Consider the following 45578-nt stretch of genomic DNA (forward strand, 5'->3'; position numbering starts at 1 on the left):
CAGCGGTACAGGTCGCTGTCCGGGGCCGCTCCGCAGGTTCCTATCGGATGACGCCGAGCTTCTTGGCCTGCCTATCCCGATCGAACCTGTGGTTGCACTTCATGCACTGCCAGACCGGGCTTTCACCGGTCGACGTGACGTTCGTCGACCTGCACTTGGGGCATTCCATGAGCATCCTTCGTCGGAGCGGTGGCCTTCCCCCATGGTGCTCGCCCCGCGGGGGCTGTGACCAGAGAACGTGAGAAGACCACCCCGGGGGTGTACTACATCTGGGCGCCGCACTTGGGGCAGCGGTAGTGGTCACCCGACTTGATCATGGTGCCGCCGCACTGGCCGTTCGGGCAAGTCATTCCCAGCGGGCGGAACAGCTGGCGGAGCGTGATACCGATCATCTGGCGCATGGTGACGTCCTTTCGGTGGTGCGGTCTTCCCTGCCGCCGGATGGCGACGGGAGTCTGGGGAGGTGCGGCGACCCGCCCCTGTTCGGGGCCAGGGGCGGGCCGCGGGGATCGCTACCGGCACGGTCGGCGGACAGCGCGCCGGGCGCGGAGTCTCATCGGCCGTTGTCGGCCGGGTACGTCTGCCGGGGCGGCGACGCCTTGCAGGGGTAGGGATGCACGTAGACCGTGGCCCCGGCGCCGGACGGGGAGGGAATGTCGTACACCTTCGGCTCGCCCTCGATCAGCTCGCCGCAGCAGTCGCAGCGCCTCATCGGCGGCCGTCCCGGACGAGGCGGTACAGGGCGCGGCTGATCTCGCAGCGCTCGGCGGCGTCGACGCACTGCTCGCAGCTCGGGGCGTGGTCGAACAAGCCGCGGTGCGCGCGGTCGGCGGTACACGTCGGGCAGGCTCGCGGGTACCAGCGCATGCCGTGCACGGAGCTGGTGCCGGACAGCGGGGTCTGCTGCTCGCCGAAGTCCACCGCGGAATCGGCGGTCAGTCCGGTCTTGCACCAAACGCAATGGGCGCCGCGTACCTGGTCGTCGGTGAGGCTGTCAAGGCCGGGCAGGCCGAGGATGGTCAGCACTTCAGGTGGTGTGGCGTCGGTACTCGTTGCGGCGTCGCTCGGCATCGTCGTGCCCCCTACGGTCGAGGTGATCCGTCTCACACCAGCGACCGTAAGAGCCTTCGAACACCACCGAGGACCGGAATCCGGTCCCCTTCCTACGCCGCCAGAATGCCGACCTCCACCGCCAACTCCGACGCACGCCGCCGACGGCCCGCCTGCTTCGACTCGACTTCCTCCAGGATGATGCGGCGGGCGTACCCGTTGTATGCGATCGTCTCGGGCGCCGAGCGGTGCGCCTTCTCCAGCGTCGCGATCGCCACGTCCGGCTGCCCGTCCAGCTGGTAGCCGCGGGCCTCCTCGATGCGGTGCCGGGCCCGGCGCGGCCTGGACGGAATGGTCACCTCATCCGCCCGAGCAGCCTGCCTCACCGACTCCCCACCGTGGTGCAGCTCCACCGCGATCGTCACGGCGTGAGCGCCCATGATGGCCTGCGAGAACGACGTCACCGGGTGGTAATAGTCCGAGGCCAGACGGCCCGCCATCTCGCGAGCCTTGTCCCAGTGACGCCACGCCGTCCCCGTCTCCCGCCGACGCGCAGCCGTGTAGCCCAGCTCGAACTCCAGCGCGCCCGCGATGCCCAGCACATGGTCACTGGCGTTTGGCAGCAGCGGTTCGAGGAACCGTACGGCCTCCAGGTTCACGGCGTCGGCAGCATCGAAGTGCCGGGGCCCGGAGTCCCGGTGCGCCTGCGCGAGGAGCCACGCGGCGACACCGATCGTGTGTGGGTCCTCGGACTCCTGCGCTGCGATCATGCCGCGCTCGGCCACCCTCCACAGCAGGGCGGAGTCCGGCTGGTAGGCGATGAAGAACTGCGACAGGGAGTACGTCTGCGCGAGGAGGGCCTGCGCCGTGCGCCGGTCCGCGCTCGAATCGGCGTGCCGAACCAGCGCTTGCCCGTCTCGGATCAGGTCGGGCAGCAGCCGGCCGATGACCTCCCGATGGTTGGGCGCCTGGTGGCGTGCCTTCCATGCGGCGTGCAGTCGCGCCTCCAGGTGCGCGACGCGCGGCGGCTCGCCGGGCAAGGCCAGCGGGAAACTGTCGATGGCGGCCTTGACCGCGGCGAGGCGGGGGTGACCGGGGCCGATGAAGAGGTTCACGTGCATATCCGGGTGGCCTGTGAGGTCAGCGAGATCCCGCACCCGGAGCGCTTCGGCAATCCGCAACACCATCTCAAGGCCGGGCGCCTGCTGCTGCCCGTTCTCGATCTTCTTGAGCGTGTGCGGGGAGACGCCGATGAGGTCGGCCAGTTGGGCGCGCGTCATACCGCGGCGTTCGCGATGGATCTGCACACGCTGGCCGAACTTCAGCGGGTCAGCGAACGGGTCCGGGGTAGCATTAGATGGCACGGTCTCGCCCCTCTCCTACAGCTTCGTCACTGTCAGGGTATGGGGCGAGACCTCTTTTGTGGGCTGACCGCTGCTACTTCCACCCGGTTCAGGGGTACTGCCGCCGCTGCGGGTCCAGGGCCAGGGCGAGCGGTCCCGGTGTCTTCGTGTCCTCGCCGTTGTCCGGTGCACTGTCGCGGCGGCACATCAGGGCATCGGGGTCATCCGGCGGGGGCTGGAGGCTGTACCCCGCCGGACAGCTCGCTCCCGCCGGGCCCTCCTCCCCGCGCGGCCCCTGCTCGCCCTGCGGTCCGGCCGGACCTGCGGGGCCTGCCGGGCCACCGGGCCCCGGCTCGCCCTGTGGTCCCTGCACGCCGTCCGTGCCGTCGGCCCCCGCCGCGCCAGGCCCACCGTCTACACCAGGTACCCCGTCCGTACCGTCCTCGCCCGGTTCACCGTCCTCCCCTGCGGCCCCCGGTTCGCCGCTCTTGCCCGGCCTACCGGGCTCGCCCTGCGGGCCCGGGATCGGCACAGGCACCTCGACACGGTCGGGCAGATCCTCAACCGCACGCGCCGGATCCGGTGCTGCCGGTGTCGCGCCTTCGGCCTTCACCTGCTCGCGCAGCACCCGCACGTCACCTGCAAGGGTCGACACCGCGTCCCCGCGGAGGTCCGCCTCGGCTGCGAGAGCGTCCGCGCGGCGTGCCTCGGCGTCGATCCGCAGCCACACCAGGACGATCGCGCCCGACAGCACGAGCAACACTGCGGCGACCGCGAGGGTCCGCCACCGCTGCACGAGGACCGGCTGACCATGACGACTCACGTGGGTTGTCCCCCTAGCTCGACGATTCGGCCGCGCAGTCGTTCGTTCTCAGCGATCAGTTCGGCGATCCGCGTCTGCAGAGCGGCCTTGTCGGCGCGCTCGCTGGCGAGTTCGGCGTACGCGGCAGCGAGGAGCCGTTCGTTCTCCACGACGCGGTCGCGTAGCTGTGCGCGTTCTTCTTGCAGGTTGTCGACGAGCGTGCTGTAGCCGCCGAGCACAGCGCCCGATTGGCTCGCGGCGTTGGCGCCGCGGTGTCCGTACAGGGCGGCGGCGGCCACCGCGAGCCCGACGACGATGGTTCCGACGGCGCCGAGCGTCGCAGCGTCCACGGGCGTCCTCCGATGGTGCAGTGGGGTTGAGCGCGGCCGGGCGGCCGACGTCACCGTGCGGTGGGCGAACGCCGGCCGCGCCACCGCGCCCCGCATCAGGCGTCCGCGGAGCGGACCGGGCTCTTCAGCTCGGTCGGCAGCGCAGGCACCGGAGCCGTCACCTCGCGGTGGAGCACCATGGCGACGGCGCCCTCGACGAGCGTCATCCACAGGGCCTGGGTTTCTGCGCTCATGTTCAGGCCGAACGCGAGGAACAGGGCGAGGGCGCCCTGCGCGAGGTTCACGATCGACGCGCCGACCGCGCCGGTCTTGAGGACCAACCCGGTGGCGACGGCGACGATGAGGGAGAGGACGGCCATGATGGCGCCCTGCTGCTCGGCCGATACGTCCAGGCCGTAGGCGGAGCTGAGCTTGAGGGTGATCGCGATGAACGCGAGGATGTAGACGGGCTCTCTGCCGAAGATCTTCATGGGTCAGGACTCCTTCTTCAGTTCGGCGATCTCGGCGCGCAGCGCCTCGATCTCCTTCTCCTGGCGGACGACGGAGTTGTAGATGGACCGGAGGTAGGACTGCGCGGTCCAGTTCGGGTTCTCGTCGGCGTCCGGCGCGCTCGTCGGCGCCGTGATGTCGTCGGTGAACCAGACCGCGTTGCTGATGTCCTGCTTGGTCATGCCTGCCATGGGGTCCTCCTCTTCCTCGCCGGGGTTCCAGCCCGGCTCGTGCCTCAGCCGTTCCGCGACGTCCGCGCGGAACGTGTCCATCGGAAGCCGCGGATCGACGGGCTTCCGGCGCGTGGCTTCCTTGTGCGCCCACACGCTGTTCGCGCCCCAGCCGTGGAACCGGCAGCGCGCCGCCTGCACCCGGACCGCGACGTCGTACTGCTTGGCCGGCCACGCCCGGCCCACGGCGCCGCTGTTCTCGCACTCCAGCCCGTAGGAGACCGAGTTGCCGTCGATGGGCTCGGCAGCGTCCGGGTACGGGTGCTTGCTGTTCTCGTTGAGGACCGCGTTGTACGCGTTGCGGGCGACGGTTCCGGCGTGGTTGGCGCGGCCGTTGCCGACCAGGTAGAGGCGGCCGGTGCGGGTGAGGTAGTCGTGGCACAGCGGGCCGGGCAGGCCGCCGGCGCCGTTGAAGACGATGCTCGGCAGTCCAGAGCCTTCGCCTGCCGTGTGGTGGATCATCGTGGCGTGGACGCTGGAGAAGGAGCCCTTGTGGTTCCGGTTGTGGGTGCGCCAGCCCGGCATCTGCACGATGTCCGTGACGCCCTCCGCTCGGAGCGCCTTGATCCACTGGTCTGCGGTCATGGGCTTGGCCACGGCTACGCCCCCTGCGCAGGTACGGGTGCGGGCACCGGGGTGGCCTGCACGGTCAGCAACATCGCCGTCGACCGCGTCGCCCCGGCTGCGGCCATCGCGTCGACGAGCACGCGCGCCACCTCGTCCGGCGTCGCCATGCCCGGCAGGCCGCCTCCGGGTGCGACGTCGATGCGGAGTTCCACGTCGAACCCGGCCTCGCCGATCTCGGAGTGGACCTGGTATCTCGGGTAGTCCTGCACGCTTCCTCCCTCTAGCCGAGCCGCTTGGCGCGGCCATACGAGCCGGAGCACACCTGCACCCCGGTCAGACCGCTGGTTGCCTGCGCCCACTGGAAGGCGACCGTCCCCGCCGTCGTGGTCTCGACCTGTCCGGTCTCGACGAGCATCGTCTGGCTGGCGGAGGACCGGGTGCCGTAGGTGCAGGTGGTGGTGAACGCGTGGATGCCCCATCGGCCGTCACCCGACGGGTCGCCGGAGACAACACCGGAAGCCGCACCCCAGGCGGAGCGCAGGCCGACCGCAGCCGACGGCACCGACCACGTCGTTTTGATCAGCTCCGCTGACGGGGCCTGGTAGTGGACGAAGAACTCGACGAAGTAGATCGCGTTCGCCTCCAGAGTGAACTGGAGATCCGGGTCGTCGGCCGTCGTGGTCGTCGCTGTCCGCGTCAGCGTGGATCGCTTGTATGCCTCCGTCGGCAGCATCGACGAGAGCAGCCCGGACTGCAGTCGGCGCCCGGCGTACAGGATGGGGTACTGAGACAACGGTGGCCTCCTACAGGGGGATGACGGTGGGGTAGGCGAGCGTCACCGGCACGCCAGCGGAATGGCTCTTGGTCACGCCGTTCTGCGAGCGGACGACGGTGTACGTCTGCGGGTTGGCCAGGTCGAGATCGTCGTAGCGGATCTGCGGGTTGACGTTGGTGTTGCCGGTCGCGGAGATCGACCGCAGGCCGAGGAACACCGATGTAGTGATCGACGTGTCCACCACCGAGACCTGCCAGGCGTTCGGTTCGAAGTCCGAGGCGAGCCACGCCTTCGCGCGGAGCGTGGTCCCCGTGCCCTCGAAGCGCAGCCGATAGTAGGTGCCGGCGGTGTACGTGCCGGGCAGAGTGAACGCGGCCAGCTCCGTCTCCACCGTGGCAACGCGCTTCCGCAGGGTCAGCGTCATCGTCGAGCCGGTGTGGTTGAAGGCGAGCCGGGCGGTGTAGAGGTTGTCCGCGTCGACGTAACGCCCGACCAGACCGCCCGACAGGAACCCGCCCGTGGCCACAGCGGACGGGGTGAGGCTGACGTACACGTCGAAGTCCGTGTACGTGAAGTCGATGTACGTCCGCCGCGAGACGCTGGCGGTGGCCAGCTGGTGCGCGCCGTAGCCGCTCGTCACGCTGTAGTCCGCGGACGTGCCCCCGCCGGTCTGCCACATCGCTCCGGAGTCGGCCAGCCCCCAACTGCTCGACGCGGTGCGGCCGAACCGGTCGTACAGCGCCGACGGCGACACCCGCGTAATCCGGGCCGCCCACACGTAGTAGACCGCCGACGAGGCCGGCGTTCCCCCGTGGCGCGCGCGGACCCGAGCGCGGCCGGCCGTCGCGGGCGCCGTGACGGTCTCCTCCATGTACGTCCACACCCCGGCCGCCGCGGGCTGCGCGGCCGTCGACGCGGTCGAGTCGAAGGCGCTGGCGTTGGTGTACCAGTGCACGGAGGGCCGCAGGTCGGATGAGCCGCCTGGCGAGTACACCCACATCGACAGCACGTACTGCGCGCCCGGCGTGATGCTGTCCACGCCGGTCATGTCGCAGACCGCGCCGCCGCTGGACGACACTCCGTCCGGGGTGACGAGGAGCGATCCGACCGCCCGCGGGTGCGGGTGCACCTGGACCTGGGACCAGCCCAGGGTGGCGTTCTCCCCGGTCCAACTCGTGACGTCGCTGTTGAAGAACGGGTTGCTGTTGATCAGGCCGCCGGGGCCGGTGACGGTCATGACCTCCCCGCCGGCCCGCCAGTCCAGCGGGGTGTCCGCGACGAACGGCGTCCACCGGTATCCGGCCGTGGTGTGGACGTCGACGGCCGTCTCGGTGGTGTCGAGGGGTTCGGCGAGGTGGGATCCGTCGGTGTCGAGCCACGCGAACTCGACGGGGCTGGTTGCCGTGTTGGCGCTGCCGGTCCAGGCGACGTCGAAGGGGCGGGCCGGTGTGCAGTTGTAGGTGATCGTCCACTCGAACTGGTCGAGCTGCTCGCTGTAGCCCTGCACGAGCAGATCCAGCCGGTCCGGCGGCAGCCACACCGGCGGGTTCGTCACCTGCGCCCGGGAGCCGGTGTCCACCGCGGCGGCGGCCTCCACCATGTGCGGGGCCGCCGCCAGGTTCACGGTGACCCGAGGGAATCTCGTCTCGTCCCAGGTGCCGAGGTGGAGGCGCCAGCCCGCGTGCTCCAGCGGCTGCTCGTCATCGAGCAAGTTGAGCGTGGCCGAGGTGTCGTACAGGCCGATCCCCGCCGGTGGCGGCTGCGTCGACAGCGGGCCCGTGTCCTGCGTCAGCCGCGCCGAGGAGCCGCTGGTGCGGGACACCGTCACGTCGTTGGTGACGGACTGGTCGTCGTCGACCGGCTCCAGCGGCACGACCAGCCCGTCGCCGCCCGTGTAGTCCAGGATCATGGTCGGCGGCTGGTTGTACATGCTCGCGCGGGTCACGTACCGGATGCCGAGGACCGACCGCTGCTCGGCGAGGATGCCCTCGTCGACGTCCCCAGCGCCGCGCATCACGTCCAGCGCGGTCCCGGACGGCTGCGTGCCGCACTGCTCGTCACCCGGGCCGGTGGCGTAGGAGTGGAGGTTCTCCTCAATCCCGATCCTCGACACCCGGGAGGGGCCTTCTTCGCCGTTCCAGCCGACGAGGACACCGCCGGTCGCGTTGTAGGCGGAGAGGCCCCGGCCGACCCCCAGGTGACCGATCGCCGTCCCGGCCATGCCTGCGTCCTCGCCCATGCGGACCTGCACGATGATGCCCGGCGTGTACCCGATCGCTGTGCCCGACGTCTCGGTCGTGGACGAGGTGTTGTCGGGGACGGCGGTCGGCAGGGAGCGGGCGATGTCCACGACGACCATCGAGTAGTCGCTGTCGCCGAGGTTCTGGATGACCTGGACGATGATGAAGGTGTCCCGCCCATTGATTGCCTGCGTCCCGAAACCGGTGTCGTGGACCTGGACGTTGTCCTCGTCGTACACGCGCAGCGCGAGGTTGCCGGAGGTGTTGACGTGCACGGACCAGATCTCGCCCGTGCCCGTCGTCGACCACGAGACGAGGCGCTGCGTCGACACGGTGCCCCCGGTGGGGACCTTGCAGAAGAATCCGATCACCGAGGTGTTTTCCACACGCGTGTACGGCGGCACCGCCACCCGAAGGCCGCCGCTGGTGACGGTCGGCACCGGAGCGGAAGCCACCCACCCGTCGTAGGCCGCGAGTGTCACCCCCGCCGTGTACAGCATCGGCGGATGCCCCGACACGGCCGACGCCAACTTCGTCGCGGCGGTGCCATCCTCCATCGGCCAGTACGCGTGGATTCCCGTCTCCATCCGGCCCGGGCTCGTCAGCTCCCGGTAGATCGCGGACTTGGTGGGGATAGAGCCGACGCCGAGGCGGCGCAGCACGCCGGCGGCCTCGACCTGGGTGGTGACGTCCTTCCCGCCCGTGTCCCAGCGGGGTGTCCAGGAGGCGACCTCGCCGACGAAGCGCACCTTGCGGTTAGTGATTTCGGTGCGCCCGGCCAAAGTCCACGTGCGGCCCGCGCTGTCCGCGAACGATGTGGTGCCCGAGGTCTGTGCGCTGAAGTCCGGGCTGGCGGCGAGGGTGCCGCCGATCCCGGAGCGGACCTCGACCTTGTGCACGAGCCCGATGGGCCAGGTGTTGTCGAGCCACTTCGCGTCACCGATCCGCAGCGGCGCGGTCCCGGCGTACATGCTGGTACTGCCAGTGCCGGTGATCGGGTCGCCGAGCTGCGTCCACGTTCCGGTCATGGTGGGGGCGGTGTAGAAGCGGATGGTGTGGCCGCCCGCGCCGTTGTCGGCGTCAATGGTGACACGCACCGCGATCCGGCCGGACGTCGTCAGCGGCAGGTCCATCGTCGCCAGCGCGGTGTTCGTCATGAAGCTGCCGTTGCTGGACCACTCCAGGAACGGCTTGCTGCGGCGGATCGACAGGACCCACGACCTGTTGTCCGAGTCGTCCTTGCCGAGGAGGTTGGTGTGCGGGTAGGTCGTCTCGCCCGTGGACGGGTAGTCGGGCAAGCACCAGTTGAGGAGGGTGGCGTCGACGCGGATGTCGATGTCGCCGGTGATGTCGAGCGCCGCCGTATCGGGTGTGGACGCGTAGTCGCCCTCGCCGCCCGGCAGGTCGAGCGCCACGGAGCCGGTGCTCACCGACACGCGGACCGGGGTGTTCCGGCCGATCTGCCCGAAGTACGGGGACTCTGGGTTCTTCGGCGAGTACTTCCCGGTCAGGTTCTTCAGGGAGAAGTTGCAGCGGCCGGGGTCGGTCTGCCGTCCCCAGTCCGCCCGCCCGCGCGTGATGCGGACCTTCTCCTCGTAACGGACGTCGTCCGAGACGTCCGTCCACGTGGTGCCGTCCAACGACAGATCCACCCGGATCGGCAGCAGATCATCAAACATCAGCCGGCTCCCTGCCCGAGAGTTCCTTGCACGCTGCCGCCACGGTTCGCGATCTCCTTGCGTAGGGGGTCGAAGATCTGCTGCGCCACCACGCGCCCGTCGAGGGTGATGGTCTGGTGGACGATGACCGGCTGCACCGCAACGCCCTGTGCTGCGGCACCACGCGCGGAGCGGGGGGTGTTGAGCATCGACGACCACGCCTGCTGCTGCATACGGCGGGTGTCCGGACCCGAGTACACCCGCGACCCGAACGGCAGGCGCACCAGCTCCGGCTCGTGCTCGCCGACCAGAGTCCACGAGCCCCGGGCGCCGCCCGTCGCGGCCGAACCGCCGACGATCCCGCCCGAGGCCTTCATCCCGAAGCCCTTCTCGATGGCCTTCTCCATGGCCTTCGTGAGCTTCTCCATCTTCGAACCGAGGATGTCCACCGTCCGCTGCCACGCCTTGACCAGCTGCTCCTGGCCCTTGATCCGCGAGGAGTACACGGAGTCCGACGTGGTCTTCCCAGCGAGCGCGGCCTGCTGCATGATCTGCGTCTGCAGCAGGTTCATCTGGATGATGTCCCTGCGGGACGCCTTCAGCAGCGCGCCCGCGGTCTCCAGGCCGCCGCCCTCGATCCCGGCCTCGGCGATCTGCTGGATCAGCTCCGACTTGACGCCCTTGGTCTGGAGCTGCTTGAGCGCCGACGCGAACGCCGATGCCTGGTCACGGCTGCCGATCAGATTCGCCATGATCGACTGGGGGGTGACCGGGCCGTCACCGCGGTTCTTCGTGATGTTCGCCGCTGACAGGACGCCGTTCATGATGGACGAGCGGAGCTGCTCGGCCGCCTGCTTCAGCTCGTTCAGCCGGTCCTTGCTCTTCTGCAACGACGAGGACGCCTTGTCGAGCTGCCGCTCGTAGGTCATCAGCTTCTTGCCGGTGGAGTCGAGCTGCTTCAGCAGCCGCGACTCGGTCCGGCCGTGCGTCGCCTTCTGGATGATCGACCGCCACGAGTTCAGCGCCGACACCAGCGAGCTGATGCTGTCCGGGTTGGAGAGGGCGTTCCCGAACTCCGACGTCCGCCAGCCGGCCATGTACCCGAACCGGCTGAGAGTGAGGTCGCTGCGCGCCTTACTCCGGGCCTCCCGCTCCCCCTTCGTCGTGCCGCCCCCGGCAAGTTTGAGCGCGCCGCGGTTGAGAGCGTTCAACAACGGGAGCCCGTACTTCTTCACCGCCGAGGACTGCACCACGTACTCGGTGTCCGACACACGGGCCGTCGCCCCAGACGCGAACGTCGCCAGGATGCTGTCGCTGCGGGGCCCGCCGGGGCCCTCGATGAGGCCGCCGCTGGGGAAGTGCTGGAGTTCGCCGCCGTCGGCGTAGCCGCGAACCGGGCCACCCGCCGACCGGAACGGCTTGGCGGCCTTGTTGTCGATGTACCGGTTGTAGACGTTGACGAAGGCGCTGCCGATGGTACGGCCGTTGAGGCCTCCAGCTACAGCCCAGAACGGGGACGTGTTGGCCCTGATCGCCCCGGTCTTCGTGGGGATCCTCATGGCGCGGACCTGGCCGAGAGCGCCCATGAACGGGCTGACGTTGCCCTTGAACGTGCCGGTCGCCGACTGCCGGTCGAAGCTCTTCAGCGCCGCCTTCGCGTCCGCGAGGGCCTGCTCCGCCTGCTTCTTGTCGGCCCGCAGCTTGGCCTCGCGGGTCTTCGTGAGGCTCGGGTCGTCGAGCTTCTCCTTGATCGAGGCGAGGTTCTGCTCGGCCTGATCGACGCTCAGTTTCAGCTGCGCCCGGCTCAGCCGGGGCACGGCCTCCCCGACGAAGTCGTCGATGGCGGATCCGACGCCGCGCATGTCCTCGCGGGCGTTGCCAGCGAACTCGTCGAACTTGCTGTTCCAGTCCTTCAGGAAGCCCATGCCGGGCAGGTCGCCCCAGGTGTGGGCCAGGGTGGAGATGAAGCCGTCCATGGCCACGAGGACGCCTTCGATCGCAAAGCTGAAGACGTCGTACAGCTTGGGTGCCCACTGCAAGGCGGTGCTGACCATCTCGATGATGGCGTGGGACATGCCGAAGAAGACGCCCCGGATGCGGCCCTCGTTGGAGTCCACCCAGTCCGTGAGCTTGGTGAATCCGCCGGCCATGTCGCCGATCGACGAGGTGTCGATGCCGAGGACCGCCAGCAGCGAGTCAAACAGGGCGCCGCCCAGCGCGCTGGCCAGGGACCACGCGGCTTCGGAGCCGATGTCCAGGATCTTGGAGAAGGCGTGCCAGGCGTCGGCTGCGATCAGGGCCAGAGGCTCGATCCCCTCCATCGCGCCCTCGAAGATGGTGCCGAGGCGGAGCAGCTGCTCGCCCGCGGTGGTGAGGATCTCTCCGAGGAGCGGCCCGAAGGCTTCAGCGAAGGACCCTGCGACCTTCCCCAGAGCGGGCAGGAAGCCCTCGTTCAGGAAGGACGCCAGGCCCTCGATGACCCGGGCCGAGCCGCCGATGCCCTGCTCCAGGCCGTCGAACATGCCCGGCAGGCCGGTGTCGAGGAACCCGCCGAGGAGCTCCTGCATGGCGTCCAGGGACGGCTGGGACTTCGCGCCGAACTCGAAGAACGACTGCGTGAACTTCCCCACCGACTCCGCGAACTGCTCGACGAAGACGACGCCCATCTGCGCGTTCCGCTGGAACGCCGACTGGAATGCCGGGGACGCGGCGAACGCGGACGCCCGCTCGGTGATGGTGCCGAACGTCTCAGCGCCGAGGACCAACGACGGCTCAAGATCCTTCATGGCGGACTTGAGTGACTTCACCGCCCGTTCCGTGTGCGGAGCGACCGCCTTCTCCGTCGCCTTCTGCCAGTCCTCGAACGCGGGCTTGAGCTGCTTCGCCTTCTTCTTCAGATCGTCCATGGCCAGCGCGGCACCGCCGCCGACGACGCCGAGGCCGGCCAGCATCGGCGCGAGAGAGCCGATCGCCGGCAGCACACTGGCTCCGAGGGCCGCGCCCACGCCGATGAGCTGCCCTGTCAGGCCGCCGCCCTTTCCCAGGGAGCGGCCGGCGTTCTGCGCGGACGAGGCCACGCCGTCCAGGTCCCCGCCGACGATGCGCAGCGAGGCGCCCATGCCGTTCGCCTGGCGTTGGAGCTGGTTGAGGTTGCGGGAGACGGAGTTGAAGCCGGGGCCCGATAGGTCCCGGACGTGCACGGTGATCGTGACGTCGTCAGCCATCGGGGTCCCCTCCCTCCGTATCAGGCGTGCCGAGTTCTTCGATGGTGATCAGGCGCAGCAGTTCCGCCGGCTCGTCCATCAGGGCGGACGGCAGGCAGTGGAAGCGTTCGCAGAGCCGCAGGATCAGGCGGGCACGGCTGAGTTCTCCGGGCTCTCGGAGAGGGGTGCCATCGGAATCGGTACCGCCGGGGACGGCTCGCCATCGGGCGAGCTCTGCGGCAAAGGGTCGGGGACCCCGCTGTTCGCCTGCCGGAGCGCGTTGAGGATGGCAAGGACCATCGCGCCGTCCTGCGTGCACACGCCCTCGAAGGTGGTCGGCACCGGCTGGCCCTGGTCGTCCTCGACGTTCCAGGAGACAAGCCGCTGCACGAGCGCCTTGACGGTGTTCTGAGCGCTCCACTCCATTTCGTTGAGCTCCAGCTCCTCGCCGACGGTGAGGCCGCGGACGCTGGCCTCAAGGCCCTCGTGGTCGGTGCCGGTGAAGTCGAGCTTGAAGATCTTCCGCTTCGGTCGGTATCCCACGTGCGCCTCCTTTCAGGCCCAGGTCGGAACGACGCCATTGGCGAGCACGCCAGGCACCGAGTAGGTCAGCTCGCCGGAGTCGGCGCGGGTGAGGGGGTAGTCGGTGTAGAGCACCTCGTTGGCGAGGGTCTGCCCCGAAACGGTGAGCGTCGTGGTACGCGCCACGCTGGTGGACGGCACGGTCTTGAAGACGTCGTGGCCCATGTTCGCGGCGTCGTTGAAGACGCCGTTCAGCGTGACGCTGAAGTCGGCGAGCAGGAGGATCCGCTCGTAAGCGCTCTTGTCGATGCCGGTGGCGTCCTGCACGCCGCGCGGGGTGGCGAACTGGACGTTGGTGATGTCGTTGACGATCGCGCGGGGGGTACCTGCTGCATCGTCGACCGAGCACACGCTCCAGCCGAGCCCAGACTCTTTTGCCATGATTTTGCCCTTTCTGTCCGTTTCGGCTAAGCGTCAGCGAGCACAGGCTCGGTGACCCACTTCGGTTCCCGACTCCGGTCGATGTAGAGGGAGCCGAACATCTTCCAGACCCCGCCCCGATCCACCCACTCCTCGTGGAACAGCACCGGCACCCGGATCGCCTGGTCCTCGAACGTCACCTTCACCACGCGGATCTGGTCGCCCCCGTCAACCAGGGCGCGCAGCCGGTCCGACGGTGCGGTCAGCGTGATAGCGAAGCCGCTCGGGCCGAGATGGCGTCGCTGCGCGCGCCCGTCGTCGTGTCGCACGTTATGGACCACGGCAGGCATCTCGACGTCGAGGTCTTCACAGTCGTTGGTGTAGTCCTGGCCGTAGATCTCCAGGCGCCAGTGCTTCGGCTCTGCCATCTCGCTCAGCCCTTCCGCTGGTTCTCGACGAGGCGGAGCTGGTTTTCCGCCATGTCCTCGACCCAGTCGGCCGCACGAGTGTGCAGCCGCTTCCGGCCGGTGGGGTTCCCGCGGTGGTCCCCGTCGCGGACGACGTACAGCTCGGGGACGGTCTGGTGGTCCGCAAAGCAGCGCTGCCCGGATTCGAACCGGAACACGGTCATGCCGGCGTCGGTCCGCGTCTCGCGGAACGTGCGCCGCGACTGCGTGCGGATGTATGCGGCCTGCGCCGTGCCGAGTTCCGTCCGCTCGTCGATGACGCTGTCCCATCCGTTCCGCCACGCCTCACACCCGACCTGCTCGCACACGGCGCGCACCGTCAGGTCCCGGCGGCGGGTGATCGCGTAGGTCTGGTACGCACCGACCGGCAGGTTCGGGTCGATCCTGTTCACGGGTCGCATCAGTAGGTCACCGCCACGTCGTTCCGGATCACCGACACCGCGAACACGGCATTCGTGAAAGTCCCGGTCGTGACCACGCGCAGGTAGCGCTCCACCGTCTGAGCCCGGCCCGTCTGGATCCGCTGCGCCCCCACACCGGTGGCCGCGGTGAACCCGCCGCCGGTGACGTCCGCCCACGTGTCCGCGCCACCGTTGTCCGAGGACTCCTGCAACTTCACTGTCACGCTGGTGCCGGTGAACGCGAACACGTGCAGGTACGCCTGGAGGCCGAAGCTCGTCGGCCCGGTCCCGAAGTCCACGCTGCTGCCGTTGGTGGCGGTCGTGTCCGTCCGCTTCCCCGCGGTCAGGGACTTGCCCCACTCCAGCGTGTACGTGTTGGACTGCATCTCCACGCCGAAGGTGAAGCTGCCGTCGTCGCCGCGGGTGCCGTCGTAGCCGATCTGCTTGGCGACGAGGTTCGCGGACGGCGCGCCGAGGGTGGTGCCGCGGCAGTACATGGCGGTCACGTCCGTCCGTGGCAGTACGGACAGCACCTCGTGCGCAGCATCCGCCTCCAGCCCCGGGTTGAAGAACGTCGTGACCTGAAGCCGGCCGTCGAGCTTCCCGCCCTTGCGCTCGTAGGCGCTCTTGGTGATGGCGGTGAAATCCAAGGGGCTCGGGCCGCCGCCGATGTTGCCGACGCCCTGAATGTCGCCAGAGAGGTCGTAGCCGGAGATGAACAGCGCATCGCCGAGCCCGCTTTGCTTGGCCACTACGCCTCCTGGTTCCAGAGATCGTTGACGATGAGGGGCAGCAGGATCGTCATGCAGCGGTACTCCGCGCCGGACTCCTGCAAGTAGCCGGCGCGCGCCGACAGCGGCTCGCCGTAGGTGCCCAGGAGGTCGACGTGCCGGACGAGGCCGGCGAGGGTGAAGTCGCCGGAGTAGGCCGCCATCAGCCAGTCGAGGGCATCCATGAGGGCGGGGTCGATGCTGTCGGGCGCCAGCTCGTTGATCGGCGCGTACAGGCGCACGAACAGGGCGAGGCGCGCCGACGTCGAGTTGAGGCCGGAGCCGCCGCGCGCGGGTCCGATCTGCTCGACCCATACCGCGCACGTGAGCCCGGAGGCCGGCGGGGACTTCGGCTCGTGGCCGTTGACGGCAGCGAAGTAGCCAGACGCCAGAGCGTGGCTCTGGGCCGCGTCGAGGACGGTAAGAGCGTCGAGGGCCATGTCAGATCAGCCCCCTCGACCGGTAGCGGGCCAGAAGGTCGCGGGCGATCTGCGGTGCCTTCCGGTCCAGCAGGGGCTTGGTGCGCCGGAACGTGAAGTAGCCCGGGAACCTCGTGACGGGGCTGTTGCGGGAGCCGGTGCCCTCCAGCCACGGCCCGTAGATCATCCGCTGGTCGTGGATCTTGTACCTGCCGTCGCCCGTCCGGTCCACACTGATCTTCGACTGGTAGTAGCCCGTCGGGTGCCGCAGCACCTGCCGCAGCCGCTGATGCACCATCCGCTCGCCCTCGCGCGCGACCTGGTACTCCACGTCGTCCGCATAGTCGTGCAGAGCGCGCCCCGCCCGGCCCGTCGCCCACGGCCCGGACGCTGAGGAGTTCACACGCACATCGAACCCAGGCATCGCTACACCCCCCGGTGGCGGGCCTTGCGGCCGTACGCGTCGTAGACCTGCGTCCGCAGCGAGTCCAGCGACAGCACCTCGACCGACGTGCTCTTGGCACCGCTGCTGGCCTTACTGGTGCGGGCGTAACCGGCCTGCTCCTGAAGGACCCGGTTCATGGCGTTGGCGATGGTCAGGTCCTTGACGAGGCCCGGCGGCTCCCACCGGTACGCAGGCGCCGCGCTGGTGTGCGTGGCCGCAGTGGTGCCGAGGGCGCCGCGGGTGACGGTCAGGGTGCGGGCCGCGTAGATCGTGGCGCCGGCCGTGTGCGCAGCGAGCGTGCTGCCGTCCACCGCCCGCTCGACGACCAGGGTGTTCCCGGCGATGTCGGTGATGCGCATGCGCTCGCCGCCGATGAGGAGGGTCTCGTCGACCGCGAAGGCCGTGCCGCTGGCGACGCTCACGGTGGTGGCGTTCTTCTGTACGCCGAGATCCGCCGTGAGGGTCTGCCCCGTGGTGGCCATCGTGCGGCCGGTCACGAGGAGGCGCTCCGCGTCGAGGCGGAGGACGCTGCCGACGCCGACGGACGCCGAGGTGGCCGCGTCCACGGTGAGCGTGGTGGCCGTCGTGCTCGCGACCGCTCCGGCCAGGGCGCCGTCCGTGGCCTCGACGAGGGGGCAGCCAGCCCAGAGCCCGGTGATGGTGATGTCCTGCTGGTGGGTGTCTCCGCCGCCCCAGGCCGCGCTGGTGCTGAGGTTGGTCTCGATCCGGTTGTACGGCGGCCCGGCCTGCGGGTACAGGACCACGTCGGCCGGCGCGACAGCGAGGCCGCCGGAGACGATGGAGGTGAGAGAGATCAGCTCATGCTCGTCCAGCCACAGCCGCCACGACGGCCGGTACTGCGAGCCCGGCCAGTCGAACTTCCGCACGCCCTGCCACGGGTAGAACGTGCGGTGGCACAGGCCGTCGACGTCGCGGGATGCGGACCGCAGGGCGCGGTCGATCTGCCGTGCGCTGGCCGCCGACGGCTGCACGTCCAGGGCGCGCTGCACGTCCTCAACGGTCGCGTAGACGGGGTCCATCTCTCTCACCTCCTCTCGTGCACTCGTGTGGGCTGGTCAGGCGTCAGCGGAGCCGGTCTCCGACTCGGCGTCCGCCTGGCCGCCACCCGTCGAACGGGCAGAAGAGCTCCCCGTCCGGGCCCGCTTTGAGCGGCTCCCCGTCTTCCGGGCAGGCGACGGGGTCTCGGTCTCGTTCATCTCGGGCTTCGTCGACGGCTTCTCGGACGATGTCTCGCCACTGCTCCCAGCTGATGGCTGTTCACCGCCTTCCACCGGCACGGGCTCGCCCGCGACGCTCGGCCCGCCAAGGCGGGTGATCTTCGGCATGTGCTCCTCCTCGATGGGCACGCCCGCCTGGATCCCCAGCGCCAGCGCGGACCCCTGCTCCGCGTGACGCTCCGACCCGCAGTGAGGGCACCAGGGCACCCCCACCGCGAAGGCCGCCGAGCAGTCCAGGCAGACCCGCAAAGTCACAGCGACGCAGCCAGCGAGGCCGGTGCCCGGCCGACGAGCAGATCGCGGCGGAGGTAGAGGATCGCCCCCAGCTGCGCGTTCACGCCCACGTCCGCCACGTCCAGCGAGACGTGCGTGTAGCCGTCGGCGAGCTGCGCCGCCTCGACCTCGATCACGATCACCTGCTGCGACTCGGCCGACGTTCCGGCACCGCCCGGGTCGGCGATCGTCGCCGCCGCCGACTGCGCGATACGGGACCAGGTCTCGGTGCCCGCCAGCGTCGTGGCCGACTTGACGTAGTAGTGGTCGATGACCGCCAGGTTGCTGGTGGTGCCCGACGACGCCGCGGTGTGCTGCTTCAGCGTCAGCGTCGGGTCGTCACCGGCGGTGCCCGCACCCTTGAAGACGACGATCGTCAGACCGCCCGAGCCCTTCAGAGAGACGCGCTTGCCGGTGACGGCCGCGCTGGAGAGGTCGACCGGGGCCGCGCCGACGCAGACGTCGACGAGACGGCCGAGAGCTTCCATGGCCATGGCTGGTGTCCTTTCTGGCGCGCCCGGGTCAGGCGGCGAGCTTGACGATCGGGGAGAGGGTGGAGCCGCCGTTGGCGGGGGTGATCGCGGACTGGAGCCACGGCCGGCCGTCGACGCGCTCGATGATCCGGAACGCGATCTCGTCCGTCTCGAAGTACCGCTCCTCGGACTGCCGGGCCTGCATCGCCTGCCGGTCACCGATCAGGTAGAACCCGAAGTCGACCAGCGCCAAGTCACCGGCGGAGCCGAGCGCGGGGACCTTCTCCGTGATGACGACGGGCCGGCCGAGGATGTTCATCGGCAGGCTGTCGATGGCCTGGCCGTTGGTCAGCCACAGCGGCGGGGAGGCGATGCCATCGGTGCCGCGGGTCATGGCCAGGTTCGCGAGCTGCGGGATCGCCGACGGGGAGGCGAGCCACACGGCGCGGGAGAGGGACTGCGGGAGCATCCGCGCGTACATGTTGACGACGTCGGCGAACTGGATCTGCGACGACGTGGTCCGGGTGACGCTGATCGCGGCGGCGCCGTTGAGGACGCCGAGGGGCTTGCCGACGCCGTCGCCGGTGAGGAACGCGGTGTCCTCGAAGAAGGACAGGGCCTCGGGGAACATCTGGCCGATGAACGCGTCGAAGGAGACGAGGCTGTCCTGCATCAGCTCGGAGGGGACCTTGGCGAAGCCGGTGAGCTTGCGGGCCTCCAGGACGACGCGGGAGAACTTCGCGGACGACTCGGTGAGCTGTCCGGACTCCTCGGTCCAGTAGCCGACGATGCCGCCGTACACGCTGTTGGCGTTGCTGGTGGAGTCGATCGCCGGGAACGGCACCCGGAGCGTCTCCATCGGGATGACGCGGGCGCGAGGCCGGACGACCGAGGTCTCCAGGGAGACGCGCAGGAGTTCGGAGCGCAGCGTCTCGGGGATGAGGTAGCCGCCGTCGGAGGGGACGTCCGAGCTGTAGTTCTTCAGCGACGCCAGCTTCGTGGAGTCCTCGGGGGACAGCTCGTTGCGGCGGGCGATGCTGCGGAACAGCTCGCCGGCCGAGTTGTACTGGCCGTCGTACTTGGCGCCCTCGGCGTTCCGGTTGAACAGGCCGCGGCCCTGGACGGTAGCGTCGATGGCCGCGTAGGGGTCGGCCTTCTTGGTGGCCATGTCGGGCCGCTTGATGTCCTGGCCGTTGTCACGGAGGAAGTCGGCCAGGCCCTTCTGGATGCCCTCGTCGACGAGGCGCTGCACGTCGGTGCCCTCGCCCTGCTGCTTGTTGGCGTAGCCCTCGATGAACTCGGTCAGCGAGTCCTGGCTGGCCAGGATCTCCGCGCGAGCGGCGTCGTCGCCGAGCATCTCCTTCAGCTCGGTGCCGTTGCGCGGCGTGGTCAGGGTCTTTGCCACAGGTGCCTCCTTCAGGCTGCTTCCGTCGCCGCGCTGGACGACGCCGTGTTGCTCGTGAAGCGGGCCACGGCTGTGGCCCACGGGTCTGCTTGCGGCTGGGCGAGGCGCGCTACTGCGGCCGCCCACGGGTCCGCTGGCGGTTCGGGCTCGGCGTCTGGCCCGGCCGTGTCGGTGACGGTCGGCGTCTCCGGTACGGCCGGTGTCTCGGGGTCGGCGGCCGGCGGGTGTACGGCTGCGCGCAGTCGGGCGATGGCCTCTTCGTCGAGGAGGTCAGCGAGTGAGATCGTCAGCGTGGGCTGTACCTCGGGGTGCGACGCCGAGCCTCCAGGGGCGGGCGGGTTCTCGACGGGCTCGTCGGTGGCGCCGCGCGGGCCGGTGTAGCCGTAGGCGGCGAGGTCGAACTGCTGCCGCATCTCCGGCTCCGGTTCCTCCACCGGTGCCGGAACGCTCTTGCCCGACTTCGGGAACTCGACCGCCTCGTCGGCGAGACCGGCGTCGACCGCGTCCTCGGGGAGGTACCAGGATTCGGACCGCATGCGGGCACGCCAGTCATCGCGGGTGCCGCCCGCGCGCGCAGCATAGGCGTCCGCGATGTTGTCCGAGATGACGTCGAGGAGTTCGGCCATCTCCTCCATGTCGGCCGCGTTGCCCATGGCCAGACCGGACGCGTCGTGAATCATCATCATCGTGTTCGGGGCCATCTCGATGCGGTCCCCGGCCATCGCGATGACCGAGGCGATCGACGCCGCGATCCCGTCGACCTGGACCGTCACCGACGCGGGGTGAGAGCGCAGCGCGTTGGCGATAGCGATGCCCTCGAAGACACTGCCACCAGGGCTGTTGACGCGGACCCGCATGCGGGGCGCGGAGACCTGCCGAAGCTCGGCAATCAGCTCGTCCGCGGTAGAACCGAACCAGCCGCCGATCTCGTCGTACAGCATGACCTCGGCCTCGTCCGGGTCCGCGGCGTTGCTGATGCGGTACCAGGAGCGGGCCTCGACGTCGAGCCGGGCGCGCTGCTTCTCGGCCTGCTCGCGCTGGCTGGCCATGATCCCGGCCGCCTTGCCGGGCAGCGTGATGTTCATGAGCCCTCTCCCTTTCGCCCACGCTTGACCACGCGGCAGCGGCAGTCGTTGCCGTAGGCCACGCCCTCACAGCGGACGTAGCCCTCGCCGCCGGGGTAGTCCTTGTACGCCTGCGCCCGGTTCTTGTACGTGCGCCCGTCCTGCTCACGGCAGTTGTGGCAGGTGTCACCGTCGTCAGTGATCTTCACGACCCAGCGCTGCGCGTTCTCGAAGTCGTCGTTCAGCAGCCCGGACACCGCGTCATCCCACCCGGTCACCGGCGTGGGGGAAGCGGGTGCACCGGAGTACGGGATGTCCGGCAGGCCCACCGCCGAGAGAATCCCGGCCGGCTCCCAGCCCGCCGTGCGCAACGCCGCCGCAGCGTCCGCTCGGGCGGTCAGGGTCGTCGCCTCAGTCTCCGGGTCCGGGGGTACGGGGTCGCAGTAGTCGAACTCCAGGCCCGCGGCGGCCGCGCCGAACATGGGGAGCAGTTCGAAGTTGAGGGCGGCCTTGATGCGTTCCAGGCGGGGGATGGTCTGCTGCTCTGCGAACCACGCCTTCGCCGCGAGCGCGGACGCACGGTTGATGTCCTCGAAGTCCCCGATCGCGGTCTTCGAGATGCCGTAGGCCTCACGCACCCGGTCGGCGGTAGCGCCGCGCAGCTCGACGAACTGCATGTCGCGCTGGCTGATCGTGCGGTCGACCCACTTCGCGCCGTGCTCGGTGATCGCCACCCTGTGGGCGTTGTTGACGCCCTTGTGCTGCTCAGCCCACCGGTCCCGCATCTCGTTGAACTCGGTGTCGGAGAGCCGCGTGGGGACCTCGATGATCCCGCCCGGCTGCGCGCTGTTGAGGAAGAACGCGCGCGCCCACTCCGCCGCGTACCGGCTGGTGTCCAGGTCGGGCAGGATCGACAGCACCGGCGACAGCCCACGGTACGGGTCCCACGGGCACGGCCGGCGGAGCTGGATGACCTCGTCCAGGCCAAGGGGGATCTGCTCGCCGTCCGGGCTGGTGTAGACGTAGCCCTGAAGGAAGTTGTCCCGGTCGGGCACCGGAGCCATGCGGTCGGGCCGGACGGGCCACATCTCCAGCGGCATCTTCACGCCGGGCATCCGCGCGATGACCCACCAGGCTTCACCGGTGAGGTCGAAGTGCTGCTGCTGCGCCTCGACGAACTCCTGCCGCGGCATGAAACCGTTGGGCTTGCGCCACAGGTCGAGAGCCGCGTGGGCGGTGACCTCGGTCCGGTCTTCCTTCCGGCCGGACTTGGCCTTCCGCCACAGCTTCCACTCGACAAGCGCCGTCGCGTTGGACGTCCGGTCGATGATCGCGAACAAGGTGCCGGTCGCGGTCATGGCCCGTAGCTGGCCTTCGGTGCTGCGGTTGCTGCCGAAGACGCCGCGGCCGTAGGACTGCGCGCGGGAGGTGAAGGGGACTGGGGTGGCCGTGGCGGCGCGGTTGAGGATCGCGCCGAGGAGGGTTCTGGCCACCTACCCCTCCTTCGTGCCTATCGGCTGTCGCGCTTGCCTTCGTTGAACCGCCAGTTCAGGGCGAAGCACCCCACGCCAGCGGCTGCGAGGCCCGCCGTAAGGCTGAACGTCATGGCGGATCCCGACAACAGAATAGCCCCAGACGTGTCAAGCACAACCGGCATAGCCCTATTCAATCTCTGCGCCCATCTGCGCACAGATGCGTTCTCCATGTTCATGGTCTCCCAACCGGGTGTGCGGAGCGCTTGTAGGTATCCAACAACAACGGTGATCAGCTCAGCCAGCGGACGCCAGGCCGTCCACCGAGATCCCGCTCCGCGCACATATACCGAAGTGCGTCCATGGCGTGATCGTTCTGCTTCACCGGTTCCTCCTTGAGCCCGCCGGCGTGGCCGGGCTTCACGGCCCACACGTAGCCGGTGATCTCGTCGGCCGCGCCCATCGGCAGCGATGCCGCATGCAGCTCGGGGTCCCGCTCGACCAGCGCGCCACGACAGATGAAGAGGCGCGGCTTGCCATCCGGCTGCACCCGCAGCCGTGACTGCACCGCCTGGATCCCATCCGAGACGGACTTCTTCGCCGCGCTGGTCGACAAGCCCAGGTGCCGCTCCAGCGTGGCCCGGTCCTCCGCGTCGTGGTCCGAGATGATCGCGCGAGGTAGCTGCCCGCGCGGCTGACCCGAGGGGTAGTACAGAAGGGACTTGATCGTCTTGGCGTGGTCTTCGACGAGGCGCCGGGTGAAGTACACCTCGTGGGCCAGATAGAGCCTGCCGTCCCCGTCTTCCCACCAGTCCTGGTAGACGAACGGGGCAGTGAACCCGAAGTCGATTGCTCCCCAGCGCTGCCACGACGCCGTCATCTCCGGCCGGTCGACGAGGTGGACGGCCTCATCCCAGCCTTCGTAGACGAGCCCCTCAGCCGCCGCCCACACCCCTTCTCGGAAGCGGAGCCGGCGGACTCCCGTCAGGGCGTCGAGCTTCTTCATGTAGTCGACGCCGCGCGACGTGAGCGTTCCGTCGAGGTTGACGTAGATGGGGTTGTCCCGATGCCGGGAAAGGATCATCCGCATGGCGCCTTCGTCGCATCGCTGCTTGATCCAGTGCTTCGGATGGTCCGGATTGCAGGCCAAAATGATCTGGCGGTACGTGTCGGCGTCTCCCCTCAGACGCGTGATGAGCGTCTCCAGCGCACTGAGGGTGATCTGTGTGGCCTCGTCGACGTAGATCCGGGAGAACTCGGTGGACAGGAATTTCTCCGGCCGGTCGAGGCCGCCGACCACGATCTCCGAGCCGTTGGCGTACTGATATGCCGCAGGCTTCCGCGCTGAGCCGCCGAACCAGCGCACGACGCCGTGCGCGAGCGCGTCCCGGGCCACGTGCTGCTCGAACGTCACCAGGGTCGATCCGGTCAAGGACGCGTGCGTCTGGCGCACGATCAGCGACCGGCAGCCTGGCACCATGAGGCTGGTGAAGTGGGCCTTCTGAAGCATGGCCAACGATTTGCCCGTGCCAGCTGGGCCCGCGATCGTGATCTCCTGACCCTTAGCTGTGAGCAGCTCCCGCGCTCCGCCGCGCGGCTCGTATCTGATCACGGTGTCGGTCACTGCCAGTCCTTCAGATATGCGACGGCAGCCACCAGGGGCTTCACGCCAGGTCCGTCGGGTCCACGCCAACCACCTCATAGCGCACGGTGCCTGACACGGAGACCTGCGCCGGCTGCTTCAGTCCGTGCAGGTTCTGGTACTGGTCCCGGATCCTGAGCGCAGTCTGGATCGCCTGAAGGCGCGGGCCGTCGTCTTGGAGAGGCTGTCCGTCCGCGTCGCAGACAACCTTGCCGTGCGAGACGACGACGTGGTTGCGCTCGATAACCTCCCGCGCCAGGAGGTACAGGTCGTCCAGCTCGTCGGATTCGCTCTGGATCAGCTTGGTGACGGCGGGCCGGGCGACGTCGGCCTTCGCGGCGAGGATGCCGCGGCGGGCCTGGGACTTGTCGGCGTAGCCGAAGCGTTCGGCGAGTTCGCGGTAGGTGGTGCCGGGGTTTTCGGCGAGGTAGTCGGCGGCGGCTGCGTCGCGGCGGACGGTGGCCAGGCCGCGGACGAAGTTGCCGCGTGCGTTGCGGGGGCGGTCTACGGCGGACGTGGTGGTGGTGTCCGGCGGCGGGTCGGCGGCCGGAACGGGTGGCTCGTTACCGGTTGTCATGGTCTGATGGTAACGGTGGTGTGCTGCCGTGTGGTGGCGTGCGGGAGGGCCCGTTCCCTGGTGGCTGGGAGCGGGCCCTCTGGCGTGCGGCGGGTCAGGCGAGTGGTGGCGCGGTGGTCACCGGGTGCGGTTGTCGGCAGGGGCCGGGTAGTTCACGGCGCAGAGCTGACCGCGGCTTGCGTGGGTGCACTCGCCGGACAGGCAGCGGCGGGAGCGGTAGCGCAGGCAGCGGCCGGGGGCGTGGTCGCAGCGGCCGGTGCGGCACTCGGCGGGCAGGTACGGGTACTCGGTCATGTGACGCGCCCTTCGGTGGCGGTGGGTTGAGCTTATGGCGGAGGTCAAGCAGCGGGCCGGTACGGCCCCATAGTGCGCAGCGTCGGGTTGTACGGCCGGTCCTCCAGCTCGACCGGCAGGTCCGACCACACGAGGTGCGTCAGCCCCAGGTCCACGGCGGCGGCGACCCGGTGGTGCCCGTCGACGAGCCAGGGCTGGCCCTCGAACGTGCGGATCATGACGGGAAGGGCGATACCGTCCCGGCGGATGTCGTCGAGGAGGCCGGCGTAGTGCTCGGACGTGCGCTTGTAGGGCAGGACGTCGCGGACGGTGTAGCAGTCGGGGGTGTCGTCGCCGTCCGGGGTGAGCATGTCGAGGACGTCTGCGATGGGGATGATGCCGAGCATGGCGGTCTCCTAGGCGGCGAGTGCGTCGACGAGCAGCTGCACGCGGGCGACGGCGGGGCAGTCGACGGGGTAGAGCACGGTGACGGTGGCGACCGGCTCAGGCCGCGAGCAGCAGGCGGGCGGCGAGCTGGTGGTAGCAGCGGGCGCCCTTGAGGCCGGCCTTGCAGGTGCAGGCGGTGGGGGCGGTGCGGTAGGTCTCGGTGCCGTCGGTGGAGACGGCGATGAAGACGACGGAGCGGAGGGGGACGATGGCGCCGTCCTCGATGAGTTCGCGGGCGCTGGCGACCTGGTGGGGCTTGTAGGCGGCGAGGTCGACGGTGGCGCGGCGGATGTGGCGGGCGCAGGTGGGGCCGTAGCCGGCGGCCTGGCTCTTGGTGCTGGTGAGGGTGCGGCCGCAGCGGAGGCAGTTGGTGTGGTGGGTGGTGGCTGCGGCGTTCATCGTGGTCCCCCTCGTTCCTGGTGTACGTACACCGTAGCGCGGGGTGTACGTACACCGCAAGGGGTTCGGCACTACCGGTGTCCGTACACCCGCGATACCGTGGACCCATGCCGAACGCCCCCAAGACCAAGCACCGGTCCGTCCGCATCGAGGACGACGACTGGGCAGACCTCGCCACCCGGGCGCCGGGCGGCGACCGCGCTGCCGTCATCAAGGACCTGGTCCGCTGGTATCTGCGGCGCCCGGACGCCGAACTGCCGGCGCGCCCGGACGAGGAGCCCACGACATGAGCGCCGATCGCACCCAGCTCAACGGCGACCAGGTGCAGGCCTTCCATGGCGCGTTCGAGAAGCGCCACAACTACATCCGCGCCGAGGCCATTCACCTGCTCATCGACGGCGAGGACCGGGTGCCGCTCCCCGGGTGCCCAGAGTGCGGAGTCCCAGCGGGCAACGTCATGTGGAACGAGTACGAGACCGAGCTGACGGTGGACGTCGACCCGTGCGGCCACAGGTTCCTCGCGTCGCTGCCCATCGAGGTTGTGACCCGTGACGCCGCCGGACAGATCACATCCATCACGGACTGGCACCTGTAGATCTCGCGGCATGACGAAGGCCCCGCCCGGATCCGGTGCGGGGCCTCGCTGCACGGGCGCGGCGTGTCAGTAGCCGCGCTCCAGGATCTCCGTGATCTCCACCGAGAGCTTCCCGCTCGCCGGGACGCCACTGACCATGGTCTGCGTGAAGTTCAACGTCGTCTGATCCGTCAACTCGGCCGTCTCGATGACCGGCCCGTCCCCACCCCCGCGGATCTCGTAGGTGATCTCGAAGACGGCAGCGGGGTCCAGGCTGGCCGAGGCCCCGTTGTAGGCCAGCTTCGGCTCCACCGTCACGTTGCAGCCCGCAGAGCCGAAGCACTTCCGTCGCACGGTCCGCAGGTCGGCGGTGAAGTCTCCCGCGAGAGGCGTCACGTAGTCGGGCTCCGACTCCTCGACGGCGGGCTCGATTTCCTCCTCGGGCGGGGTGCTCGACGCGGTGGCCGTGGCGGCCGGCTTGTCGTCGTCCTGGTTCTGCACGACGACGACGCCGGTTCCGATGATCGCGGCGATGATGGCGACCGCGGACCCGATGATGATCAGGTTGGTGCGGGACTTCTTCGGGGCCGGCGCCGGGGGCGGCGGGAAGTCGGGCATGGGTGGCGGCGTGTGGGTCATGGGTCCCCCTGGTGGCGTGGGTGCTGGGTGCATGATGCGCGCATGTGTGGGAGGCGTGAAGGCGTCGTCACTGTTCTGTGACGTGACAGGCGGAAGCCCCGCCAGGACGAGGGGCCTGACGGGGCCTCGTTGCCGGGCGGTACCCGGCGCGCAGCCACCAGTGTGGCAGGCGGCCGGCTACTTCTTCGGTGTCTTCGGCATACCCGGGGTCGGCTTCTTCGCCGGCTTCACCCAGCCGCCGCGGGAGGAGCTGTAGGTGGTCTCGTGCCCGGCGAGCCGGGGGTCGTCCTTCGCGGGGGTCTTCTTCCAGCCGAGTGCCATGATGAGGCTCCTGTCTCGTGATCGGGATGGGACCGGGGCGGCCGGCTGTCTTGGCGGATGACGGCCGCCCCGGGGTTTCAGGCGTCCTGGTCGGCGTTGTGCACGACGTGGACGTGGGTGTGGTTGGGCCGGTCGGGCGGCGCGCTGGTGTAGATCCACATCCCCTTCTGAGTCTGAGAAGGGGTTGCGCTGAGTGGCGTGTGACCTGCGCATTCACGGCAGGAGGGGCGGTCCTCCCCCGGTGGGGGAGGGGCGGACGAATCGGACACGCGGCGGGTGACCGACCACCACGTGGCCACCGTCGACGCCACCACCACGCCGAGGATCCCGGCCGCGTCGGACCACGCGAACAGCACGCCGAATACGACGGCGATCAGCGCGACCATGACGACCGCACCGGCGATCGTGCTGCGCTGCTCGGGCTCGGCCGGCTCCTCGGCCGCCTGCTTCCGGCGCGCCATCACAGCGCCCCGTACAGGCCGTCGCCGAGCCAGTTCACGGCGATCGCGATCGGGGCCGCGGCGAACCCGGCGATACCCGCGCTGGTGCCGAGGCAGACGCCGCACCAGGCGCCGCGCTTCAGGTCCACGCCGTACCGGGTCTTCCGGGCGAGGACGATCATCACGGCGGTGAGGATGAGGACGATGCCGCCGCCGGCCTGCGTGAGCGGCAGGTAGATGGTGGCGCTGGCTCGTTGCCCGGCTTCACCGCCGATGCCCCAGACGAGGGCGACGTCACCGAGCCAGTTGGAGATCCACAGGGTGGTCTCGGCCATCCAGCCAATGAGGCCGCCCACGCCGAGGATGGCGAGGACGCCGTAGGACCAGGCGAGGAGGAAGGGCAGCAGGTCAGCGGCGTGCTGGGCGGGGCTGCTGCGGAGGGCTTTGCTGCCGGGCCACCAGTCGGCGAGGTGCCAGGCGAGGAGGAGGAGGCCGACGGTGACACCGCCGTAGGTCACGAAGTTCACGGCTGTCCTTCAGTGGATGACGACCGCGGCGACCGCGGCGAGGGTGCAGATGAAGAGGGCGGTGCAGCCGACGGGTGCGAGGTAGAGGCTGCGGCTGCGTGGGGGTGCGATGACGCAGAGGCCGGCGGCTGCGATGAGTGCGGCGAGCGGCCAGATGATCAGTCCCGGATGCATCAGGCGCTCCTTGGGAGCTGCGCCTGGATGCGCTGGGCGCGGCGCTGGCCGATGCGCAGGCCGTCTTGCAGCCGTCGCAGGGATGCGGGGCGTCCGGTCTCGGCGAGTGCGGCTGCGTTGAGCTTGCGGGCGTCTTCGAGGAGCTGCGCATCCGCATCCGGGGTGGTCATCTGGCGGACGACGGGTGCGGTTGCGGTCGGCTGCGGGTCGGGCTGCACGTCGGCTGCGTCCAGGGTGTGAGCTGCGGTGGATGCGGCTGCGTTCGGCTCCGGCTGCGCGGTCGGCTGCGGCGGGATCGCGGCTGCGGGTGCGGGGTGCGCAGTCGGTTCGGCGACTTCGACGGCCTGCTCGGCTGCACGCTCGAAGTCGTCGGCTGCGGGCGGCTGCACCGTGTCGGCTGCGGCCTGGATGCGGTGCAGCGCTTCGTGCACCTGCCGCATGAGTGCGCCGAATGCGATCAGGGCTGCGGATGGGGGGACGGCTGCGACGACGTACTCCATCGGCTGCGCGCCGTCGCCGACGCCGAAGACGTTGAGTGCGATGGAGCCGCCGGAGCCGACTGCGGCGAGTGCGTAGGCCCACCAGTCGACTGCGCCTCGGAGGGATGCACGGAGGACGAGGAGTTCCCCGGCGATGATGAAGAGGTCGACAGTCGCGGGCCAGGCCCAGGCGCGGGCGCCGTCGAGGCCGTTGGTGCTGGCGATGTCGTGGAGGTGTTCGTACGACAGCCAGAAGGCGGCGGCGGTGAGGGCGATGGTGACGAGGGCTGCGCCGGCGGCGAGTGCGGCGGTCGGGTTCTTCACGGTGGCTTCTCCACGGTGCGGGTCAGCGGCGGCGGCAGCGCCACGCGTAGACGGCGAGGGCGGTGGTCACGAGGAACGGGCCGGGCTGCGCCGTCATCAGCGAGACGACGGCGCAGACGGTGAACCCGTAGCGCGCGAGCGGGGTCCGGAAGTGGCGGCTCACCTGCCCGCGCACTCCAGACGCAGCAGCTCGACCATCAGCGGCCAATCCAGGTCGGTGCTTCCGCCGGCGCCGCGCTGCATCTCGGCGGCGGCCTCGTCCTCGGGGAGGACCGCGACGCTCATGCAGTACGCGTTGCGCTCGGCCTCGCTGGCTCCGGCCCAGGTGAGGTTGAAGGTGTTGCGGGTGTGCTGGTCGGGCTCGACGGCGGGTTCGGGCTGGGGCTGGTCGGCGATGGTGTCGACCGGGAGGCGGGCGGGCTCGTCGGTGGTGGCGCAGCCGGTGACGGTGGCCAGGCCGAGGGCGACGGCGGCGAGCAGGGTGCGGAGCTTCACGTGGGTGTCTCGTTTCCGTGTTCGGGTGGCCGCCCGCGCGGGGGGATGGGCGCGCGGACGGCCGGTCTCGGGTGGTCAGCGGCCGGAGCGGTACCAGCCGCCCTTTCGGTCAGCGGCCCTGTCGCGGTCCTCCCACGCCTGGCCCTGCCGTGCGGTCTTGGTGACGTTGCGGCGGTAGGACTCGCGGCGACGGCGGGCGGCACGGTCGCTGGCGGACTCGCGGCCGGCGTACCGGTCGGCGGCGCGCTGCTGGTCGTTGCCGAGGAGGCGATCGAGGAAGCCCATCAGCTGTGCCCCCGTCCACCGCAGTCGCCACAGGGCCGCCACACGCCGGTCTTGGTGCCGTCGTCGCGGGTGACGGTCTCGGTGGTGCCGCCGGAGCCGTTGCAGCCGGCGCATGCCGGGCCCTCGTAGCTCACGTGGTCACCGCCGAGCGGACCAGGGTCATGTGGAGGAGGGCGACAGCGGCGGGCTGCCCGGTTGCCTCGGCTCGCGCGACCAGTCGTGCGACCGGGGCGTCGAGCACGGCGAGGACGGCGCGGGCGGTGTCGGGCAGTCGGTCGTCGGACGCCGTGCAGGAGATCCCGAGCATCCGGGCGAAGGTGTCGCCGCGGCGCAGGCGGTAGGCGTCGACGCGGTTGTAGCGGTCATCGGCGATCGGCACGTTCCAGCCGATGGGGAGGCGGCGGCGGTCGATCTGGGAGAGGTAGTCCTCGGCGGCGGACTGGATGACGCGGCGCCGGTGGGGGGTGGTGTGGGCGAGGGCGGTGAGGGCGTGGCGGGTCTGCCGCTGCTGCGCCGGGCTGGGCTGGGGGTGGGGCTGGTGGATACGATCCACGTCAGGGCCTGCCTTTTCGTGATGGTTGAGGTGGGCCTGGCCCCGACCGGCAGTGTGAAGGCTCCGGTCGGGGCCGTTGTGCATCGGAGGGACCGAGCGCGGCTCCCCCTTGCCTCAGCACGTTAGACCCTAGGGTCTAGGCAGTGCAAGACCCTAGGGTCTAGAGTCGGGTTGTCGCGCTCCACGGCACGGAGGGAGCGTCAGTGAGCGAGCAGGTCGAGGAGGTGCGTCGACTCTTGGAAGCCATCAAGCGCCTGGAGCAGATGCAGGACGACGAGGCGTGCGCCAAGGCGGTCACGCAGGTACTCGATACCTGGCCGGATCACCATGCGCGCCTGCGTGAGCTGCGTCAGGCGAGGGTCCAGCGGATGAAGGACTCGGGTATGACGTGGCAGCAGATCGGCGCGGTGCTGGGTGTGCATCCGACGCGGGCGCAGCAGATCGCGAAGGGGCTGCGGGGAACGAAGCGGCCGGCGAAGAAGGAGCCTGCGGATGGATGATCTGGTGCAGTGGCTGCACGCGCAGATCAACGAGGACGAGCGGATCGCGCGGGAGGCGGGCGGAGCCGCGTGGGAGGAACTCCCGGTCAGCGGCTGGGTGCACACGTCGGCCCTGCCGGATACCGAGTGGCAGCCGCCAGGCTACGACCATCACGTGGCGTCCGCTCCGCTGCCCGTAGACCGGGCGCACATCGTCGCGCATGATCCGGCGCGGGTGCTGCGCGAGATCGACACCAAGCGGAAGACCGTCGCCCTCTGCGAGCCGCCGCTCCTCGATGTGACCGGCCCCGGCGACGCCGAGAAGTCGTTCGTGCCAGGCGAGGGGCCGCCCTGGGGGCTGGACGTCCTCAAGCTGCTCGCCCTGCCCTACGCGGACCGGCCCGGCTACCAGGAGTCGTGGCGGCCGTAGCTGGCGCGCACCGAAGCCCCCGTCCTCCAGCGAGGCGGGGGCTTCGCCGTCTCCGGGCTACCCCAGCGTGCGCCCGCCCGAGCCCGGGGCGAGGCTGGGGCCATGAGCCTGCCACCGGTGATCGTGTACCCGCCTGCCGAGGACGGCGGCCGGCGTGTCCGGATCTGTGACCGGTTCGTCGGCCTGGCCTACGGGGCCACGGACATTGCAGCGTTCGCTCAGGAGGCGGGGTTGCAGGGCTGGGACGACATGGACGTGGTCCGGTCCGAGTTGATCGAGTGGCGCGGGGGCGGGCCGGACGTCTGGACGCACTGACGGGCGGGGCGTACGGTCGTGGGGCATCACAGAGGGGGGCACCCTCGACGGCCCGCCGCACCCACTGGGGACGGCGGGCCTCGTGCTGTTCAGGGCGGTCCGGGCGGGCTCCCGTATCCCACCGGCGCCGGTCGTGACCCGGCCTTCCGGACCGCCGCGCTGAGGCGGGCCGCCGGGGGTCGTAGCACCGCGCGATGGGACTTACGCCGCGAAGGGCTCCCCACCAGGCGCCTGTGCCAGAGCAGCAGCGGCCCGCCACAGTCAGGATGGCACGGCTGGGCCTACTTGCCGATGCTGATCTTGTCGTTGTCGAGGAGCGCGGCGTGCGTGGCCGCCGTGATGATCAACAGGACCATCAGGAAGCCGGGCACGGGACTGGTGCTGTCGGGGTCCGGGCTGATCGCGATCGCGGCGGAGAACACGGCGATCTCCCCGACGATGTAGACGCCGGCCAGCCAGGGCTTGACGACGCCCTTGACCGCGGCGACGACGAAGGGGACGGCAGCGGCGAGTCCGAGGGTGAGGGCGGGGACGAGCGTCCAGATGACCTTGGCCAGGGTCGAGGCGTACATGCGGGGGCGGGCGGGGGTGAGGGGCGCGTTGATGTAGGGGCTGGCCATGGATGTCTCCCGTTGTGTTGGTGGCGTGGAGGAAGTGTGCTGCCGTGGTGGTGAGTTGTCAGGTGGTTCGACCGGAATGACTCTCGCGAGTGACGTCGACCGCGTTCCTTCGCGCTGCTCGCACCATGGCGCGTCGGGTCTTCCGGTTCGGTCGGGGGTCGGGTGCGTCGTCGTCGACGAGCTGCTCGACGCGAACGAGGTGGGTCTGCCAGGTGACGCCCGGGGCGGGCTGGTGCTCGCCCCGGGGTGTCGACGACGGGCCGGTCATGCTGCGCTCCGTGGCTGTGGGTCGGTGTCGAGGAGGACCGCGTCGCTGGCGGCCGCGTGGTCGAGGCGGGCGTTCTGGGTCTGCCGTCGGGCTGCTGCGCCGCGGGCTGAGGCTGCGCCCCACAGCAGGAACGCGGCGCCGACGAGGCCGGGGATCGCGTACCAGGGGTGCCAGGTGAGGGAGTAGCCGGCGCTGGCGGCGGAGAGGAACGCGCCGGCCTGGCAGGCGCGGGCGGTCCGCTGAGCCGGGGTCACGGCGCGGTGCCGTTGATCGCACGGGCCACGGCGAGCGCCGGACGGATGTGCTGGCACGGCAGTTGCTCACAGCACGGCTCACAGATGACGAGGCTGGTGCCGTGGATTCGCCCGGTGTGGAGGGTGTCGGCGGCGTGGGTGAGCCAGTCGGCGAGGGCGGGCGCGACGTCGGCGGGGAGGCGGACGGTCACCGCGTGGACGGCGGCGGCCGGGGAGGAGGGGCGCAGTGCGTCGGCGGCGGTGCGGAGTTCGTCGGCGGGGCTCATGGTGGTGCCTTTCGGGTGGGGCCCCGGCCGCAGCGGGCCGGGGCGGGTGGTTATGCGGCTTCGTCGTAGCGGGTTCGGTTGCGGGCGTAGCGGCGTGCGAGACGACCTGTGCGGGCCCAGGAGGGGCGCGGGTGCCGTCGGGTGCGTGTGAGGCGCTGTACGGCGTCCACGGAGGCGCGGACGGCCGCGTACATGGCGATCGTGGCGACGGCCAGGACGAGGGCGAGGACGGCGGCTCCGATGAGGAACCAGACGCCGCCAGCGATGACGAGGGTCCAGAGCGCGTCGAGGGCTTCGGCGAGGATCACGGCTGCGCCCCGTCCTGCCGAGGGCACGCGCTGATGCTGCCGTTGATGGGCCAGCCGTACTTCCCAGTCGGACGTGCGTCCTCCGGTTCGTCGACGTCGGCGGGCCGGTGGTCGTCGATGACCTTCCGGAGCCAGCCGGGCATCTCGCAGGACGGTGGCCACAGTTCGGCGGAGTCGTGCCACTGAACGGCGATGTCGACGCGGGTGATGTCGCGGCGTAGCCCGTAGGTGAGGTGGACTCCGATGGGCTGGCGGGTACGGCCGGCACTGTTGGTGAGGGCGGGTGCGTCGGTCAGGTCGATGCGGATTTCGTGGCGGATTTCGTGGACTGCGGTGGTCGGCTGGTCAGGCATGCGGCTGCGCCTCGTCCTGCCGCGCCCCGGCGGCGGGCTCCGGGTCGGCTTCCACGACGGTGGACGTCTCGTCCCAGCGGACGATGCGGAGCCGGGCGTCCGGGAAGCGGCGGCGGAAGGAGTCGCGGCGCTCGCGGGCTTCGTCGAGGGTCTGCCGCTTGTAGGTGACGCCGACCCACATGTCCGTCTCCCACGCCTCGATGGAGAAGTCGGTGACGGTCGGCCACGGCGTCTCGGTGGCTGCCGTCTCGTCGGCCACACGGCGCAGCTCGGCCTCGGCTCGGTCGCCCCGCTGCTGCCAGGCGTACCGTTCCTCGGCCATCTCCTGACGCTGGGCGAGCAGTCGCGGGGAGACCTCACGCTCGCTCTCCAGCTCGGCGCGCGCCTTGAGGGCGGCCTGCCTCCACCGGTCGATCACCTCGGCGGCATCCCGGGGCTCCAGGTAGTCGCCGCATCCGCAGGTCTGGCAGACGTCCTCGAAGTGCCGCTCGCTGGGGTGCCCGCAGATGCAGACGGGCTCGGCGGCCGTGTCGGTGTCGTGGTTGGTGGTCGCGGGCAGCAGCGGCTCCCACGTCTCCCGCATCGCCTGCGCGCACTCCACCAGGAACTGCCGCACAGCGGGCTCGTCCGCCTCTGTAACAGCGATCTCCTGCGAGCAGTTGAAGCCCTTGCGCTGGATCACGAAGAACAGCAGCAGCGTGTGACGGTTCCCCGACCGCTGCCAGTCCCAGCGGAAAAGCAGGTTCATGTCGCGGTCGCCGGTGACGAACACGGTCTCCTCGGCGAACTGCTGCCAGGAGTCCCAGCGGCCGTGCTGCCCGGCTTTGAAGTAGTTGCCCTCGGCGCAGTAGTACGGGTGGTCGTAGTCCCAGAGGTGACGGGCGGCGGTGGTGGGTTGGGTCATGGTGTGGCTCCTGGTCGTGTGGGAAGGTCGGAGGTACCGGCCGCCCGTGGCATCAACACGGGCGGCCGGCCTGGCGTTCATGCGGCCAGCTCGGAGAAGCAGCCGCAGCCGCCTTCGTCGAAGAGGTCGAGCTGGTCGGGCTGCTCCTCGATGCGAGTCCGGAGCGCGGCCAGCGTGAGCGGCTTCGTGTCACCGCCGGTACGGTCACGGAGGATCGACACGTCCTTGCCGAGCAGCGCCCGCATCCGCTTCTCCGCGGCCTCAGCGCGCGCATACCGCTCGGGGAAGACCTTCAGCAGCCGCGCCCACTGCGCCTGGCCACCCTTCACGCAGGCCCCGCCGCAGTTGTTGTGCGCGAACCCGAGGTCGTACAAGCGGGGCATCGGCAGGCCGCCCGTCCGCGCTTCGGCGAGGAGCTGGCCCTTGTCGTAGAACGGCGGCGCGGTCAGCGGGTACTCAACGCGGTACGGCGCCCACCCGGCACGGTTGGCTGGGATGCGGTGCGGCTCGGTCCAGTCGAGGCCCACGTACAGGATCGTGTCGGCCGGGTCCGTGTTGGCGGCGAGCCAGTCCTTGCAGGGCCTCAGCTTCAGTTCCATCGAGCACTGCGCGATGCGGGTGTTGCCGAGCCACCGTTTGTCCTCGAACACCTGCCACGGGTCGCGCTCCTGCGGGTCGGCGACGCGGGTGATCGGGAGCCCGAGCCGGGCGCCGGCCGCATCGTTGAAGGCGTACAGGCTCTCGTCTTCGGCGTTGGTGTCGGCGAAGAGCAGGACAGTGCTGGCCGTGCCATGTTCGGCGATGACGTGGCGGGCGGTCGCCCATGACGTGATCCCTCCGGACCACATGACTACGTGCGCGCCGGTCACCGCTGCGCCTCCCTGTCGGGCCCGGCGAGGTCCTGGCGCAGTACGGCCGCCCGCTCAGGGTCCAGCTCCAGCCAGTACGGCTCACCGCCCGGACCGGACAGCAGCACGATCACGCTGTCGTCGTCGCCCCAGAGGACGTCGTTCAGCCCCCAGCGCAACGGGGTCGGGTCGACGGCGTCGGCGACGGACGCGGTGGGGGTACACATGGCGGCGATCTCGTCGGGTCCGAAGCCGTCACGGCGGAGGCTGGCGGCCATCTCGTTCTGCCGGCCGGTCACCGCTGCGCCTCGCCGTCCGTCTGCTCCCACTCGGCCCCAGCCTCGTTGATCGCGTCACCGATGCCCTCGACGAGCAGGGTGCGCATCTCCTCGTGCATGCCGGGCTCGAACGCGAAATGGATCCGGGCGATCGGCCGGCCCGCGTTGAGGGTGATCGTGTGCTCGGTGGACGGCTGGAGGTTGTCGGCGGCGAGGTTCACGGCCCACTTCGAGGTGTCGGCCGCGCCACGGATCAGGGCGTGGATGGAGCGCGACGGCGCGTCCAACTCGGGCACGTCGAGGGCCTCGCGCCAGGTGAGTCCGTCGGTGTCGCGACGGCTTTCGACGTGGGCGTCGAGCATTGCGGCATAGGCCTGCTCGGGGCTCGTGCTCGGTCCGTGTGCGGAGAGCTGGCGGGCGGCTTCGGCGCGGAGGTCGTCGTCGGTGTACGGGTGGTGGGTCATGTTTGCTCCTGTGGTGGTCGTGTTGGGTGGTGGCGGGGTTTGCGCGGTAGTGATCACGCGCGGGGTGGCTGTAACCGGATCGGCGCTCTCAGGCGGCCTCGGTGGGCCTCTGCCGTCGGTTGTGGGCGCGTGTCTGGCGTGCGTGGTGGGCGAGTTCGGTGTCGAGGTCTGTGAGGTGGCGTTGCTGTTCCTCGGGCGTCCAGGGCTCGTGGACGGGTGGTGCGGGGCGTGTGGGGATGGCTTCGAGGAGGAGCCGGTCGAGGGGGCTCACGAGGTATGGCCCGTGGTCTCGTTGAGCGTGGTGACGGCCATGTCGAAGAGGGCGCGGATGCCGTCGGCGAGGGCGCTTGCTGCTTCTTCGGTGCCGGGCTGGACCAGGACGTCGAAGAGGTCGTGGGCGGTGTCGCGGTCGTTGTTGGCCCATGCGGCGGTGAACTGGGCGGCGAAGCGGATGCCGGGGGGCAGGACGGTGACGTTGACGTGCTTGCCGGTCTTGGGGTCGACGACGAGGAGTCCGAAGGCGCCGTTCTTGGGGAGGGTCTGACGGTCGGTGCGGACGGTGGTTTCTGCGAGGGCGGCGCAGAGTCCGAGGGCGGTGGCGTGCCCGCCGAGGATGAAGGGTTCGAAGAGGGCGGCGGCCTTCTCGGGGTGGCCGGTCATGCCGTGGGCGAGCGCGGCCATGATTGTCTCGGCGGGGTCGTCCTGCGGGGTGGTGGGGATGGCGTGGTTCATGCGGTGGCCTCGCTCTCGGTGGTCCGGGTCTGTTCGGCGTGGGCGGTGATGCGGGCGTCGTGGCTGGGGATGGCGATGCGGCGGCCGTTGGGGGTGGTGCAGCGTTGGCCGGGGCTGGCTCCGCACCAGGGGCAGCGGATGGTCCACTCGGGGTGGTCGGTGTTCACGACGCGTCCTCCACGATCTCCGCGTCCACTGGCTCCTCGGCGAGTCGTGCCAGAGCGGCAGCGGACATCTGCCGGACCCGGTCTTCCTGCGCGGCCCGCTCGGCGGCGCTCGGCAACTGCTCCCCGGCCGCGGTTCGGACGCGCGCCGAGTGGGGCTTGAGCAGCGGCCGGCCGAGCGGGTGCTTGCGGGTGGCGAAGCTCGTCTTGCAGGGGAAGCCGATCGCTGCACGGCAGTCGGGGCAGACGATGCCGAGGGGTCCCGCGCGGCGGACTGTGTCGGCGAGGACGGTGGTGGGCTGGTCGGTGTCGGGGATAGTGCGGTTGCCCTGCCAGCCGCAGGCTTCCAGTTCCTTCATGAATTGCTTCGTGGGGCCGCCTTCGAGGGCCGGTCGGGCGGTGGGGGTGGCCACGCGGCCGGAGGCGATGGCCTTCACCTGGCCTCGGAGGCGGGCGAGGTACTGGCCGGTCGTCTCGTCCGGGACGGGCTCGTACTGGAAGTTCTCCAGCCGGGTGTTGCGGATCTTCGTGCGGAGGGTGCGGACGTGGTGCGGGAGGATCCACAGCTTCGTGTCCGGGTCCTTGGGGGCGGTTGTGTAGTAGGCGGCGACGGCGTCGCGGGCGTCTTGGTCGAGGGGCACGTCGTGGAGGGCGGCGGCCCAGGCGACGCGGGCGGCGATGGACGGCTTGCGGTTGTCGAAGGCGGCGCAGTGGCCGAGCAGCTCGGCGGCTTCGTACTCGTTCATGCGGAGTCCTCGGAGGGCGGCGTGGCCAGGGCTGCCCAGCCAGCGACGGTGGCGTCGGTGCCGGTGAGGGGCTGGCCGGAGGGCAGTTGGATGACGTTGCTGGGGGTGGTTGCTCGTTGCCGACGTTCGGCGGCGCGTTTGGCGTCGTCGCGGATCCACTTCTGCCAGGCGTCGGGCCAGGACTTCCGCTGTGCGCCGGTGGAGCGGTAGTGGCTGACGAACTGCTGGGTGGAGTGGTCGATGTCGATGAGGGAGGCGTAGCCGTCGCGGTGGGCCCAGCGGCGCATGCCGTCGGTGAGGGTGAAGTTCGCGGCGTCGATCGGTGCGAGGGATGCAGCATCAGCGCGCGTACTACGGGCACCTTCCCCACATACATCAGCCATAGAAGGGGTTGGGGTCGGGACGGGACGGGACGGGGCGCCGTTAGTAACGCCGTTACGGATTCCGGTGACCTGGGGATCTGACGGTTCTTCGCGTCGGCTTCCGGTCGCCGTCGTGTCGCCGTCGTGTCGCCGTCGTGCTTCCGTCGTGTCGCCGTCGTGCTCTCCGGGTGCATCCGACCCTTCGGGCGTAACGCCGTTACTGCTGCCGTTACCGGGCGGGGTCGGCTTGCCGTTCTTCCGGCGCCGGAACCGCTCCTGCCGTTCGGCGTTCTTCTTCCGCTCGACGAGCACCTGTTCGCGGCTCGGGTTGTAGTCGAGGTAGTCGTGGATCTCCCAGCCGCCCTCGATGCGGTCCCAGACGCCGGCCTCGGCGAGCTGCTGCGCGGTGGCCTTGACGTTGCGGACCTTGGCGACGAGCGGGAGCTCGCGGTCGGCGATCCGGCCGTCGGTGAGGTTCTCCGAGGCCCAGCACAGTGCCGACACGTGCAGCCGGAAGGCGCGGTCGGTCAACAGAGCGACCTTGCGGTGCGAGGGGAACCGGTCGTCGAGCTTGACCCAGGGCATGCGGCGCTTCTCTCGTGCGTGGGGTTCAGGGGTTTCGGGCGCGCGGAACCAGGGCTTCTATGGGGGTCTTCGTGTGCCGCTCCTACCAGTCCAAGTGTACACTTGGGTACGCACGTGTACCTCAGCTACCCTGAGCGTATGCCTGCGAACACAAGCGCTGAGATCGGCATCCGCGAACTGCGGGCGTCGCTGTCCGACGTCGTGAACGAAACCGCCGTACGGGGCCGGATCACCTACGTGACCAGCCGGGGCCGGCGCGTCGCAGCGATCGTGCCGGTACCGGCCGCGGAGGCCATCGAGGCGCAGAAGCAGCCGGAGGGAGAAGACTCCCCGGCTTGACCGAGGAGCGCCGCTTTGCCGGACATCGAGACCCAGCCGACCGCCGTGTACCGCCTGTACGCCCGAGACGGTCGGCTGCTGTACGTCGGGATGACGAACAACCCTGACGTCCGCTTCGACTACCACGCCCTCACGAAGCGGTGGTGGCACCTGGTTGAGAAGCGAGGGATCGAGTGGCACCCCGACCGCACCTCGGCGCGCCAGCACGAGGCCACCGTCATCAAGACCGAGAGTCCGGTGCACAACGCCATGCACGCGGCGGCAGGCCCGCACGACACCCCGCTGCGAGAGGCGAGGCAGAAGCTGTCCGGCATCGTGGACGAGGTGCGGGTCGCTCACGAACCGCGCTGGCTCACGTACTTCGGTGAGCGCTTCGTCGCGCTGGTCGAACCCGCCTTCCACGACGAGGCGGTGAAGAACGACCGCATCGTCAACGCGCTGCGCGAGGTCGCGCCCGAACTGTACGAGCGACTCACTGCCGAGTCCTGACACCTTCCTCTCCTCTCTCTTCCCGGCGCCCCGCACCGTGCTGGTGCGGGGCTTCGTCGTGCGGCCGGTCAGCTGTAGTCGTGCAGGACCAGCCAGGCGGGCGGGTCGTGGTCGGGGTGGCCAAGCCGGGTGGCGGCCTCGTGGAGCGCCTCGTCGAAGCCGGCTTGGGCGGCGGCGGACATGGACTCGGGCGTGAGTCGGGCGGCGGTGTTCTTGTCCACGGACGTCCAGCCGGTGACGAGGAACGTCTTGTCCCGGTCGCCGATGGTCATGTAGCCGATGGGGAGGCCTGCGGTCGCGGCGGTGAGGGCGTCGAAGTTGGCGTCGGGGATCTCGAAGCCGTAGGCGACACCGACGGTGTGGTAGAGGCCCATCAGGCGGCCGCCTTCCGGATGCCGCCGCCGCGGGCGCGCAGCTGCACGCCGGCCTCCAGCAGCAGCACCCGCGTCGCGCCGTAGGAGCGGCCGATCTGGATGGCGACGGAGCGGATCGTGCAGCCCTGTGCGTACAGGTCGGCGGCGGTCAGCGCGGTGGTGGTGCGGGCGGTGCCGCGGAGCTGCTGGCCCGGCTTCGGCAGGGCGGGGGTCTGGTCGTTCACGTGGTCGTTCCGTTCTGGTAGGCGTCGGCCGCGTCGGCGGCCTGTTGGGCGAGGGCGGCCTCGGCGCAGACCTTGTGCGCCGGGGACCGCTTCGAGTCGCGGAGTTGAGTCGGCTTGTCGCAGTAGCGGCACGGCCGGGCGCCGGTGTGGTCCCAGTGGCTGGAGTCGGTCCAGTCGAGGAGCTGGCCCGGCCGGTACTCGGGCTCGGCGGGCGGGGCGCGGCGGCGCCGAGAGCCGCTCACGCCGCGACTCCAGCCGGGATGCCGTGAGCTGTCCGTGCCCGCAAAACCGTCCGCGGTGACACGCCCAACCGGCGGCCGATCGCTTGATCGTCAAGCCCCTGAGCAGCCAACTCGGCGACGTCCGCCGGGTGGACGCTCACCGGCGCCACCGGCTCGTTGGGATCCGGCACGCACGCCGGGTCATCGATGTCCGCCCAAGCCATCGGCCCGTACCAGCCCTTCGCCATGGCGTCGTTGCGGGCCTGCTCGGCGAACCGTGACTCCGGCGCCGGGGTGATGGACAGCTGCCGGTAGACCCTTGCCACCTTCGTGGCCGTGACCGACTTGATCCGAGACCAGCGGCCGTCGACGGTCTGCTGAAGACTGCTCTCACCGACGCCGACCTGACGGGCGATGTCGGGGACGGTGTGGCCAAGCGCCATGAGGGCCTGCAGCCGTCGGCGGCTCCCGGTGGCGTCCACCATGCCGCGCGGGATGGGCGCGACCTGGTCGAGGTGGACCTCGAAGATGGCGGCCGCGGTGCTGCGACGGACCTGTGACTCGGGCCGGGACATGATCACGGACACGGTGGCCTGGTTGACGCCGGCAGCGGCGGCGATTTGGTCCTGGGACCAGCCCCGCGCCGTGAGCCTCTCGATGTGTACGCGGACCTGGGTGCTGTCGATGCGGCGGCGGACGCCGTTGGTGTGGTCGTAGGCGAGGCGGAGGCGGTAGGAGCGTCCGGCGGCGCGGCAGCGTTCGCATCGGCAGCCGTGACGGATGTAGCGGCTGTACTCTCCGTGTCCGGGCAGGGTGCGGGCGCTCATGCGGCCACCGCCTGGAAGAGGTCGAGCTGTCCAGCCGGTGCTGCGGGCGCGGTGCTGCGGGTGGTCTTGCGGCGCGGTGTGGCCACCGGCTCCTTGCGCTGCTGGGTGCGGCAGGTGCAGGGGCAGACATACGTGCATGGCTTCTGCCCGGGCAGGCAGATCACCTTGGCGACGAGGTCGCCGTTCTGGTTGTCGACCGAGGTGAGGAACATGTCGGCGTCGGGGCCGTGTTCGGCCGTGAAGCACTCGTCGTGTTGGCCGCGGGCGCATCCGGGGCAGGGCCCGTCTTGGCATGAGCAGGTGCTGGTGGTGGGGAGGCCGAAGTGGTGGCGGCGGGGGTGGTCGGCGGGCGGCCAGGCGTGGTCGCGGACCCATGCGGCCTGGTCGGGGGTCATCGGGCGTTCACCGCCTCGTCGAGCGGCCATACGCGGATGACGCAGCCGGGCACGGTCAGCACGTCGGCCGCGGTGGTGCCCGCGTACCACTTGCCGAGCCGCACGTACTCGACGACCCGGGCATCGTCCTTCCACACCACGCCGGTGAGGGCGTCCTCGGTGGAGCGGACCAGCTTCGACAGGTCCGGCATCCCGGCCGGCCGGGGCGGCGCGGCGTCGCGCAGGAGGTGGGCGTTGCGGCCGGTGCGGTAGTGGCCCTTGGGCCGGTCGAAGGTGAAGACCATCGATACGGCGAGCGGGCCGTCGAGGACGGTCCAGTCGCCGTGGGCTTCGGTGATGTCGAGGGCGGCGTGCTTGACGTCCTGCCGCCAGGGCTTGACCTTCTTGCTGGATTCGACCATGACGCCGCGGCCGATGTGCCGCTTGGAGCCCTGTGGGGCGGGGAGGCCGAAGGCGGTGATGGTGATGGCGGGTTCGGGCCGGACCCCGGCCGCCTCAGCGGCCGGGGTCTCGACGTTGAGCAGAGTGGTCACTGGGGGACCCCCGTGGTGTCGTTGCGGCACTCGGTGCAGAGCGAGCCGCCGAGGCGGAGGTGGAGCTGGAGGGTGGGCCGGTCTTCGGCGGGGCAGTACGCCTCGAACTGGTCGAGGGCCTCGACCGGGCGGAGGACCGCGGGCGCGGCGGCGCGGAGTGCGCGATGCCGGCCGGTCGGCGCGGGCCAGGACCGGCCGACCATCACGGCGCCGACGCCGATCGCGGTCAGGGTTCCGCCGAGCGCGGCGGCGAACTGGCTCACGACGCCCTCCCGCACCGGCAGCGGGCGTTGATCTCGGTCACCTCGGTGAGGCGCCGGTCCAGCGCGGCCGTATGGTTTCGCGCCGCCCGGAGTTCGTCCCGGGGCTCCGGGTAGCGGGCGCCGCCGTGGATCGGCCGCGGATCGACGGCGGCCTCGGCCTTCCCGAGCTGCTCCTCCAGGTCCTTCACGCGGGCCTGGGAGGCGACGAGGTTCGTCTTCGTCCCGTGGAGCTGCTGCTGGAGGATCACGATCCTGCGGTCCCGGGCCCAGAGCGCGGTCATCCACCGGGCGGTGCCGCGGGCGAGGGCCTGCACGCGGTTTTCCAAGTCGGCCGTGTACGCGCCCTCGGTGGTGTCCTCCAGGCGGCGGGTCAGTTCCTGGTTCCGGCCGGCGAGGCGGCGGTTCGTGGCCTCCTGCTCGGCGTTCTGGACGAGGACCTGCTTGCGGTTGCGGACAGCGACGGCCGCGTGCGCCTCGGCGGTCTCGGCGCGGCGCCGCTGCCGGTCGGTCTCGGCCTTCGCCGCTGCCAGTTCGAATTGCAGCCGGCGGGTGGTGGTGAAGCCGAACATCACTGTTCCTCCGAACGCTCAGCCGGGACCGGGCGCAGCGGCCACGCACCGTCGATGACGGCCTTGGGGTCGTGCTTCTCTCCGGCCTTCACCGGGTTTCGCAGCCACGCCTGGTACGAGGCCGCGTCCTGGCGCGCCCACGCCACCTGGCGGCGGTGCAGCTCCTCGACGTCCACGAACGCCAGGTCGCTGAACCGCTCGTACGGTCCGCGCCGGTTCCGCAGCTGGTGCACCCACGCGGGTCGGTCCTCCGGCCGGGTGTGCGCGATCGCCCCGATCCGGTAGGCGGCGCGCGCCGACTGGAGGGCGTCGTACTCGGCGCCGTGCGCGGCGTCCTCGTCCCACGGCAGGCCGTACGTCTCGGCCGTCGTCCGCATCTGGTACGGGCCCTGCGTCTCGGAGACGCGGCGCCGGTACGGGGCGGCGTGCCGGTCGAGGGTCATGGTGTCGATGACCCGGGTCAGCGGCTGGCGGACGATGCCTTCGAGGCTGTCGCCGAGGTGCCGCATGCATTCGCGGTCGAGGAGGTTGAGGTCGTAGCCGCCGAGGTTGTGGCCGACGAGCGGGGTTCCGCCGGCCACGACCTCGGCGACCGACTTGGCGATCTCCGGCACGGCCTGCTCGGCGGGCGTGCCGTGCTCGGCGAGGTGCTCGTCCGTCAGCTTGTGGACGGCGATCGCGCCGGGCTCCTGCTTGATCCCGGGGTTCACGAGCCAGGTGCGGGTGTCGGTGGCCAGGCCGCCGCCGACGAGGATCAGGGCGCAGGAGACGATGCGGGCCGTCTCGGGGTCCTTGTCGGACGCCTCGAAGTCCAGGGCGGCCATGCGCTGTACGTGCCAGGGGGAGCTCACTGGGCACCCCCGGCAGCGCGCTCCTTGCCGATCCGGACGACCAGGTCGCCCGCCCGCTCCTCGTCACCGACCTCGTTCGTCAGCAGCACCCCCAGCTGGTTCGTCTGCCGCAGCTCGTAGTGGATCTGCCGCAGGCGGCCGGCGCTGGTCTGCGGATGCGTGATCTCGTCGAGGTACTGGACGGCCGGCCGGACTGGCGCCTCGCCGCGGTCGACGTGCGAGGCGTCCGGGTCCTTGTCGTGGGTCGGCGTCAGGCCACCCGTGAGCAACAGCACGCGCAGTGCCACGGACTGCGCCTTCGCCGTGCCCTTGTCGGCGGAGTCGAGCGCCTCGCCTCGGGTCTTCAGCAGCGTCGGCAGTGTGTCGCCCTTGGGGCCCATGACCATCCACGACACGGTCACCGTGCACTCGCGCATCTTGTTGCCCTTGGACGTGGTGGTGTCCCGGTGCTCTGCCTCGATGCCGACGGGGAAGATGTTGATGCCGTGCTTCAGCGTGACGGGGCCGAAAGTGTTGACGACGGTGTCGACGCCGCGGAAGTTGAAGCGGGTTCCGCCGCCGTTGTACTGCTCGCCCTTGGCGATGGCGCGGACGTCCTTGCGGACGCGGAGCCAGGCGATGTGGACCGGCACCATGTCCGGGTCGTCTTCGCCAGGCTCGTAGTCGGCCATCGGATCCGGCGCCGGGGCGTAGTCCTCGGCGGGCGGCGCGTCCTCGCCCGGGCCGACGGGGGTGTCGGCGCGGCCGGCGGCTACGGCGGCCCGCTCAGCGATCGTGGTCATGCGGCGTGCTCCTCACGGACAGAGCGGGGAATGCTCAGCTGGTAGTGGGTGCGGTCCTCGACGCAGTCCGCGTAGGCATCCGGCCAGCGCTCGGCCAGCCGCGACAGGTCGGTGTTCCGCTTGGTGCGCTCGTCGAGCGACACGTGCACCCGGTCGAGGACCGTGGCCGCCTCCGCCCCGGCCAGGCCGGCGAGGATCCGGGCCTTCGCGGCCTTCTTCCGCTTCTCGGCGGCCACGACGTCCTGGTGCGCGTCGAGGTACTCCTCGACGGCCTCCTGCGTCTCCACGTCCCGGGTGATGTCCACGACCCCGGCACGCTCCGGGTGGAGGCGGCCGTACAGGTCGAGGAGGACGTCCGGATCGGCGTCGTGGGCGAGGACCGGCGGGCGCCGCTCGATGATCTGCTGCCACGCCCGCTCACCGGCCGCGCGGAGGTCGGCGACGAGCTGGGCGTGGTCGCGGACCCGGATGACGTACTGCCGGTAGTCGTTGCCGCCGATGAGGACCGCGGCGTGGACGTGGTCGAAGCCGCAGACGATGGCCTGCCACAGGGTCTGGACGAGGACGTCGTCCGCGACACCGGCCCGGAACTGGGAGGCCTTCATCTTGTCGCGGCACTTGATCTCGACCGCGCACTTCTCGGCGCCGTCGGCGAGGGGACACTCCAGGACGCGGCGGTCGAGCGTGCACATCTCCCACGGGCGGTCGACGTGGGCGACGAGGCCGACACGGCGGACCACCGACCGGTTGCGGCGGGCCCACTCGCGGGCGACGGTCTCCTCGAACGCGCGTCCCCAGAGGGCGGGTTCGCTGTCGTCGGACTCCAGGGGGAGGCCGCCGGTCTTGTCGTGGAAGACGCTGAGGGCGTTGCCGTAGCGGCTGATGCCGAGGATGGCGGCGATGTCGGAGGAGCCGATGCCGGAGCGGCGGGCGGTGAGCCAGTCGGCGCGGTCGGCGTCGGCGGAGAGGATGAGCCGGCCGGTGGGGGTAACCCGGCGGCCGGGGGCCGGGGGGGGGGGGGGCGCCGGCGTGGGAGGCGGCGCTAGGAGGGCGCGGCAGAGGCGCGGGTCATAGGGCGCGGGGCGCGTGAGCTCGCGATCTATCTCTCCA

73 protein-coding genes are annotated in these 45578 nt (G+C 70.4%); 7 read left to right on the forward strand and 66 right to left on the reverse strand.

Annotation, left to right across the window (positions count from 1 at the left end):
• Positions 1 to 263: 263 nt before the first annotated feature.
• The 30 genes from ACFWR9_RS08710 to ACFWR9_RS08855 form a co-directional block, all read right to left on the reverse strand.
• On the reverse strand, positions 264 to 392 hold the full coding sequence (locus ACFWR9_RS08710; protein WP_383837649.1) for a hypothetical protein: 129 nt from the start codon (positions 390 to 392) through the stop codon (positions 264 to 266).
• 161 nt (positions 393 to 553) lie between these two features.
• Positions 554 to 712 carry a hypothetical protein gene (locus ACFWR9_RS08715; RefSeq protein WP_383837652.1) on the reverse strand — a complete coding sequence of 53 codons (159 nt, stop codon included), beginning with the start codon at positions 710 to 712 and terminating at the stop codon, positions 554 to 556.
• The gene (locus ACFWR9_RS08720) at positions 709 to 1107 is read right to left on the reverse strand and encodes a hypothetical protein (RefSeq protein ID WP_383837655.1); all 399 of its coding nucleotides are present in this window, start codon (positions 1105 to 1107) and stop codon (positions 709 to 711) included. The genes ACFWR9_RS08715 and ACFWR9_RS08720 overlap by 4 nt, the downstream gene beginning before the upstream one ends.
• Before the next feature lie 56 nt (positions 1108 to 1163).
• A complete protein-coding gene (locus ACFWR9_RS08725) occupies positions 1164 to 2414 on the reverse strand; it encodes a helix-turn-helix transcriptional regulator (protein WP_383837658.1) in 1251 nt (416 codons plus the stop codon).
• A gap of 88 nt (positions 2415 to 2502) precedes the next feature.
• A complete protein-coding gene (locus ACFWR9_RS08730; protein ID WP_383837661.1) occupies positions 2503 to 3216 on the reverse strand; it encodes a collagen-like protein in 714 nt (237 codons plus the stop codon).
• Positions 3213 to 3545: a hypothetical protein gene (locus ACFWR9_RS08735; protein ID WP_383837664.1), complete on the reverse strand. Its 333-nt coding sequence runs from the start codon at positions 3543 to 3545 to the stop codon at positions 3213 to 3215. Before ACFWR9_RS08735 ends, ACFWR9_RS08730 begins: the two co-directional genes overlap by 4 nt.
• 95 nt (positions 3546 to 3640) lie before the next feature.
• Positions 3641 to 4015 carry a hypothetical protein gene (locus ACFWR9_RS08740; RefSeq protein ID WP_383837667.1) on the reverse strand — a complete coding sequence of 125 codons (375 nt, stop codon included), beginning with the start codon at positions 4013 to 4015 and terminating at the stop codon, positions 3641 to 3643.
• Between the two features lie 3 nt (positions 4016 to 4018).
• Complete coding sequence (locus ACFWR9_RS08745; RefSeq protein WP_383837670.1) at positions 4019 to 4861, reverse strand: N-acetylmuramoyl-L-alanine amidase; 843 nt, start codon at positions 4859 to 4861, stop codon at positions 4019 to 4021.
• A gap of 2 nt (positions 4862 to 4863) precedes the next feature.
• Positions 4864 to 5100 carry a hypothetical protein gene (locus ACFWR9_RS08750; protein WP_383837673.1) on the reverse strand — a complete coding sequence of 79 codons (237 nt, stop codon included), beginning with the start codon at positions 5098 to 5100 and terminating at the stop codon, positions 4864 to 4866.
• A gap of 11 nt (positions 5101 to 5111) precedes the next feature.
• On the reverse strand, positions 5112 to 5624 hold the full coding sequence (locus ACFWR9_RS08755; protein WP_383837676.1) for a hypothetical protein: 513 nt from the start codon (positions 5622 to 5624) through the stop codon (positions 5112 to 5114).
• 10 nt (positions 5625 to 5634) lie between these two features.
• On the reverse strand, positions 5635 to 9525 hold the full coding sequence (locus tag ACFWR9_RS08760) for a carbohydrate binding domain-containing protein (RefSeq protein ID WP_383837679.1): 3891 nt from the start codon (positions 9523 to 9525) through the stop codon (positions 5635 to 5637).
• A complete protein-coding gene (locus ACFWR9_RS08765; protein ID WP_383837682.1) occupies positions 9525 to 12728 on the reverse strand; it encodes a hypothetical protein in 3204 nt (1067 codons plus the stop codon). The genes ACFWR9_RS08760 and ACFWR9_RS08765 overlap by 1 nt, the downstream gene beginning before the upstream one ends.
• A gap of 123 nt (positions 12729 to 12851) precedes the next feature.
• Positions 12852 to 13250: a hypothetical protein gene (locus ACFWR9_RS08770; protein WP_383837685.1), complete on the reverse strand. Its 399-nt coding sequence runs from the start codon at positions 13248 to 13250 to the stop codon at positions 12852 to 12854.
• 12 nt (positions 13251 to 13262) lie between these two features.
• Complete coding sequence (locus ACFWR9_RS08775; RefSeq protein ID WP_383837688.1) at positions 13263 to 13670, reverse strand: hypothetical protein; 408 nt, start codon at positions 13668 to 13670, stop codon at positions 13263 to 13265.
• A gap of 26 nt (positions 13671 to 13696) precedes the next feature.
• Positions 13697 to 14077: a hypothetical protein gene (locus ACFWR9_RS08780; RefSeq protein ID WP_383837691.1), complete on the reverse strand. Its 381-nt coding sequence runs from the start codon at positions 14075 to 14077 to the stop codon at positions 13697 to 13699.
• 5 nt (positions 14078 to 14082) lie between these two features.
• On the reverse strand, positions 14083 to 14517 hold the full coding sequence (locus tag ACFWR9_RS08785) for a hypothetical protein (RefSeq protein WP_383837694.1): 435 nt from the start codon (positions 14515 to 14517) through the stop codon (positions 14083 to 14085).
• Positions 14517 to 15269 carry a hypothetical protein gene (locus ACFWR9_RS08790; RefSeq protein ID WP_383837697.1) on the reverse strand — a complete coding sequence of 251 codons (753 nt, stop codon included), beginning with the start codon at positions 15267 to 15269 and terminating at the stop codon, positions 14517 to 14519. Before ACFWR9_RS08790 ends, ACFWR9_RS08785 begins: the two co-directional genes overlap by 1 nt.
• Positions 15269 to 15727: a hypothetical protein gene (locus ACFWR9_RS08795; RefSeq protein WP_383837700.1), complete on the reverse strand. Its 459-nt coding sequence runs from the start codon at positions 15725 to 15727 to the stop codon at positions 15269 to 15271. Before ACFWR9_RS08795 ends, ACFWR9_RS08790 begins: the two co-directional genes overlap by 1 nt.
• A gap of 1 nt (position 15728) precedes the next feature.
• Complete coding sequence (locus ACFWR9_RS08800) at positions 15729 to 16109, reverse strand: hypothetical protein (protein WP_383837703.1); 381 nt, start codon at positions 16107 to 16109, stop codon at positions 15729 to 15731.
• Positions 16110 to 16132: 23 nt separating this feature from the next.
• On the reverse strand, positions 16133 to 17191 hold the full coding sequence (locus tag ACFWR9_RS08805; protein WP_383837706.1) for a hypothetical protein: 1059 nt from the start codon (positions 17189 to 17191) through the stop codon (positions 16133 to 16135).
• A 36-nt stretch (positions 17192 to 17227) separates the two neighbouring features.
• Positions 17228 to 17497: a hypothetical protein gene (locus ACFWR9_RS08810; RefSeq protein ID WP_383837709.1), complete on the reverse strand. Its 270-nt coding sequence runs from the start codon at positions 17495 to 17497 to the stop codon at positions 17228 to 17230.
• Between the two features lie 143 nt (positions 17498 to 17640).
• Positions 17641 to 18156, reverse strand: a complete 516-nt coding sequence (locus ACFWR9_RS08815) for a hypothetical protein (protein WP_383837712.1) — start codon at positions 18154 to 18156, stop codon at positions 17641 to 17643.
• Positions 18157 to 18184: 28 nt separating this feature from the next.
• Positions 18185 to 19540, reverse strand: coding sequence for a phage major capsid protein (locus ACFWR9_RS08820; protein WP_383837716.1), 1356 nt, complete (start codon positions 19538 to 19540; stop codon positions 18185 to 18187).
• Positions 19541 to 19551: 11 nt separating this feature from the next.
• Complete coding sequence (locus ACFWR9_RS08825) at positions 19552 to 20625, reverse strand: head maturation protease, ClpP-related (RefSeq protein ID WP_383837719.1); 1074 nt, start codon at positions 20623 to 20625, stop codon at positions 19552 to 19554.
• The gene (locus ACFWR9_RS08830; RefSeq protein ID WP_383837722.1) at positions 20622 to 22097 is read right to left on the reverse strand and encodes a phage portal protein; all 1476 of its coding nucleotides are present in this window, start codon (positions 22095 to 22097) and stop codon (positions 20622 to 20624) included. Before ACFWR9_RS08830 ends, ACFWR9_RS08825 begins: the two co-directional genes overlap by 4 nt.
• A gap of 271 nt (positions 22098 to 22368) precedes the next feature.
• The gene (locus tag ACFWR9_RS08835; RefSeq protein WP_383837725.1) at positions 22369 to 23700 is read right to left on the reverse strand and encodes a phage terminase large subunit; all 1332 of its coding nucleotides are present in this window, start codon (positions 23698 to 23700) and stop codon (positions 22369 to 22371) included.
• A gap of 40 nt (positions 23701 to 23740) precedes the next feature.
• Complete coding sequence (locus ACFWR9_RS08840) at positions 23741 to 24295, reverse strand: hypothetical protein (protein ID WP_383837728.1); 555 nt, start codon at positions 24293 to 24295, stop codon at positions 23741 to 23743.
• 117 nt (positions 24296 to 24412) lie between these two features.
• Positions 24413 to 24589 carry a hypothetical protein gene (locus tag ACFWR9_RS08845; RefSeq protein WP_383837731.1) on the reverse strand — a complete coding sequence of 59 codons (177 nt, stop codon included), beginning with the start codon at positions 24587 to 24589 and terminating at the stop codon, positions 24413 to 24415.
• 44 nt (positions 24590 to 24633) lie between these two features.
• Positions 24634 to 24975 (reverse strand): ParB/Srx family N-terminal domain-containing protein, encoded by a 342-nt coding sequence (locus ACFWR9_RS08850; protein WP_383837734.1) that lies wholly within the window; start codon positions 24973 to 24975, stop codon positions 24634 to 24636.
• A gap of 97 nt (positions 24976 to 25072) precedes the next feature.
• Positions 25073 to 25414 carry a DUF6011 domain-containing protein gene (locus ACFWR9_RS08855; protein WP_383837737.1) on the reverse strand — a complete coding sequence of 114 codons (342 nt, stop codon included), beginning with the start codon at positions 25412 to 25414 and terminating at the stop codon, positions 25073 to 25075.
• 107 nt (positions 25415 to 25521) lie between these two features.
• Between ACFWR9_RS08855 and ACFWR9_RS08860 the strand changes: the two genes are divergently transcribed.
• Positions 25522 to 25704, forward strand: coding sequence for a hypothetical protein (locus ACFWR9_RS08860; RefSeq protein ID WP_383837740.1), 183 nt, complete (start codon positions 25522 to 25524; stop codon positions 25702 to 25704).
• Positions 25701 to 26009 carry a hypothetical protein gene (locus tag ACFWR9_RS08865; protein ID WP_383837743.1) on the forward strand — a complete coding sequence of 103 codons (309 nt, stop codon included), beginning with the start codon at positions 25701 to 25703 and terminating at the stop codon, positions 26007 to 26009. The genes ACFWR9_RS08860 and ACFWR9_RS08865 overlap by 4 nt, the downstream gene beginning before the upstream one ends.
• 66 nt (positions 26010 to 26075) lie before the next feature.
• Here ACFWR9_RS08865 and ACFWR9_RS08870 read toward each other — a convergent pair whose 3' ends face one another.
• From ACFWR9_RS08870 to ACFWR9_RS08920, 11 genes are all read right to left on the reverse strand, one after another.
• Positions 26076 to 26627, reverse strand: a complete 552-nt coding sequence (locus tag ACFWR9_RS08870; RefSeq protein ID WP_383837746.1) for a hypothetical protein — start codon at positions 26625 to 26627, stop codon at positions 26076 to 26078.
• 177 nt (positions 26628 to 26804) lie between these two features.
• Positions 26805 to 26948, reverse strand: a complete 144-nt coding sequence (locus ACFWR9_RS08875) for a hypothetical protein (protein WP_383837749.1) — start codon at positions 26946 to 26948, stop codon at positions 26805 to 26807.
• Positions 26949 to 27025: 77 nt separating this feature from the next.
• Positions 27026 to 27409, reverse strand: coding sequence for a hypothetical protein (locus ACFWR9_RS08880; protein WP_383837752.1), 384 nt, complete (start codon positions 27407 to 27409; stop codon positions 27026 to 27028).
• A complete protein-coding gene (locus ACFWR9_RS08885) occupies positions 27409 to 27915 on the reverse strand; it encodes a hypothetical protein (protein WP_383837754.1) in 507 nt (168 codons plus the stop codon). Before ACFWR9_RS08885 ends, ACFWR9_RS08880 begins: the two co-directional genes overlap by 1 nt.
• A 9-nt stretch (positions 27916 to 27924) precedes the next feature.
• Positions 27925 to 28089, reverse strand: a complete 165-nt coding sequence (locus tag ACFWR9_RS08890; RefSeq protein WP_383837757.1) for a hypothetical protein — start codon at positions 28087 to 28089, stop codon at positions 27925 to 27927.
• Positions 28089 to 28892, reverse strand: coding sequence for a DUF2637 domain-containing protein (locus tag ACFWR9_RS08895; protein WP_383837760.1), 804 nt, complete (start codon positions 28890 to 28892; stop codon positions 28089 to 28091). The genes ACFWR9_RS08890 and ACFWR9_RS08895 overlap by 1 nt, the downstream gene beginning before the upstream one ends.
• A 22-nt stretch (positions 28893 to 28914) precedes the next feature.
• Positions 28915 to 29055 (reverse strand): hypothetical protein, encoded by a 141-nt coding sequence (locus ACFWR9_RS08900; protein WP_383837763.1) that lies wholly within the window; start codon positions 29053 to 29055, stop codon positions 28915 to 28917.
• On the reverse strand, positions 29052 to 29387 hold the full coding sequence (locus tag ACFWR9_RS08905) for a hypothetical protein (RefSeq protein ID WP_383837765.1): 336 nt from the start codon (positions 29385 to 29387) through the stop codon (positions 29052 to 29054). Before ACFWR9_RS08905 ends, ACFWR9_RS08900 begins: the two co-directional genes overlap by 4 nt.
• A 75-nt stretch (positions 29388 to 29462) precedes the next feature.
• A complete protein-coding gene (locus ACFWR9_RS08910; protein WP_383837768.1) occupies positions 29463 to 29672 on the reverse strand; it encodes a hypothetical protein in 210 nt (69 codons plus the stop codon).
• Positions 29672 to 29806 carry a hypothetical protein gene (locus ACFWR9_RS08915; RefSeq protein WP_383837771.1) on the reverse strand — a complete coding sequence of 45 codons (135 nt, stop codon included), beginning with the start codon at positions 29804 to 29806 and terminating at the stop codon, positions 29672 to 29674. Before ACFWR9_RS08915 ends, ACFWR9_RS08910 begins: the two co-directional genes overlap by 1 nt.
• Positions 29803 to 30225, reverse strand: coding sequence for a hypothetical protein (locus tag ACFWR9_RS08920; RefSeq protein ID WP_383837774.1), 423 nt, complete (start codon positions 30223 to 30225; stop codon positions 29803 to 29805). The genes ACFWR9_RS08915 and ACFWR9_RS08920 overlap by 4 nt, the downstream gene beginning before the upstream one ends.
• Positions 30226 to 30428: 203 nt before the next feature.
• Between ACFWR9_RS08920 and ACFWR9_RS08925 the strand changes: the two genes are divergently transcribed.
• The 3 genes from ACFWR9_RS08925 (at position 30429) to ACFWR9_RS08935 (ending at position 31449) form a co-directional block, all read left to right on the forward strand.
• Positions 30429 to 30725 (forward strand): hypothetical protein, encoded by a 297-nt coding sequence (locus ACFWR9_RS08925; RefSeq protein ID WP_383837777.1) that lies wholly within the window; start codon positions 30429 to 30431, stop codon positions 30723 to 30725.
• Positions 30718 to 31134 (forward strand): DUF6221 family protein, encoded by a 417-nt coding sequence (locus ACFWR9_RS08930; protein WP_383837780.1) that lies wholly within the window; start codon positions 30718 to 30720, stop codon positions 31132 to 31134. Before ACFWR9_RS08925 ends, ACFWR9_RS08930 begins: the two co-directional genes overlap by 8 nt.
• Before the next feature lie 102 nt (positions 31135 to 31236).
• Positions 31237 to 31449 carry a hypothetical protein gene (locus ACFWR9_RS08935; RefSeq protein WP_383837782.1) on the forward strand — a complete coding sequence of 71 codons (213 nt, stop codon included), beginning with the start codon at positions 31237 to 31239 and terminating at the stop codon, positions 31447 to 31449.
• 281 nt (positions 31450 to 31730) lie between these two features.
• Here the strand turns inward: ACFWR9_RS08935 and ACFWR9_RS08940 are convergent, their stop codons facing one another.
• The 14 genes from ACFWR9_RS08940 to ACFWR9_RS09005 all read right to left on the reverse strand — a co-directional run bounded on the left by ACFWR9_RS08940 (position 31731) and on the right by ACFWR9_RS09005 (position 38601).
• Positions 31731 to 32069 (reverse strand): hypothetical protein, encoded by a 339-nt coding sequence (locus tag ACFWR9_RS08940; protein WP_383837785.1) that lies wholly within the window; start codon positions 32067 to 32069, stop codon positions 31731 to 31733.
• A 264-nt stretch (positions 32070 to 32333) separates the two neighbouring features.
• A complete protein-coding gene (locus ACFWR9_RS08945) occupies positions 32334 to 32591 on the reverse strand; it encodes a hypothetical protein (protein WP_383837788.1) in 258 nt (85 codons plus the stop codon).
• Positions 32588 to 32857, reverse strand: a complete 270-nt coding sequence (locus ACFWR9_RS08950; protein ID WP_383837791.1) for a hypothetical protein — start codon at positions 32855 to 32857, stop codon at positions 32588 to 32590. Before ACFWR9_RS08950 ends, ACFWR9_RS08945 begins: the two co-directional genes overlap by 4 nt.
• A 50-nt stretch (positions 32858 to 32907) precedes the next feature.
• Positions 32908 to 33165 (reverse strand): hypothetical protein, encoded by a 258-nt coding sequence (locus ACFWR9_RS08955; RefSeq protein ID WP_383837794.1) that lies wholly within the window; start codon positions 33163 to 33165, stop codon positions 32908 to 32910.
• Entirely contained in the window at positions 33162 to 33518 is a 357-nt protein-coding gene (locus ACFWR9_RS08960) for a hypothetical protein (protein WP_383837797.1), read from the reverse strand. The genes ACFWR9_RS08955 and ACFWR9_RS08960 overlap by 4 nt, the downstream gene beginning before the upstream one ends.
• Positions 33511 to 34422 (reverse strand): hypothetical protein, encoded by a 912-nt coding sequence (locus tag ACFWR9_RS08965; protein WP_383837800.1) that lies wholly within the window; start codon positions 34420 to 34422, stop codon positions 33511 to 33513. The genes ACFWR9_RS08960 and ACFWR9_RS08965 overlap by 8 nt, the downstream gene beginning before the upstream one ends.
• A gap of 77 nt (positions 34423 to 34499) precedes the next feature.
• Complete coding sequence (locus ACFWR9_RS08970) at positions 34500 to 35291, reverse strand: hypothetical protein (protein WP_383837803.1); 792 nt, start codon at positions 35289 to 35291, stop codon at positions 34500 to 34502.
• On the reverse strand, positions 35288 to 35569 hold the full coding sequence (locus tag ACFWR9_RS08975) for a hypothetical protein (protein ID WP_383837806.1): 282 nt from the start codon (positions 35567 to 35569) through the stop codon (positions 35288 to 35290). Before ACFWR9_RS08975 ends, ACFWR9_RS08970 begins: the two co-directional genes overlap by 4 nt.
• Positions 35566 to 36012 carry a hypothetical protein gene (locus ACFWR9_RS08980; protein WP_383837809.1) on the reverse strand — a complete coding sequence of 149 codons (447 nt, stop codon included), beginning with the start codon at positions 36010 to 36012 and terminating at the stop codon, positions 35566 to 35568. Before ACFWR9_RS08980 ends, ACFWR9_RS08975 begins: the two co-directional genes overlap by 4 nt.
• An 88-nt stretch (positions 36013 to 36100) precedes the next feature.
• The gene (locus tag ACFWR9_RS08985; RefSeq protein WP_383837812.1) at positions 36101 to 36283 is read right to left on the reverse strand and encodes a hypothetical protein; all 183 of its coding nucleotides are present in this window, start codon (positions 36281 to 36283) and stop codon (positions 36101 to 36103) included.
• Positions 36280 to 36744, reverse strand: coding sequence for a hypothetical protein (locus ACFWR9_RS08990; RefSeq protein WP_383837815.1), 465 nt, complete (start codon positions 36742 to 36744; stop codon positions 36280 to 36282). Before ACFWR9_RS08990 ends, ACFWR9_RS08985 begins: the two co-directional genes overlap by 4 nt.
• Positions 36741 to 36911, reverse strand: coding sequence for a hypothetical protein (locus tag ACFWR9_RS08995; protein ID WP_383837818.1), 171 nt, complete (start codon positions 36909 to 36911; stop codon positions 36741 to 36743). Before ACFWR9_RS08995 ends, ACFWR9_RS08990 begins: the two co-directional genes overlap by 4 nt.
• The gene (locus ACFWR9_RS09000; protein WP_383837821.1) at positions 36908 to 37654 is read right to left on the reverse strand and encodes a hypothetical protein; all 747 of its coding nucleotides are present in this window, start codon (positions 37652 to 37654) and stop codon (positions 36908 to 36910) included. The genes ACFWR9_RS08995 and ACFWR9_RS09000 overlap by 4 nt, the downstream gene beginning before the upstream one ends.
• The gene (locus ACFWR9_RS09005; protein WP_383837824.1) at positions 37651 to 38601 is read right to left on the reverse strand and encodes a hypothetical protein; all 951 of its coding nucleotides are present in this window, start codon (positions 38599 to 38601) and stop codon (positions 37651 to 37653) included. Before ACFWR9_RS09005 ends, ACFWR9_RS09000 begins: the two co-directional genes overlap by 4 nt.
• 138 nt (positions 38602 to 38739) lie before the next feature.
• Here ACFWR9_RS09005 and ACFWR9_RS09010 point away from each other — a divergent pair, with 138 nt between their 5' ends.
• Both ACFWR9_RS09010 and ACFWR9_RS09015 read left to right on the forward strand, forming a co-directional pair.
• Complete coding sequence (locus ACFWR9_RS09010; RefSeq protein WP_383837827.1) at positions 38740 to 38940, forward strand: type II toxin-antitoxin system prevent-host-death family antitoxin; 201 nt, start codon at positions 38740 to 38742, stop codon at positions 38938 to 38940.
• A 15-nt stretch (positions 38941 to 38955) separates the two neighbouring features.
• Positions 38956 to 39429 carry a GIY-YIG nuclease family protein gene (locus ACFWR9_RS09015; RefSeq protein WP_383837830.1) on the forward strand — a complete coding sequence of 158 codons (474 nt, stop codon included), beginning with the start codon at positions 38956 to 38958 and terminating at the stop codon, positions 39427 to 39429.
• 68 nt (positions 39430 to 39497) lie between these two features.
• On the opposite strand, the gene ACFWR9_RS09020 is transcribed toward ACFWR9_RS09015, so the two are convergent.
• The 11 genes from ACFWR9_RS09020 to ACFWR9_RS09070 all read right to left on the reverse strand — a co-directional run.
• Positions 39498 to 39803 carry a hypothetical protein gene (locus ACFWR9_RS09020; protein WP_383837833.1) on the reverse strand — a complete coding sequence of 102 codons (306 nt, stop codon included), beginning with the start codon at positions 39801 to 39803 and terminating at the stop codon, positions 39498 to 39500.
• Entirely contained in the window at positions 39803 to 40027 is a 225-nt protein-coding gene (locus ACFWR9_RS09025; protein ID WP_383837836.1) for a helix-turn-helix domain-containing protein, read from the reverse strand. The genes ACFWR9_RS09020 and ACFWR9_RS09025 overlap by 1 nt, the downstream gene beginning before the upstream one ends.
• The gene (locus ACFWR9_RS09030; RefSeq protein WP_383837839.1) at positions 40024 to 40269 is read right to left on the reverse strand and encodes a hypothetical protein; all 246 of its coding nucleotides are present in this window, start codon (positions 40267 to 40269) and stop codon (positions 40024 to 40026) included. The genes ACFWR9_RS09025 and ACFWR9_RS09030 overlap by 4 nt, the downstream gene beginning before the upstream one ends.
• The gene (locus ACFWR9_RS09035; protein ID WP_383837842.1) at positions 40266 to 41075 is read right to left on the reverse strand and encodes a hypothetical protein; all 810 of its coding nucleotides are present in this window, start codon (positions 41073 to 41075) and stop codon (positions 40266 to 40268) included. Before ACFWR9_RS09035 ends, ACFWR9_RS09030 begins: the two co-directional genes overlap by 4 nt.
• Entirely contained in the window at positions 41072 to 41470 is a 399-nt protein-coding gene (locus ACFWR9_RS09040; RefSeq protein WP_383837845.1) for a DUF6248 family natural product biosynthesis protein, read from the reverse strand. The genes ACFWR9_RS09035 and ACFWR9_RS09040 overlap by 4 nt, the downstream gene beginning before the upstream one ends.
• Entirely contained in the window at positions 41467 to 42003 is a 537-nt protein-coding gene (locus ACFWR9_RS09045; RefSeq protein WP_383837848.1) for a RusA family crossover junction endodeoxyribonuclease, read from the reverse strand. The genes ACFWR9_RS09040 and ACFWR9_RS09045 overlap by 4 nt, the downstream gene beginning before the upstream one ends.
• Entirely contained in the window at positions 42000 to 42266 is a 267-nt protein-coding gene (locus tag ACFWR9_RS09050) for a hypothetical protein (protein ID WP_383837851.1), read from the reverse strand. The genes ACFWR9_RS09045 and ACFWR9_RS09050 overlap by 4 nt, the downstream gene beginning before the upstream one ends.
• Entirely contained in the window at positions 42263 to 42835 is a 573-nt protein-coding gene (locus ACFWR9_RS09055; RefSeq protein WP_383837854.1) for a hypothetical protein, read from the reverse strand. Before ACFWR9_RS09055 ends, ACFWR9_RS09050 begins: the two co-directional genes overlap by 4 nt.
• Entirely contained in the window at positions 42835 to 43659 is an 825-nt protein-coding gene (locus tag ACFWR9_RS09060; RefSeq protein ID WP_383837857.1) for an exonuclease domain-containing protein, read from the reverse strand. Before ACFWR9_RS09060 ends, ACFWR9_RS09055 begins: the two co-directional genes overlap by 1 nt.
• A 23-nt stretch (positions 43660 to 43682) precedes the next feature.
• Positions 43683 to 44468: an ERF family protein gene (locus tag ACFWR9_RS09065; protein WP_383837860.1), complete on the reverse strand. Its 786-nt coding sequence runs from the start codon at positions 44466 to 44468 to the stop codon at positions 43683 to 43685.
• Positions 44465 to 45578 (reverse strand): YqaJ viral recombinase family protein (locus tag ACFWR9_RS09070; protein WP_383837863.1); only part of this gene is annotated, 1114 nt, incomplete at its 5' end. The genes ACFWR9_RS09070 and ACFWR9_RS09065, both read right to left, overlap by 4 nt.

It is taken from the genome of Streptomyces sp. NPDC058534, from assembly GCF_042717365.1.
In the GTDB taxonomy this organism is placed as follows: Bacteria; Actinomycetota; Actinomycetes; order Streptomycetales; family Streptomycetaceae; genus Streptomyces.

What these genes read in the sequence shown, in the direction of transcription:
- ACFWR9_RS08965 (WP_383837800.1), bottom strand. Translation starts at nt 34,422, where the DNA reads ATGACCCAACCCACCACCGCCGCCCGTCACCTCTGGGACTACGACCAC.
- ACFWR9_RS08880 (WP_383837752.1), bottom strand. Translation starts at nt 27,409, where the DNA reads ATGGCGCGCCGGAAGCAGGCGGCCGAGGAGCCGGCCGAGCCCGAGCAG.
- ACFWR9_RS08865 (WP_383837743.1), top strand. Translation starts at nt 25,701, where the DNA reads ATGAGCGCCGATCGCACCCAGCTCAACGGCGACCAGGTGCAGGCCTTC.
- ACFWR9_RS08910 (WP_383837768.1), bottom strand. Translation starts at nt 29,672, where the DNA reads ATGGGCTTCCTCGATCGCCTCCTCGGCAACGACCAGCAGCGCGCCGCC.
- ACFWR9_RS09010 (WP_383837827.1), top strand. Translation starts at nt 38,740, where the DNA reads ATGCCTGCGAACACAAGCGCTGAGATCGGCATCCGCGAACTGCGGGCG.
- ACFWR9_RS08780 (WP_383837691.1), bottom strand. Translation starts at nt 14,077, where the DNA reads ATGGCAGAGCCGAAGCACTGGCGCCTGGAGATCTACGGCCAGGACTAC.
- ACFWR9_RS08785 (WP_383837694.1), bottom strand. Translation starts at nt 14,517, where the DNA reads ATGCGACCCGTGAACAGGATCGACCCGAACCTGCCGGTCGGTGCGTAC.
- ACFWR9_RS08840 (WP_383837728.1), bottom strand. Translation starts at nt 24,295, where the DNA reads ATGACAACCGGTAACGAGCCACCCGTTCCGGCCGCCGACCCGCCGCCG.
- ACFWR9_RS08825 (WP_383837719.1), bottom strand. Translation starts at nt 20,625, where the DNA reads ATGAACATCACGCTGCCCGGCAAGGCGGCCGGGATCATGGCCAGCCAG.
- ACFWR9_RS08845 (WP_383837731.1), bottom strand. Translation starts at nt 24,589, where the DNA reads ATGACCGAGTACCCGTACCTGCCCGCCGAGTGCCGCACCGGCCGCTGC.
- ACFWR9_RS09035 (WP_383837842.1), bottom strand. Translation starts at nt 41,075, where the DNA reads ATGAGCGCCCGCACCCTGCCCGGACACGGAGAGTACAGCCGCTACATC.
- ACFWR9_RS08870 (WP_383837746.1), bottom strand. Translation starts at nt 26,627, where the DNA reads ATGACCCACACGCCGCCACCCATGCCCGACTTCCCGCCGCCCCCGGCG.
- ACFWR9_RS08715 (WP_383837652.1), bottom strand. Translation starts at nt 712, where the DNA reads ATGAGGCGCTGCGACTGCTGCGGCGAGCTGATCGAGGGCGAGCCGAAG.
- ACFWR9_RS09000 (WP_383837821.1), bottom strand. Translation starts at nt 37,654, where the DNA reads ATGAACGAGTACGAAGCCGCCGAGCTGCTCGGCCACTGCGCCGCCTTC.
- ACFWR9_RS09065 (WP_383837860.1), bottom strand. Translation starts at nt 44,468, where the DNA reads ATGACCACGATCGCTGAGCGGGCCGCCGTAGCCGCCGGCCGCGCCGAC.
- ACFWR9_RS08875 (WP_383837749.1), bottom strand. Translation starts at nt 26,948, where the DNA reads ATGGCACTCGGCTGGAAGAAGACCCCCGCGAAGGACGACCCCCGGCTC.
- ACFWR9_RS08765 (WP_383837682.1), bottom strand. Translation starts at nt 12,728, where the DNA reads ATGGCTGACGACGTCACGATCACCGTGCACGTCCGGGACCTATCGGGC.
- ACFWR9_RS09040 (WP_383837845.1), bottom strand. Translation starts at nt 41,470, where the DNA reads ATGACCCCCGACCAGGCCGCATGGGTCCGCGACCACGCCTGGCCGCCC.
- ACFWR9_RS08795 (WP_383837700.1), bottom strand. Translation starts at nt 15,727, where the DNA reads ATGGCCCTCGACGCTCTTACCGTCCTCGACGCGGCCCAGAGCCACGCT.
- ACFWR9_RS09055 (WP_383837854.1), bottom strand. Translation starts at nt 42,835, where the DNA reads ATGTTCGGCTTCACCACCACCCGCCGGCTGCAATTCGAACTGGCAGCG.
- ACFWR9_RS08990 (WP_383837815.1), bottom strand. Translation starts at nt 36,744, where the DNA reads ATGAACCACGCCATCCCCACCACCCCGCAGGACGACCCCGCCGAGACA.
- ACFWR9_RS08950 (WP_383837791.1), bottom strand. Translation starts at nt 32,857, where the DNA reads ATGAGCCCCGCCGACGAACTCCGCACCGCCGCCGACGCACTGCGCCCC.
- ACFWR9_RS09020 (WP_383837833.1), bottom strand. Translation starts at nt 39,803, where the DNA reads ATGGGCCTCTACCACACCGTCGGTGTCGCCTACGGCTTCGAGATCCCC.
- ACFWR9_RS08760 (WP_383837679.1), bottom strand. Translation starts at nt 9,525, where the DNA reads ATGTTTGATGATCTGCTGCCGATCCGGGTGGATCTGTCGTTGGACGGC.
- ACFWR9_RS08935 (WP_383837782.1), top strand. Translation starts at nt 31,237, where the DNA reads ATGAGCCTGCCACCGGTGATCGTGTACCCGCCTGCCGAGGACGGCGGC.
- ACFWR9_RS08930 (WP_383837780.1), top strand. Translation starts at nt 30,718, where the DNA reads ATGGATGATCTGGTGCAGTGGCTGCACGCGCAGATCAACGAGGACGAG.
- ACFWR9_RS08940 (WP_383837785.1), bottom strand. Translation starts at nt 32,069, where the DNA reads ATGGCCAGCCCCTACATCAACGCGCCCCTCACCCCCGCCCGCCCCCGC.
- ACFWR9_RS08815 (WP_383837712.1), bottom strand. Translation starts at nt 18,156, where the DNA reads ATGGCCATGGAAGCTCTCGGCCGTCTCGTCGACGTCTGCGTCGGCGCG.
- ACFWR9_RS08980 (WP_383837809.1), bottom strand. Translation starts at nt 36,012, where the DNA reads ATGACCCACCACCCGTACACCGACGACGACCTCCGCGCCGAAGCCGCC.
- ACFWR9_RS08860 (WP_383837740.1), top strand. Translation starts at nt 25,522, where the DNA reads ATGCCGAACGCCCCCAAGACCAAGCACCGGTCCGTCCGCATCGAGGAC.
- ACFWR9_RS08855 (WP_383837737.1), bottom strand. Translation starts at nt 25,414, where the DNA reads ATGAACGCCGCAGCCACCACCCACCACACCAACTGCCTCCGCTGCGGC.
- ACFWR9_RS08890 (WP_383837757.1), bottom strand. Translation starts at nt 28,089, where the DNA reads ATGCATCCGGGACTGATCATCTGGCCGCTCGCCGCACTCATCGCAGCC.
- ACFWR9_RS08710 (WP_383837649.1), bottom strand. Translation starts at nt 392, where the DNA reads ATGATCGGTATCACGCTCCGCCAGCTGTTCCGCCCGCTGGGAATGACT.
- ACFWR9_RS08960 (WP_383837797.1), bottom strand. Translation starts at nt 33,518, where the DNA reads ATGCCTGACCAGCCGACCACCGCAGTCCACGAAATCCGCCACGAAATC.
- ACFWR9_RS08740 (WP_383837667.1), bottom strand. Translation starts at nt 4,015, where the DNA reads ATGAAGATCTTCGGCAGAGAGCCCGTCTACATCCTCGCGTTCATCGCG.
- ACFWR9_RS08775 (WP_383837688.1), bottom strand. Translation starts at nt 13,670, where the DNA reads ATGGCAAAAGAGTCTGGGCTCGGCTGGAGCGTGTGCTCGGTCGACGAT.
- ACFWR9_RS08810 (WP_383837709.1), bottom strand. Translation starts at nt 17,497, where the DNA reads ATGCCGAAGATCACCCGCCTTGGCGGGCCGAGCGTCGCGGGCGAGCCC.
- ACFWR9_RS09060 (WP_383837857.1), bottom strand. Translation starts at nt 43,659, where the DNA reads ATGGCCGCCCTGGACTTCGAGGCGTCCGACAAGGACCCCGAGACGGCC.
- ACFWR9_RS08805 (WP_383837706.1), bottom strand. Translation starts at nt 17,191, where the DNA reads ATGGACCCCGTCTACGCGACCGTTGAGGACGTGCAGCGCGCCCTGGAC.
- ACFWR9_RS09005 (WP_383837824.1), bottom strand. Translation starts at nt 38,601, where the DNA reads ATGCCCTGGGTCAAGCTCGACGACCGGTTCCCCTCGCACCGCAAGGTC.
- ACFWR9_RS08850 (WP_383837734.1), bottom strand. Translation starts at nt 24,975, where the DNA reads ATGCTCGGCATCATCCCCATCGCAGACGTCCTCGACATGCTCACCCCG.